General features: G+C 55.6%; 49 protein-coding genes, 2 tRNA genes and 1 pseudogene (2 of these 52 only partly in view). 26 read left to right on the forward strand and 26 right to left on the reverse strand.

Annotated features, from left to right (window positions below; all coding sequences use genetic code 11):
* The 3 genes and pseudogenes from QWJ10_RS17865 to QWJ10_RS17875 all read left to right on the forward strand — a co-directional run.
* On the forward strand, positions 1–103 hold the 3' end of the coding sequence (locus QWJ10_RS17865) for a LysR family transcriptional regulator (protein WP_289928549.1). Its footprint begins 872 nt before the window's first position; 103 of the gene's 975 nt are visible here — the last part of the coding sequence; the start codon falls outside the window, past its left edge; the stop codon is at positions 101–103.
* Between the two features lie 151 nt (positions 104–254).
* A pseudogene (locus QWJ10_RS17870) lies at positions 255–1,127 on the forward strand (DMT family transporter); the annotation flags it as partial.
* A 36-nt stretch (positions 1,128–1,163) separates the two neighbouring features.
* Positions 1,164–1,463, forward strand: a complete 300-nt coding sequence (locus QWJ10_RS17875) for a DUF2218 domain-containing protein (RefSeq protein ID WP_289928714.1) — start codon at positions 1,164–1,166, stop codon at positions 1,461–1,463.
* A 170-nt stretch (positions 1,464–1,633) separates the two neighbouring features.
* Here the strand turns inward: QWJ10_RS17875 and ubiA are convergent, their stop codons facing one another.
* Genes ubiA through QWJ10_RS17890 form a run of 3 tightly spaced genes read right to left on the reverse strand, consistent with a single transcriptional unit; the run spans position 1,634 to position 4,177 of the window.
* On the reverse strand, positions 1,634–2,578 hold the full coding sequence (ubiA, locus tag QWJ10_RS17880) for a 4-hydroxybenzoate octaprenyltransferase (RefSeq protein ID WP_289928552.1): 945 nt from the start codon (positions 2,576–2,578) through the stop codon (positions 1,634–1,636).
* A 57-nt stretch (positions 2,579–2,635) separates the two neighbouring features.
* Positions 2,636–3,178 (reverse strand): chorismate lyase, encoded by a 543-nt coding sequence (locus QWJ10_RS17885; RefSeq protein ID WP_289928554.1) that lies wholly within the window; start codon positions 3,176–3,178, stop codon positions 2,636–2,638.
* 45 nt (positions 3,179–3,223) lie between these two features.
* The gene (locus tag QWJ10_RS17890) at positions 3,224–4,177 is read right to left on the reverse strand and encodes a LysR family transcriptional regulator (protein WP_289928556.1); all 954 of its coding nucleotides are present in this window, start codon (positions 4,175–4,177) and stop codon (positions 3,224–3,226) included.
* A gap of 233 nt (positions 4,178–4,410) precedes the next feature.
* Here QWJ10_RS17890 and QWJ10_RS17895 point away from each other — a divergent pair, with 233 nt between their 5' ends.
* The 9 genes from QWJ10_RS17895 to aldA all read left to right on the forward strand — a co-directional run bounded on the left by QWJ10_RS17895 (position 4,411) and on the right by aldA (position 14,074).
* Positions 4,411–5,334 (forward strand): amidohydrolase family protein, encoded by a 924-nt coding sequence (locus tag QWJ10_RS17895; RefSeq protein ID WP_289928557.1) that lies wholly within the window; start codon positions 4,411–4,413, stop codon positions 5,332–5,334.
* Positions 5,335–5,600: 266 nt separating this feature from the next.
* On the forward strand, positions 5,601–6,941 hold the full coding sequence (locus tag QWJ10_RS17900; protein ID WP_289928559.1) for an MFS transporter: 1,341 nt from the start codon (positions 5,601–5,603) through the stop codon (positions 6,939–6,941).
* On the forward strand, positions 6,922–8,106 hold the full coding sequence (gene rhmD, locus QWJ10_RS17905; RefSeq protein WP_122041457.1) for an L-rhamnonate dehydratase: 1,185 nt from the start codon (positions 6,922–6,924) through the stop codon (positions 8,104–8,106). The genes QWJ10_RS17900 and rhmD overlap by 20 nt, the downstream gene beginning before the upstream one ends.
* A 51-nt stretch (positions 8,107–8,157) precedes the next feature.
* Positions 8,158–8,484, forward strand: a complete 327-nt coding sequence (rhaM, locus tag QWJ10_RS17910) for an L-rhamnose mutarotase (RefSeq protein ID WP_177411890.1) — start codon at positions 8,158–8,160, stop codon at positions 8,482–8,484.
* Positions 8,484–9,542 (forward strand): L-rhamnose/proton symporter RhaT, encoded by a 1,059-nt coding sequence (gene rhaT, locus QWJ10_RS17915; RefSeq protein WP_289928565.1) that lies wholly within the window; start codon positions 8,484–8,486, stop codon positions 9,540–9,542. The genes rhaM and rhaT overlap by 1 nt, the downstream gene beginning before the upstream one ends.
* Before the next feature lie 42 nt (positions 9,543–9,584).
* Entirely contained in the window at positions 9,585–10,355 is a 771-nt protein-coding gene (locus tag QWJ10_RS17920; RefSeq protein WP_289928568.1) for an SDR family NAD(P)-dependent oxidoreductase, read from the forward strand.
* 59 nt (positions 10,356–10,414) lie between these two features.
* A complete protein-coding gene (locus tag QWJ10_RS17925) occupies positions 10,415–11,797 on the forward strand; it encodes an MFS transporter (RefSeq protein ID WP_019366659.1) in 1,383 nt (460 codons plus the stop codon).
* Positions 11,798–11,828: 31 nt separating this feature from the next.
* On the forward strand, positions 11,829–12,629 hold the full coding sequence (locus tag QWJ10_RS17930; RefSeq protein ID WP_019366658.1) for an HpcH/HpaI aldolase/citrate lyase family protein: 801 nt from the start codon (positions 11,829–11,831) through the stop codon (positions 12,627–12,629).
* Between the two features lie 17 nt (positions 12,630–12,646).
* Positions 12,647–14,074, forward strand: a complete 1,428-nt coding sequence (gene aldA / locus QWJ10_RS17935) for an aldehyde dehydrogenase (RefSeq protein WP_289928572.1) — start codon at positions 12,647–12,649, stop codon at positions 14,072–14,074.
* Between the two features lie 334 nt (positions 14,075–14,408).
* Here aldA and QWJ10_RS17940 read toward each other — a convergent pair whose 3' ends face one another.
* From QWJ10_RS17940 to glcC, 6 genes are all read right to left on the reverse strand, one after another.
* Entirely contained in the window at positions 14,409–15,185 is a 777-nt protein-coding gene (locus tag QWJ10_RS17940) for a PoNe immunity protein domain-containing protein (RefSeq protein WP_289928575.1), read from the reverse strand.
* A 475-nt stretch (positions 15,186–15,660) separates the two neighbouring features.
* The gene (locus QWJ10_RS17945; protein WP_289928578.1) at positions 15,661–17,799 is read right to left on the reverse strand and encodes a lipase family protein; all 2,139 of its coding nucleotides are present in this window, start codon (positions 17,797–17,799) and stop codon (positions 15,661–15,663) included.
* A 5-nt stretch (positions 17,800–17,804) separates the two neighbouring features.
* The gene (locus QWJ10_RS17950; protein ID WP_019364492.1) at positions 17,805–18,632 is read right to left on the reverse strand and encodes a hypothetical protein; all 828 of its coding nucleotides are present in this window, start codon (positions 18,630–18,632) and stop codon (positions 17,805–17,807) included.
* Positions 18,629–19,459, reverse strand: a complete 831-nt coding sequence (locus QWJ10_RS17955; protein ID WP_289928581.1) for a DUF4123 domain-containing protein — start codon at positions 19,457–19,459, stop codon at positions 18,629–18,631. Before QWJ10_RS17955 ends, QWJ10_RS17950 begins: the two co-directional genes overlap by 4 nt.
* A complete protein-coding gene (locus QWJ10_RS17960; RefSeq protein WP_289928583.1) occupies positions 19,456–21,531 on the reverse strand; it encodes a type VI secretion system tip protein VgrG in 2,076 nt (691 codons plus the stop codon). Before QWJ10_RS17960 ends, QWJ10_RS17955 begins: the two co-directional genes overlap by 4 nt.
* Positions 21,532–21,646: 115 nt before the next feature.
* On the reverse strand, positions 21,647–22,420 hold the full coding sequence (gene glcC / locus QWJ10_RS17965; protein ID WP_010796003.1) for a transcriptional regulator GlcC: 774 nt from the start codon (positions 22,418–22,420) through the stop codon (positions 21,647–21,649).
* Between the two features lie 234 nt (positions 22,421–22,654).
* On the opposite strand from glcC, the gene glcD reads away from it, so the two are divergent.
* The 11 genes from glcD (at position 22,655) to QWJ10_RS18020 (ending at position 37,888) form a co-directional block, all read left to right on the forward strand.
* The gene (glcD, locus tag QWJ10_RS17970) at positions 22,655–24,154 is read left to right on the forward strand and encodes a glycolate oxidase subunit GlcD (protein ID WP_289928587.1); all 1,500 of its coding nucleotides are present in this window, start codon (positions 22,655–22,657) and stop codon (positions 24,152–24,154) included.
* 8 nt (positions 24,155–24,162) lie between these two features.
* A complete protein-coding gene (glcE, locus tag QWJ10_RS17975) occupies positions 24,163–25,221 on the forward strand; it encodes a glycolate oxidase subunit GlcE (protein ID WP_289928717.1) in 1,059 nt (352 codons plus the stop codon).
* On the forward strand, positions 25,221–26,501 hold the full coding sequence (gene glcF / locus QWJ10_RS17980; RefSeq protein WP_289928590.1) for a glycolate oxidase subunit GlcF: 1,281 nt from the start codon (positions 25,221–25,223) through the stop codon (positions 26,499–26,501). Before glcE ends, glcF begins: the two co-directional genes overlap by 1 nt.
* Entirely contained in the window at positions 26,470–26,877 is a 408-nt protein-coding gene (locus QWJ10_RS17985; protein WP_289928592.1) for a heme-binding protein, read from the forward strand. Before glcF ends, QWJ10_RS17985 begins: the two co-directional genes overlap by 32 nt.
* 29 nt (positions 26,878–26,906) lie before the next feature.
* Positions 26,907–29,081, forward strand: a complete 2,175-nt coding sequence (locus QWJ10_RS17990) for a malate synthase G (protein WP_289928594.1) — start codon at positions 26,907–26,909, stop codon at positions 29,079–29,081.
* Between the two features lie 185 nt (positions 29,082–29,266).
* Positions 29,267–31,042, forward strand: a complete 1,776-nt coding sequence (locus QWJ10_RS17995; protein ID WP_289928596.1) for an acyl-CoA dehydrogenase C-terminal domain-containing protein — start codon at positions 29,267–29,269, stop codon at positions 31,040–31,042.
* A 273-nt stretch (positions 31,043–31,315) separates the two neighbouring features.
* Complete coding sequence (locus tag QWJ10_RS18000; protein ID WP_010795996.1) at positions 31,316–31,474, forward strand: YqaE/Pmp3 family membrane protein; 159 nt, start codon at positions 31,316–31,318, stop codon at positions 31,472–31,474.
* A 145-nt stretch (positions 31,475–31,619) separates the two neighbouring features.
* A complete protein-coding gene (locus QWJ10_RS18005) occupies positions 31,620–35,165 on the forward strand; it encodes a response regulator (RefSeq protein ID WP_197871418.1) in 3,546 nt (1,181 codons plus the stop codon).
* Positions 35,166–35,167: 2 nt separating this feature from the next.
* The gene (locus QWJ10_RS18010; RefSeq protein ID WP_289928600.1) at positions 35,168–35,989 is read left to right on the forward strand and encodes a protein-glutamate O-methyltransferase CheR; all 822 of its coding nucleotides are present in this window, start codon (positions 35,168–35,170) and stop codon (positions 35,987–35,989) included.
* Between the two features lie 5 nt (positions 35,990–35,994).
* A complete protein-coding gene (locus QWJ10_RS18015; protein ID WP_019367533.1) occupies positions 35,995–36,606 on the forward strand; it encodes a chemotaxis protein CheB in 612 nt (203 codons plus the stop codon).
* Positions 36,599–37,888, forward strand: coding sequence for a hybrid sensor histidine kinase/response regulator (locus tag QWJ10_RS18020; protein WP_010795992.1), 1,290 nt, complete (start codon positions 36,599–36,601; stop codon positions 37,886–37,888). Before QWJ10_RS18015 ends, QWJ10_RS18020 begins: the two co-directional genes overlap by 8 nt.
* A 66-nt stretch (positions 37,889–37,954) precedes the next feature.
* Here the strand turns inward: QWJ10_RS18020 and QWJ10_RS18025 are convergent.
* From QWJ10_RS18025 to rpsU, 5 genes are all read right to left on the reverse strand, one after another.
* Positions 37,955–38,029, reverse strand: a tRNA-Gln gene (locus QWJ10_RS18025).
* A gap of 18 nt (positions 38,030–38,047) precedes the next feature.
* A tRNA-Ile gene (locus tag QWJ10_RS18030) sits at positions 38,048–38,124 on the reverse strand.
* 87 nt (positions 38,125–38,211) lie between these two features.
* Positions 38,212–40,062 carry an RNA polymerase sigma factor RpoD gene (gene rpoD / locus QWJ10_RS18035; protein WP_010795991.1) on the reverse strand — a complete coding sequence of 617 codons (1,851 nt, stop codon included), beginning with the start codon at positions 40,060–40,062 and terminating at the stop codon, positions 38,212–38,214.
* 78 nt (positions 40,063–40,140) lie between these two features.
* A complete protein-coding gene (gene dnaG, locus QWJ10_RS18040) occupies positions 40,141–42,075 on the reverse strand; it encodes a DNA primase (RefSeq protein WP_019367534.1) in 1,935 nt (644 codons plus the stop codon).
* Between the two features lie 248 nt (positions 42,076–42,323).
* Complete coding sequence (rpsU, locus tag QWJ10_RS18045) at positions 42,324–42,539, reverse strand: 30S ribosomal protein S21 (RefSeq protein ID WP_010795989.1); 216 nt, start codon at positions 42,537–42,539, stop codon at positions 42,324–42,326.
* 204 nt (positions 42,540–42,743) lie between these two features.
* Between rpsU and tsaD the strand changes: the two genes are divergently transcribed.
* Positions 42,744–43,769: a tRNA (adenosine(37)-N6)-threonylcarbamoyltransferase complex transferase subunit TsaD gene (gene tsaD / locus QWJ10_RS18050; RefSeq protein WP_026004189.1), complete on the forward strand. Its 1,026-nt coding sequence runs from the start codon at positions 42,744–42,746 to the stop codon at positions 43,767–43,769.
* A 55-nt stretch (positions 43,770–43,824) separates the two neighbouring features.
* On the opposite strand, the gene plsY is transcribed toward tsaD, so the two are convergent.
* A complete protein-coding gene (gene plsY / locus QWJ10_RS18055) occupies positions 43,825–44,394 on the reverse strand; it encodes a glycerol-3-phosphate 1-O-acyltransferase PlsY (protein WP_010795987.1) in 570 nt (189 codons plus the stop codon).
* 112 nt (positions 44,395–44,506) lie between these two features.
* Here plsY and folB point away from each other — a divergent pair, with 112 nt between their 5' ends.
* Together folB and folK are read left to right on the forward strand one after the other, a co-directional pair.
* Positions 44,507–44,860: a dihydroneopterin aldolase gene (gene folB / locus QWJ10_RS18060; RefSeq protein ID WP_289928628.1), complete on the forward strand. Its 354-nt coding sequence runs from the start codon at positions 44,507–44,509 to the stop codon at positions 44,858–44,860.
* Positions 44,851–45,387: a 2-amino-4-hydroxy-6-hydroxymethyldihydropteridine diphosphokinase gene (gene folK, locus QWJ10_RS18065; protein WP_197871424.1), complete on the forward strand. Its 537-nt coding sequence runs from the start codon at positions 44,851–44,853 to the stop codon at positions 45,385–45,387. The genes folB and folK overlap by 10 nt, the downstream gene beginning before the upstream one ends.
* On the opposite strand, the gene QWJ10_RS18070 is transcribed toward folK, so the two are convergent.
* The 11 genes from QWJ10_RS18070 to QWJ10_RS18120 all read right to left on the reverse strand — a co-directional run.
* Positions 45,366–46,541, reverse strand: coding sequence for a multifunctional CCA addition/repair protein (locus tag QWJ10_RS18070; RefSeq protein WP_289928630.1), 1,176 nt, complete (start codon positions 46,539–46,541; stop codon positions 45,366–45,368). The genes folK and QWJ10_RS18070 overlap by 22 nt on opposite strands.
* A 91-nt stretch (positions 46,542–46,632) precedes the next feature.
* Positions 46,633–48,180 (reverse strand): SpoVR family protein, encoded by a 1,548-nt coding sequence (locus tag QWJ10_RS18075; protein ID WP_289928632.1) that lies wholly within the window; start codon positions 48,178–48,180, stop codon positions 46,633–46,635.
* Positions 48,177–49,451, reverse strand: coding sequence for a YeaH/YhbH family protein (locus QWJ10_RS18080; RefSeq protein ID WP_010795982.1), 1,275 nt, complete (start codon positions 49,449–49,451; stop codon positions 48,177–48,179). The genes QWJ10_RS18075 and QWJ10_RS18080 overlap by 4 nt, the downstream gene beginning before the upstream one ends.
* A gap of 138 nt (positions 49,452–49,589) precedes the next feature.
* Positions 49,590–51,512, reverse strand: a complete 1,923-nt coding sequence (locus QWJ10_RS18085; protein ID WP_010795981.1) for a PrkA family serine protein kinase — start codon at positions 51,510–51,512, stop codon at positions 49,590–49,592.
* 259 nt (positions 51,513–51,771) lie between these two features.
* The gene (glpE, locus tag QWJ10_RS18090) at positions 51,772–52,098 is read right to left on the reverse strand and encodes a thiosulfate sulfurtransferase GlpE (RefSeq protein WP_010795980.1); all 327 of its coding nucleotides are present in this window, start codon (positions 52,096–52,098) and stop codon (positions 51,772–51,774) included.
* Between the two features lie 2 nt (positions 52,099–52,100).
* Positions 52,101–52,922 (reverse strand): symmetrical bis(5'-nucleosyl)-tetraphosphatase, encoded by an 822-nt coding sequence (locus tag QWJ10_RS18095; protein ID WP_289928640.1) that lies wholly within the window; start codon positions 52,920–52,922, stop codon positions 52,101–52,103.
* Entirely contained in the window at positions 52,922–53,302 is a 381-nt protein-coding gene (apaG, locus tag QWJ10_RS18100) for a Co2+/Mg2+ efflux protein ApaG (protein ID WP_289928641.1), read from the reverse strand. The genes QWJ10_RS18095 and apaG overlap by 1 nt, the downstream gene beginning before the upstream one ends.
* Positions 53,303–53,342: 40 nt before the next feature.
* Entirely contained in the window at positions 53,343–54,146 is an 804-nt protein-coding gene (gene rsmA, locus QWJ10_RS18105; protein WP_289928643.1) for a 16S rRNA (adenine(1518)-N(6)/adenine(1519)-N(6))-dimethyltransferase RsmA, read from the reverse strand.
* Positions 54,139–55,134, reverse strand: a complete 996-nt coding sequence (gene pdxA, locus QWJ10_RS18110) for a 4-hydroxythreonine-4-phosphate dehydrogenase PdxA (RefSeq protein WP_289928722.1) — start codon at positions 55,132–55,134, stop codon at positions 54,139–54,141. The genes rsmA and pdxA overlap by 8 nt, the downstream gene beginning before the upstream one ends.
* Positions 55,134–56,429, reverse strand: coding sequence for a peptidylprolyl isomerase (locus tag QWJ10_RS18115; RefSeq protein ID WP_026004190.1), 1,296 nt, complete (start codon positions 56,427–56,429; stop codon positions 55,134–55,136). The genes pdxA and QWJ10_RS18115 overlap by 1 nt, the downstream gene beginning before the upstream one ends.
* Positions 56,410–57,671, reverse strand: partial view of an LPS-assembly protein LptD gene (locus QWJ10_RS18120; protein ID WP_197871432.1) — the end only. 1,558 nt of this gene lie beyond the right edge of the window; only the last 1,262 of its 2,820 coding nucleotides appear in the window; the start codon falls outside the window, past its right edge — the gene reads right to left on this strand; the stop codon is at positions 56,410–56,412. Before QWJ10_RS18120 ends, QWJ10_RS18115 begins: the two co-directional genes overlap by 20 nt.

Consider the following 57,671-nt stretch of genomic DNA (forward strand, 5'->3'; position numbering starts at 1 on the left):
GCGTGAGCGACTGCCCGGCGTTCTGGAAGCCGAAGAGCACGAGCTGCGCGAGTTCAGCCTGCGCCATGCCTGTGGCGGCGTCCGTCAGGTGCAGCCAGCCTGATTCCCTTCGGCCCTAGTCATGCTTGTCCGGGGCCGTTTCTGCTTTTCTTTCCCGGCTCATCTGTTCAATACTGGGCTTACCCATGCGGGCCAGGCCTTTATGCGATCAAGTGCTTAGCCTGCTAATCAGTAGTGCTCGATCAGGACAATAAATGAGCCTTCAGTCATCTTCCGGCCTTGCCGAGCAACCGCTCAAGGGCATTGGGCTGATTTGTCTTGCGATACTCTTGTTTGCCAGCCACGACACGATGTCCAAATACCTGTCGGGTTTCTACCCGATCGTGATGGTCGTCTGGGCCCGTTACGTTTCCCATACGGTGTTGATGCTGGGCGTCTTCGGGCCTCGCATGGGGATGGGAGTGATCCGCACACGGCGGCCCGGACTGCAGATCGCCAGGGCGTTGTGCCTGATCGGGACCAGCCTGTTCTTTACGGCCGGGCTGCGTTATCTACCACTGGCAGAAGCCACGGCGGTCAACTTCCTCGCTCCGCTGATCGTAACGGCTCTGTCGGTGCCCCTATTGAAAGAGCGGGTGACCCGGCCGCAGTGGATCGCTGTGGTGACCGGCTTTGTTGGTGTTCTGATCATCATTCGCCCCGGTAGCTCGCTGTTTACGCCAGCTGTTCTGCTACCGCTGGGGTCCGCAGTGATGTTTGGTATCTACCAGATCCTGACCCGCATTCTTTCCTCGACTGACAGCCCCACCACCAGCAATTTCATCGCCGGACTGGTGAACAGCTTGATCATGACATCACTGTTGCCCTTCTTCTGGGAGCCGCCGAGCTGGGCGCATGCCATTTTGATGATAGGGTTAGGCGCATGTGGAATGGGCGGACACTTGCTGCTGACCCAGGCATTCCGCTATGCGCCGCCAGCGTTGCTCGCACCCTTCAGCTACGGACAGATTATCTGTGCAGGGTTGATGGGATTCATTTTCTTTGGTCATGTACCTGACGAAGGTGCCCTTGTCGGCATGACGATCATCAGCCTCAGCGGGCTGGCTGTCGCCTGGCAACAGCGGCGTTCACGCAAACCCACCACCGTATCAAGGAGACCGACTATGGCATCGTCTGAGTCCCGTATCGCCACGGCCAATCCAGGCCGCTACATCACACGGTTATGCAAGCACTGGGGACATAAATTTCAGGTAGAGTTCGACGAGGGAAAGGGCTTTATTCAGTTTCCGGCGGGAACCTGCCACTTGGAAGCGCAAGGCGACGTGCTGCTGGCAAAGATCGAGTTTCCTGTTGAAGAATTGGAGCGGATGGAAGGGGTAGTCGCTGATCATTTGCAGCGGATGGGTAGCGGTGAAACACTGCAGATTGATTGGGTCAGGGTCTCATCAAGCCCGACTGAGTGATCGCCTGTGCCAGGGAGGCGGTAAGCGAGTCATTCGTGAAAGCCACCGTAAAGTCACCAGAACCGCTTGTTCCGGTATCCAATAGGCGCTGCGCCCTGGCTTCACGTTCTCTGTAAGTGTGCAGAGAACGTGAAGCGCCGAAGGCATGGGGAAAAGCTGAAGCCGCCTGATCAGCGCACCAAATAATCCACCACAATCCCTATCCAGATTGCCAGGCCTGCCCAGTGATTATGCAAAAAAGCCTTGAAGCATTTCATGGGGTCCCGGTCCCGTGTACTTAGGAATTCCCAGACAAAACACCCTAGCGCCACCACAAGGCCCAGATAGAACCACGCGCCCATGTGAAAGCGCGCACCGGCAAGGAGCAGGCAGAGCAGGGTAAGGCCCTGCAGCGTCGCGATGATGATGCGGTCTGCGTCGCCAAACAGGATGGCAGTGGATTTCACGCCGATCTTCAGATCGTCTTCCCGATCCGCCATGGCGTAATAGGTGTCGTATCCCACCGTCCAGATCACGTTGGCGATGAATAATAGCCAGGCCTCAGGCGGAAGCGAGCCGGTTTCGGCGGTAAAGGCCATCGGCATTCCCCAGGAGAAGGCTGCGCCCAGTACCACCTGTGGATAATAGGTGTAGCGCTTCATGAAGGGATACAGCGCAGCGATACCCAGGGCGCCAAAGGACATCCAGATGGTGATGGCGTTGGTAAACAGCACCAGCACGAAGCTGAGCCCAACCAGCACGGCAAAGGCAATCAGGGCTTCCTTGGTTGTTATCCTGCCGGTCGCCAGCGGACGCGCCTTGGTACGACTGACGTGACCGTCGAAGTTTCGATCAGCAAAGTCGTTGATTACACACCCCGCCGAGCGCATCAGGGCGACACCCAGCACGAAAATGGTGACGTTCTTCACGCTCGGGCGGCCTTCGCCCGCAATCCACAAGGCCCAGAGTGTTGGCCAGAGCAAAAGGTAGATGCCGATAGGCTTGTCCAGTCGCGTCAGTTGGACGAAGTCTTTAATGCGGCTGCTAGGCCGGGTGGTCCCGATGATTTTCTGCGGGGCGGCGGTAGCAAGCGAGGCAGCGGGCTGTGGTTTTTTACGGGAGCGGTTCTTTTTCATTGCGGCGCCGTATCGGAATGAACGAAAGCCCGAGCCGTTTCACGGTGGGCTGGCCGATTATAGCCTTTGATCTTTCAGGAACTGCCAGAACGCCGGCAGAAACACCTCGGCAACCAGTACGCCAAGGCCGTCCCGGCGAAAGACCGAACGCCGAGCCCAGAGCGGCTCCTGATCCTGCACTTCTTCCTGTGGAAGCCAGCCAGCAGGGTAACGCGTGGCCTCCAGCGGGCCGCGGTTAAACGCGTTATCGCTGAACAGCAGAGCGCCTAGTGGGCGTTGGCCCAGTTGAGCCAGCTCAAACCCTGAGGCCTCGAGCGCCTCGCGCGTTGCCACGCTGCGGGCAAACACCCAGCGGGTCTGCGTACCTAACAGGAAAACCTCGCGTACCCAGCCGAACGTCTCCGACGGCGCGTCCAGGGCCTTGCATTCATCTGCCCTTAGCGGCTGACATCCTTCAGTAATGACGTCCACCGCAAAGCGGTTACCGCTGAGCTGCGTCAGGCGCTGGGTCAAGGAACCCTCATCTTCAAACAGCCACTTGCGGGGAGCGTCGCCGTCGAGCTGCGCAGCGTTTTGCCAGAAGGGTATGCGTGGGGTCATGTCAGGTGATCTATCCGTTAGAGGCCCATAGCTTAACAGTCAGGCTTATGGCCTGAGTCCGAGATCATTGGCGCGTCGGCGCAAGAGTTGCAGAAAGGTTTCCAGCTCTTGGCTCAGGGGTTCGTTCTTGCGCAGCAGCACGCCATAGGGCGCCATCTCTTCCTCGATTTCGAGTGGAAGCGGCACGACGAGCCCGGTCCGCAGATAATCCGAGACTACCGTTTCGGACAGCACCAGAATGGCCTCGGTCATCTGCACCAGCTGCAGCATGGCAAAGACCGAACTGCATTCGATCACGTCTCGCGGCGAGGGTAGCGAAAGCCGCTCGAAGGCTCGCTCCAGTGCCATGCGGGCCGGACTGGAGGACGGCTGAAGGATCCAGGGCCATTGGCTGACCAGCTCGCTCAGGTCGATTTGGTCGCGTCCCGCCAGAGGATGATCGGCCCGTACGGCTACGACCAGATGCTCGTTACCCAGCGGCTCGAACTGATAGCGGCTCCGGTCACTCTCCGCATTTTGACGTGCTACAGCGAGGTCAATGGTGCCCTGGTCCAGTAGTTCGATGAGCTGATCGCTGGTGTCTCCCATGATCCGCAGCTTGAGGCGAGGGTACTGACGCTTCATGTCAGCGATGGACTGAACGACCAGATCGGGCGCTGCGCCCATGATGGTGCCGATGGAGAGATACCCATAGCCGCCTTGCTGGCGATCGGTGATGTCTTCGGCGCAGCGGTCGAGCTGCGTTAGGGCGGTGCGGGCAAAGCGCAGGACTTCTTCGCCCAGCGCATTAGGCTTCATACCTCGTGTCTGGCGCTCAAACAGCTCGCAGCCAAAGGCATCTTCGATTTCCTGCAGCATGCGAGTGGTCGCCGGTTGCGACATGTTCAGGGTCTGCGCGGCGCGATGCAGGTTCTGGCTATTGCCCAACGTGACCAGCATGAGCAGGTGCTTGTAACGCAGCCGATTGAACAGGGCGCGCGCGGATGCGGATACGTTCATTGTTGTTCTTCCTTAGCGAACGATGCCGCCTGGGTATCGGTGTTGACCTAATTATTATTGGTAATCACGCGCCATCACAGCTAAAGAGTGGACTCCAACAATAAAAAAGGAATTCACCATGCACACCTCCTTTCTCTCACCTGCCGGCTACGTCATCTATCCGTTGTAGCTACGACGCACACTAACGCTTCGTTATGCGAAGACGACCCTTTCTGATTGGAGGCTTGGCAGCCATGGCGGCACCTGCTCTACAGGCATTCGCACAGGCTCGCGAAACCCTTGCGGTTTACCAGGGACCACGACTTGATGCCCACATTCATCTGTTCGATCCGCACCGCCCGGAGGGTATTCCGTGGCCTGAACCAGGCGATACTATCTATCGCCGCACATTGCCGGACGAATATTTCGCCCAGGCAGCGCCCTTGGGCGTCGTGGGTGCGATTGCCGTAGAGGCCAGCCCCTGGCGAAAGGATAACGACTGGCTGCTTGAGGCCGTACGGCACCATACTGGCATGGTGGGCTTTGTTGGCAATCTGGTGCCAAACGATCAACGCTTTGCGGCTGACCTCGACCGGCTGGCAGCCGAGCCCCTCTTTCTGGGGATGCGCTACGGCAACCTATGGGATCGTGATCTAACAGAAGACCTTCGAAAGCCTGGCTTTATCGAGGGGTTGCGCCTTCTGGCTCAGAGCGTCAGAGCACTGGACAGTGCCAACCCGACGCCACCCCTGATCGCTGCGCTGCTCAAGGTAAGTGATGCTGTCCCAGACCTTCGTATCGTGGCGGATCACTTGCCTAATGCCCAGGTCCCTCCTGCTGAAGAGCGCGCGTACTGGCGAGACCTGGAGACGTTCGCTGCCCGACCCACTGCCTTCATGAAACTCTCCGAAGTGCCGCAGCGCATACAGGGAACAGTGGAGCTGGACGTTGCGTATTACCAGGAGCACCTGGACCGCTTGTGGTCGCTATTCGGCGAAGATCGCATCCTGTTTGGCAGTGACTGGCCCAACAGCGATCACTTCGTCTCGCTGGATAAAACCATTGGCCTGACGCAGGCCTACCTGGCTACAAAAACATCGGTAGCTCAAGAGAAAGTGTTTTATCTCAACTCCAGGCAGGCCTATCGCTGGAAATCGCGACAGGCACAGCAATCATGAGTGATGCATAAAGGGTATCGGATGTAAGTTTATTTCGATTAGTCAGGCATCGCTTCTGCGCTTAGATTCAAGGCGCCTACAACAAAAACAAGGTGACCGTCATGCTCCGCTTGCCTCATGCCGCCCCTACATTCAGATGCCCTCACGCCTGTTTCGACCTTTCTTCCTCTGGCGCTAAACGTCATCGAGAGAGACTGCCCACACGCTAGTGCTTGCCGTCTCGTACGTCGCTCCACGCCCCATAACAATTCCAAGAGGAAACTGGCGTGAACACATTGTCTCCGCACATCATCAAGAAGGTCTCCTGGCGGCTTTTGCCGTTTCTCCTGCTCATGTATGTCCTGGCATTTCTGGACCGCGCCAACGTAGGGTTCGCCAAGGCTGCCTTTCAGGCAGACACTGGCCTTTCGGATGCAGCCTTTGCCTTTGGCGCCGGGATCTTCTTTCTCGGTTATGCCTTTCTAGAGGTGCCCAGTAACCTGATCATGCACAAGGTCGGTGCCCGGCTTTGGATGTGCCGAATCATGGTGACATGGGGCCTGATCTCGGCGGCAATGATGTTTGCCCACAACGAGATGACCTTTTATGTGCTGCGCTTCTTGTTGGGTGTCGCTGAGGCCGGTTTTTTCCCGGGTGTGATTCTCTACCTGACGTACTGGTTTCCCCATCAGGCCCGTGCCAGGGCTATGGGGTTCTTTTATTTTGGCGCACCGCTGGCATTTATCTTCGGAAGCCCACTCTCCGGCCTGCTGCTCGAGTTCGACGGGCTGGGCGGGCTGCATGGTTGGCAATGGCTGTTCATGGTGGAAGGACTCCTGGCGACCGTTGTAGGCGTCTGGGCCTACTGGTATCTGGATAATCGTCCGGGTGATGCCAAATGGCTGACCGTTGAGGAACGCCGGGCGTTGCAAGAGACGCTTGACCGTGAGGACCGCGAAAAGCTCGCCCACGGCAAGAGCCTGCTCAAAGTGCTGACACATCCCGGCGTTCTCTATCTGTGCCTGATCTATTTCCTGATCCAGACCAGCGTCTATGGCGTGGTGTTTTACCTGCCCACGCAGGTGGCGGGGCTACTGGGGCAGAAGGTCGGCTTTATGGTTGGCTTGGTCACGTCCATTCCCTGGGTGTGTGCGCTTGCAGCCGCCTACCTGATTCCGGCCTACTCAGATCGCACCGGTAATCGCCGTGCAACCGCGGCGCTTACCGTCGCTATGGGCGGATTAGGTATTGCCGCCTCGGTAGCGTTCGGCTCGCCGCTGCTGGCGCTGGTCGCTCTGTGTTTTGCCGCCTCTGGGTTCATTGCCGTCCAGCCGATCTTCTGGACGTTTCCCTCAGCTTACCTTGCCGGTAGCGCGGCGGCGGGCAGCATCGCCCTGATCAACTCTATCGGCGCGCTGGGCGGCTTTATGGCACCCAACCTCAAGCGCTGGGCCGAGACGGCCTTTGACTCGACCGCTGCCGGCCTCTACTTCCTTGCCGGCGCCAGCCTTCTGGCCGGTTTGCTGATTCTTGCTGTTCACCGCTTCAGTCCTTCGACGCCCATCAAGCGCGCCGCTACGCCTCTTAATACGCTGCCAGGAGACGCCCATGAGCATGCCCACCATTAAACACGTCCGCGCCTTCACTCTACGGGGCGGCGGTGCGGATTATCACGACCAAGGCGATGGTCATTGGATCGACGATCATATCTCTACGCCCATGGCAAAGTATCCCGAGTACCGGCAGAGCCGCCGCAGCTTTGGTATCAACGTATTGGGGACGCTGGTGGTAGAAGTGGAGGCCAGCGATGGGACGGTAGGCTTTGCTGTTACCACGGGTGGTGAGTTGGGCGCCTTTATCGTCGAAAAGCACTTGGCGCGTTTTATTGAAGGCGCCAAGGTAACGGACATCGAAAAGATCTGGGACCAGATGTTCAACGCCACGCTCTACTACGGGCGCAAGGGCATTGTCCTCAATACCATTTCCGGTGTGGACCTTGCCCTGTGGGACCTACTCGGCAAGATTCGTCAGGAGCCGGTTCATCAGCTCCTGGGCGGTCCCGTACGGGATGAGCTGCAATTCTACGCGACCGGTGCCCGGCCCGACCTTGCCAAGGAAATGGGCTTTATCGGTGGCAAGCTGGCGCTTCAGCACGGCCCCGCTGAAGGTGAAGAAGGGCTGCGCAAGAACATCGAAACACTAGCTACCATGCGTGAGCGGGTGGGAGACGACTTCTGGCTGATGTTCGACTGCTGGATGAGCCTTGACCTCAACTACGCTACCCGTCTGGCCAATGCGGCAAGCGAGTTTGGCCTCAAGTGGATCGAAGAGGCACTGCCGCCGGATGATTACTGGGGCTACGCCGCCCTCCGTCAGCAAGTGCCGAGCGGGATGCTGGTCACTACGGGAGAACACGAGGCGACCCGCTGGGGCTTCCGTATGCTCTTGGAGATGGGCTGTTGCGACATTATCCAGCCGGACGTGGGCTGGTGCGGTGGTATCACCGAGTTGATCAAGATCTCGGCGCTGGCTGATGCACACAACGCGCTGGTCGTGCCCCATGGATCCTCCGTCTACAGCTACCACTTCGTCATTACCCGCACCAACAGTCCCTTCTCGGAATTCCTGATGATGGCGCCCAAGGCGGACAAGGTCGTGCCGATGTTCAACCCACAGCTCTTGGACGAGCCGATCCCGGTCAATGGCCGCATGAAGGCCTCCGTGCTGGACAAGCCCGGCTTTGGGGTACGCCTAAACCCCGAGTGCCAGCTGCATCGACCCTACGATCACTGATAAAGGAGCGCGGCGTGGAGGCACCGCGCCGCCAGACAAGGAACCGCCATAATGCCAACAAAAGCGTTCCGTATGACCTTGCATCCCGGGCAGGCTGAGGAGTACCAGCGCCGGCACGATGAGATCTGGCCTGAGCTGGTCGACGCGCTGCTAGCCGCCGGTGTCGAGGATTACCGAATCTTTCTGGACCCTGAGACGCATGCACTCTACGCCGTACTGACGCACCGCAGTGAGCATGCTTTAGATGACTTGCCCAACTTGCCAGTGATGAAGCGCTGGTGGCATTACATGGCAGACATCATGGCAACGAACCCGGACGAGTCACCGGTAAGCGTGCCGCTCTTGCCCGTCTTTACACTGACGGCAGGAGACGCGTGATGGAGGTCATCCTGCTGGGTGTCATCCTGCATTTTATCGGCGGCTTTGCTTCCGGCAGCTTTTACATCCCTTACAAGAAAGTGCAGGGCTGGGCCTGGGAGAGTTACTGGATCATTGGCGGCCTGTTTTCCTGGCTATTTGTTCCACTGATTGCCGCTGTACTCACCGTCCCCGACTTCACTCGCATTCTTGCAGAGGCAGAGGCCTCCACACTGCTCTGGACCTATATTTTCGGCGTGTTATGGGGCATTGGTGGTCTGACGTTTGGCTTGACCATGCGCTACCTGGGCCTTTCGCTGGGCATGTCCATCATCATGGGCCTGACTTCCGCCCTTGGGGCGCTGATGCCTGCAATCTACAAGGACCTGTTTACCGACGAAACCCGAGGCTCCTTTACTGAGCTGGTCGCCAGTGCAGGCGGGCATTGGGTGCTGGCGGGCGTTGCCATTTCGCTTGTGGGCATTGCCATCTGTGGGCGGGCGGGTGTCATCAAGGAGCGCGAGGTCTCCGAGGCGACCAAGCAGGCGAGTGTGGCGGAGTTTTCCCTGGCCAAGGGGTGGACGGTCGCCATTATTTCCGGCGTGCTCAGTGCCTGTTTCAGCTACGGAATCTCGGCCGGTCGACCTCTCGCCGAGGCGGCTGTGGCGCAGGGCACCAACAGCCTGTTCCAGAACAACGTCACCTTCATGCTGATCATGTGGGGCGGGCTGACCACCAATGCCATCTGGTGCTTGCTGCTCAATCGGCGAAACCGCTCGTTTCACAATTACACCGACTCGCGGACGCCGCTGCTGCGTAATTACCTCTTGGCAGCCAGCGCTGGCACGATCTGGTTTCTGCAATTTTTCTTCTATGGCATGGGTGAGAGTCGGCTCAACAACGACGCCAGCTCTTGGGTGCTGCACATGTCTTTCATCATTGTCGTGTCGAACCTGTGGGGGCTGTATTTCCGTGAATGGCACGGCACCTCGGCACGTAACAAACGCATCCTGCTGACAGGCATCGTGGTCATCCTGGCTTCGATTGCTATGGTGGGGTATGGCAACTATTTGAAGTAGAGACGACTCGGCCCTGACTTTATCGAACCCAAGGAGACAACCATGCTGCTCGCAGACAAGACCGTCATCATCACCGGCGCCTCCCGTGGCATAGGCCGGGCTATTGCCCTGGAGTGCGCCCGACAGGGCGGCAAGGTCGTCATCGGGCACAGCGGTAGCGATTCCAGCAAACCGCAGGTGACCTCGTTGATTCAGGAAATCGAGCAGGCCGGTAGCCGTGCGGTCGACGTAGGGGCCGATGCTGCCGATCCGGACACCGGCAGCAAGCTCGTCAAGGCGGCAGTGGAGGCGTTTGGCAGTGTGGATGTATTCGTCAACAACGCGGGCGTCTGTCCCTTTCACGCTTTTCTCGATATGCCACGCGAGGTCTATTACAAGACCGTAGACACCAATCTTAATGGTGCCTATTTCGCCGTACAGGCAGCGGCCAATCAAATGAAGGAGCAAGGAAGGGGAGGCTCGATCATTGCCGTCAGCTCGATCAGCGCATTGGTGGGCGGCGCGATGCAGACGCACTACACACCCACCAAGGCCGGGCTGCTGTCACTCATGCAGTCCTGTGCCATTGCCCTTGGCCCGTACGGCATACGCTGCAATGCCGTACTGCCGGGCACTATCGAGACCGATATCAACAAGGACGACCTGGCCGATCAGGAAAAACGCGACTACATGATTAAACGGACACCCCTGGGACGCCTGGGAGAGCCGGATGACCTGGCCGGCCCGGTCGTATTCCTCGCATCGGACATGGCCAGGTACGTCACTGGTGCATCCCTACTGGTAGACGGGGGAATGTTCGTGAACTTGCAATAGCGTTTCCGGTTCCGGGTTTATTCGGAACACCGCTCCATTTCGATTCCTGGAGAGCCTTGATGAATAACAACAATATGCAGGCAACAGCGAGTGCAACAACGGGTGTAACAGCGAGTGCAACAACGGGGACTGCGTCTACCTCGCGGGAAACCGTGATCCCGGTCAAGAGTGCCCGGCTCAAGCGTATTCAATGGGTAGCGCTGACGCTGCTGGTGCTGGCGGGGTTCGTCAATTACCTGGATCGCAGCACCCTGGCCATCGCCAACCAGACCATCAGCCAGGAGCTGTCTTTCACGCCGACCGAAATGGGGCTTTTGCTCTCCGTCTTTTCCTGGGCGTACGCCGTGGCGCAGTTGCCGATCGGCGGCATTCTCGACCGCTTTGGTGCCCGTCTGACCCTGGGCCTGGGGATCTGCCTCTGGTCGATTGCCCAGGGCATGCTGGGATTACTCAGTAGCCTGAACCATATGATCCTGGCGCGTATCGGTCTGGGCATCGGCGAGGCCCCTCAATTTCCGGCCGGCGCCAAGGTTGTCAGCGAGTGGTTCAACATTAAGGAGCGAGGGCTGCCGTCTGGTATCTTCAACATGGCGTCCTCCCTCGGGCCGGCAATTGCCCAGCCGATTCTCGCCGCGCTGCTTCTGGGCCTGGGCTGGCGGGCAATGTTCATAGCCATGGGAGTAATGGGTGTAGGCGTGGCGATTGTCTGGTACGCCGTCTACCGCAACCGTGATGAGGTCAGCCTTACCGCGCAGGAACAACACTATCTCGACGAAGGCATGGCCAAGGGTGACAGCACGGGCCGTATGACCTTTGCCGAATGGCGCGGGCTTTTCAAGCTGCGCGTGACCTGGGGCATCGTGTTTGGCTACGTCGGCATCATCTACATGCTGTCGTTGTACCTGACCTGGCTGCCTGCGTATCTGGAGCGGACCCATCATCTGTCCCTTGCCAGCGCGGGTTGGGTCGCCAGTATTCCGTTCCTCGCCGGAGCGGCGGGTGTGATCAGCGGAGGGCTCCTGGTTGACCGCGTGATCCGTGGCGGCGCCAGCGTCAGCCGCAGCCGTAAATGGCCGATCTGCGGCGGCCTGATCGGCGCAGGCTTCTTCACGGTCCTTGGCGCCTATGCCCAGGGCGTCGTCCCGGTCATGGCGTTATTCAGTGCGGCACTGTTCTGCCTGAATGTAGCAGTAGCCGGCACATGGTCCCTCGTCAGCGTGGCTGTACCGTCACGCATGGTGGCCTCCCTCGCCAGCATCCAGAACTTTGGCGGCTATTTCGGCGGTGCCTTTGCTCCAGTCGTGACCGGTATGGTCGTACAGCAGACCGGCTCGTTCACACTCGCCCTGGTCATCGCAGCCCTGATCGCACTGCTCGGCGCTGCGAGCTACTTCTTCGTCGTCAAGCTTCCTGAAAAAGGAGGCCATCTTGCTTCTCACTGATCCCTTAACGTTCAACACAACAGGACTTCTTATGCAGATGCCACACAACGCCTTCAAGGCAGCGCTCAAGCAGGACCAGACCACCTACGGCATCTGGGCCGGCTTTGCTACAGGCTACGCGGCGGAAATCATTGCCAGCCTTGGCTACGACTGGATGCTCATTGACGGTGAGCACGCACCTAATACCGTGCCCACGATTCTGGCGCAGCTCCAGTCCGTCGCACCCTATGCCACTCAGCCCGTGGTACGGGCCGTAACCGGTGACAGCGTGCTGATCAAGCAGCTACTCGATATCGGCGTCCAGACCCTGATGGTGCCTATGGTGGAAACAGCCGAGCAGGCGCGTGAGCTGGTCCGGGCCATGCGCTATCCACCCCATGGTATTCGCGGGGTTGGCGGTGGGTTGGCCCGTGCAACCCGTTGGGATGGTGTGCCGGATTACCTGGCTACTGCCCATGAGGAGCTCTGCCTGATCGTACAGGTTGAGTCGGCCAAAGGGGTCGAGAACGTCGAAGCGATTGCTGCGGTAGAGGGCGTCGACGCGGTCTTCGTCGGTCCAGCGGACCTGTCCTCTGGGTTGGGCTATCCCGGCAATCCAGGTCATCCCGACGTACAAGCCAAGATCCGGCACGCCATCGATGCCACCCGCGCCGCGGGCAAAGTCAGCGGTATTCTTGCCCCTCAAGAGGATGACGCTCGCCGCTACCAGAGCTGGGGCTGCCAGTTCATTGCCGTGGGCATTGATATCAGCCTGATGCGTCAGGCAGCCCTGGATAATCTGCGTCGCTATAAGGAAGGCCCGGCCGTTAGCGCGCCTTCGCGAACCTACTAAAACAAGAGGAATCGGCCATGACCCAACCGTATCAGAACTTCATCAATGGCGCATTTCAGCCCAGCAGCGAGCACCTTGATGTTTTCAACCCGGCCACTGGTGCGCGATTGACCGACGTGCCTGCTTCCAACAGTGATGACGTAAACTGCGCCATCGAGGCCGCACGTGCCGCCCAGAAAGCCTGGGCAAAAAAGCCCGCTATAGAGCGCGCTGGGTACTTGCGCAAAATCTCCGCCAAGATCCGTGAACATGCGCCCCGGCTGGCGCGCATCATTACCGAAGAGCAAGGCAAGGTCAGTGGTCTGGCTGAAGTCGAAGTCAACTTCACGGCTGATTACATCGACTACATGGCAGAGTGGGCGCGCCGCATCGAAGGCGAAATCATCACCAGCGACCGGCCTAACGAAAACATCTTTCTGTTCCGCAAGCCCCTGGGGGTAGTCGCAGGCATCCTGCCCTGGAATTTCCCGTTCTTCCTCATTGCCCGCAAGATGGCTCCAGCTTTGGTAACGGGCAACACCATCGTTATCAAACCCAGCGAAGAGACGCCGATCAACTGCTTCGAATTTGCCAAACTGGTCGCCGAAACTGACTTGCCTCCTGGCGTGTTCAACGTTGTCAGTGGAGCGGGGGAGGTAGGCGGGACGCTCAGCACCCATGCCGGTGTCGACATGATCAGCTTTACCGGCAGCGTCGCTACCGGTGCCCGCATCATGGCGTCGGCTGCACCCAACCTCACCAAGCTCAACCTTGAGCTCGGCGGCAAGGCACCGGCCATCGTGCTGGCCGACGCTGATTTAGATCTCGCCGTCCGCGCCATCCGCGGCTCACGTATCATCAATACCGGACAGGTTTGTAACTGTGCCGAGCGCGTATACGTCGAGCGTGGCGTAGCCGATGAATTCATCTCACGTGTCAGTGCTGCCATGAGTGAAACGCGCTACGGAGATCCGCTTGCCGATCCCTCGGTAGAAATGGGCCCGCTAATCAACCAGGCCGGACTCAATAAAGTTGCCGAGCGTGTGCGTACGGCAGTCAGTCAGGGCGCTACAGTCATCTCTGGTGGCAAGGTCGCAGACCGCCGCCAAGGGTTTCATTACGAACCCACCGTGCTGGCTGGCTGCCGCGAAGACATGACCATCATGCGTGAGGAGATCTTTGGTCCCGTCCTACCAATCCAGATCGTCGACAGCCTGGACGAAGCCATTGCCCTGGCAAACAACTCCGAATACGGCCTCACCTCATCCGTCTATACCCGCAGCCTGAGCAAAGCCATGCAAGCCTGCCGCGAAATTGATTTTGGCGAAACCTACATCAACCGAGAAAACTTCGAAGCCATGCAAGGCTTCCATGCGGGTGTACGCAAGTCAGGGGTTGGAGGGGCGGATGGAAAGCATGGGTTGTATGAATATACCCATACGCAGGTGGTTTATATGGAGTGCTAATAAGATCGCCCACCTAAATGAGTGGGCATCTTTAATTTGAAAAACTTAATTTATTTGCGTATTTAGAAAACTCTTAACCAAGAGCCATAAGGTGCACTGTATTTGTCTACATAATTCTTGGTTATTTCAAATGGGGACCGTATTTAATGCCAGGTGTATCCTTATACGGTCCTGCTTTAGCTACAGCGCTTTTTCTTAGAATAATTTATCAGATCGTTGCCTCTGTTTGATACTTTAATAATTAGGCGGAAACCTTGTAATGAGTTTGCCTAGTATTAAATATTAAGAGTCTGGTCAGAAGAAAGTTTCTCCTGCATAAGCCTTGAATTATGGTTCATTGAGCTATTTTTTGGTTGCGAGCATAAGTGACCAGGTCTTTGGGATACACCATATGACTGATTTGGCTGTCATCTATGCCATAAAGATAGGCCACAGCGCCGGCTTCGAAAGCCCAGTAACCAAAATATGCGCCTTCGGTTGAGGTCATACTAAGATGGGTATCATGCCACGTTGTATGTTTGAATGACGGATACCATTCTTTACAATACTGATTTAGAAGTTTTGAGGCCTCATCTTTAGTTTCGGCATACATTGCATGTATCAAGGTAGTGTAAGGCTTATCATGGTACCATTCATCAATTTCTGCACGATTGGGTAGTACACTTCCTACAAGCTCTTCATAAAGCGTATCTTCAGCTACATATCCTGGATCAACAATTTTAGTAATACGCTCTAGGAGATCCTTGCGATTAAGTAATACAGCTATTCCGATCAGTTGGAGGCAGTCTTCATAATCTTCAAGTTGGTCAAGACCTAGAGGCGACATCCTGGGTTCATTTTCATAACGCCCGAGAGCTAGTTGATAGTTCTCGTAGGCAGAAATTACTTTTTCGAAAGAGTCTTCGATCTGCTGTATTGGCTGTCCAGCTGTATAATCAAGAATCCAGGCCATAAACTCATTTCGAGCTATTAGCATAGTTGCAACTGACTCGGCTTCTTCAGGCGTATCCGCTTGCGGTTTGGTGATTTTTAAGAGTTCGATATCTTCTAATAAATAATTTCTCATGTTTTCGTAATATGGTGAGATCAAGAAAATTTGTCGAGCTTGCATTTGCTACGGCTCCGCACAGATTAGTTGGGTTTCCATATCTTTTCGCTAATGCTATTTAGTAAAGTCCTGACTCCATTTCATCTATAATTAGATGCGGCATTCATGTGACTTTTAGGAGCGTATTTTTAGTAGCAGGCCTCACATGGCGTATTGGTAGGCTGCTCGAATGATCGAGAGGAGCATAAGGATTATGAATCTATCAAATTTTTATTTAAGCTATGGGAGAAGTAAATTTTGATGTAGATGGGTGGTTGTAATTTCGCCTATAGTTAATTTCATGTAAGTATTTAGATGCAAATTATTTTATCGTTTGTCGGTTAGAAATATTTAAATTGCCTGATTTTTGATCTTTAAGTTTTACATTAAGTTGGTGTTTTGATGTTTTTGATGTTTTTGATGTTAGAGATATGTCTTCTAAGAAATTGGCCGCTAACCGCACTTATGAAGCGGTTAGCTTAAGCCTTTTGTAGGTCAACTAGACGTAACTGGGTTTATATGTTCTAGGTATAGAGGCTAGTTGAGGTGTTTTGGACGGTAGGTTTTCATCGTGTTGTTGCCATCGGCTTATTAGGCTTAAAAGCATAGGATTGTTTATTTGAGATCCGTATACATTTTCAAGCGAAATAGGCTTTTGAGCTAGCTCCCTGATACGGCCTAAGGTACGGGGTAAGCGTCTCCTTTCGGCAGCGGCGAAGCTAATAGCTTGTTCGAATTGCTGCCTGCGTAGACTTAAGGAAACTTCTTGGTGTCGGTGTAGGGCGTCATATTTTTGCCAGGCTTGCTTTTCCCATAACTCTAAGTTTTTTTGATAACTATAGATTTCCTTTTCTAACCATTCTTGCTCGCGTTTGGTCAAGCTTTGACCTCCCTGCGCAGCGCTAGCTTTCCAGCGTAACAGCGTTGCATGACAAGCCGGAACATATCCAGCCACTGTAAAGTGTTGCGACATGGAAGCTAGCTGTGCAACGAATAGCGCTCTGTCAGGCATGTCATTTTTAATGTTGGCTGCATAATAAGTACACCCGGCTTCTTCAATTCCTGAACATTCCGGTTGCCAAAGCACTGAGGTAGTTTCCCCTTTGTCAATAGGGAGCGGTAGAAAGTGATGGAGTGTCCCGTGGTGCTGATAGCTGTCACCTTTTAGATTGACAACACCCGCCAAAAATGCCGCGCCGCCTATCCCTGTCGCCCCTGTAATAAGTGCCGCTATTCCAGGGATAAATATTCGCTGGTCTGTGTCCATCCATGTTGCCGGGAGACTTGGAATAGGGTCGTTATGGTTAACAAGCCGATGATGGATTAGTTCGGATGCTCCTTCGACGAACTTTTTATCGCCAGCGCGAGGTGCACCGTAGGTGTACAGTAATACATCATAATTACGCTCCTCTCGGCGTAGCCATTCAGCTAATAGAAGCGCAATGGCCCCCCCTAAACTATGGCCGTTTACGACAATCTTTTGACCAGAGTAAAAGTTGAATAGGTAAGGCTTTACAAACTCTTTAACTGCGAGGAAGGCCTTATAAAATCCGCGGTGCGCCTGTCCTATGCCTTCTTCATAAGGGACTTGTTTAGCATCTATATCGCGCGCGAAGTCTGGTCCCTCCTGAGTGCCCCTGATACCAATTAAAATCATTCGATCATCATGGCTAATATATGCTTGGGTATTAGTATTTGTGTCGTTTAGACTGTGCAATTGCCAAGGTTTTTTTTGTTCACTTTTTTTTGTGTAGTAGAGTGGGTCGAAGGGAATGATTTCTAACCTTTTGGAGTAAGGAACTTCTTCTAAAATAAGATGGTAAGGAGTAACGTCTTTAAAGCGCGCAGGCTCTTCATTTAATGCACCAGTTTCGATGTGTGCCAGTCTGCTGTTTAAGATATAGCCAATGCTGCCAGGGAAAGGATAAGTTGGAGGCATATCTTGGCCTTCAGCATATTTCTCTCCAAAATCTGAATAAGCTAGAGTAGTAAGCAGTGAGAGTTGATAGGCATCAAGTGCTGAAAACTCTGATGTTAGGGAAAGCAGTGGTCTCCAAGCTGTTAAAGCTTTGATTTCTAATAGGTGATGTTTATTAGGTGCAAGGCCAATGCCGAAAGATTTACCGTCATGCTGATTTGAATTGGATGAAAGTTTGCTTGAAGGGCGTGGCGCTAATATATTCGAGGCAGGGGGGAGATGACTAGTAATCTCCACTAAGTCACGTACTTCTACTCGATAAAAGTCAGCATTCTCCTTGACTGCCAACTTAGGGTTTGTACTTAATTGATTGCTGTTTCGCCTTTGGGTTTGCTCTGCTGCAGCTTGTAGTTGTGTAATAGGAAGAGAGAAATTTTCACGGGTTGTTATTTTGTCGTACCAGCTATCAATGTCTCCTTTGTATTTTTCAGGGAATCTGAGGATAGAAGGTCCACAGTAAATATTACTAATCTTAGCATATCCTTTCTCATCAAGAGTCCCAGTGTATTCCTGGCCCTGGCTATCTATTAGAGAATAGGATAGGTTTGCGTAAGGGTCGCTTTGTCCAAATTCATCAACCAAACGGAAGCTAACCCAATTATTTTTTCGGGGGCAGCTTTGTCTTTGGCTATTAAAAGCTTTATTGAATGTCTCATCCATGAGTTTTATTCCGTGCAGTTCGGATAGACCGTACACACGCGGCCGTCCATAATGAATTCCCTAAAAGTGGGAGGGGTTTGGCATCTTATATATTTCTTTGTTTCAATACAGGGCTTCCAACCAGATTCTGTTTTTAACCAAGATCCTCTGAAAAATGGACGCTCTTCTTTAGAGTTTTGGATTTCAACATTAATGGTTTTTCCGTCAAGCTCATCGCGTCTTACCGAAGTGCCTACGCCGTCACGTTTGTCATAGTCGTCAGGTACTTGCCAGTTTTCGTCAGCGCCATGACATACAAGGCCTTTAGTGAATACGTCGTTTTTACCCATTAGCCGAAATAGCCACATGCACTTTCCCTTTAAACTCAGCCTTCCGCTGGCAGGAAAATGCTTAGCTGTTTCCGGCAAATTTGTATAAACACCTATTCGTCCACCATCGCGACCAAAATCCCCATCTTTGGGACTGTATTTAGCGAACACGGTTAGATCTACATTCACCAACTTCATTTCGCATCCGGCCTCGTGATACGACAGTGGTATCCGATAGCTAAAGTCCTGTGGCTTGTCTTTGTATTCTGCTCGATGTTGCTCAATGTGAGTGCGAGGAACATAGCCGCCCATTCCCACACTATAAAAAGTGCAGGTGGCTGGTTCGCTCTGTTGGTAGTAGGCAGTAGTTTGAAAAGAGTAGTTTTCAGGGATTTTGCCTGTTAGATCAAAGTGCTTGCTACTAGAATAACTGACACTACTAATAGCGCCTTCCTTTATGAAAGTGCCAACCCAAGAACAAGATGTAAGGGCTGATAGAATTAAAAGTAGAATAAAATTTTTCATTTTTCTTGAGGCCTGAAGAAGCTCTGGCAGCGATTAAAGTGTGCTAAGGGAAGCTCGTCTGGTAGGGGCTCCCAGGCTGGGTGATTGAGCTGGTTTAATCTGTTGTGCATAAGCAGGAAAAATAGCTGATATGCATCTTTCCATTGGTAGATTTCAACTTTAGTTAAACAATCTTTCAGCCATGTGCGAATATTTAGTTTCTTGGCCAGCTCTGTTGTTTCGGCTGGTTGGTTTTCCCATAGCCACTGTTCCAAGTTTAGGATATTAATTTCTTGCTTTATCTCGTCTGGTTCGGAATAGAGCCAAGGGAAAGGCGCTTCTGGTAACTGAGAGAGGCTAGGGTTTGGATTGTTATATTCTTTCCATTTTTCCGAGTGCCAATATAAAACACTTTCAAAGGGTCCTAGAAGATAAGGAGCTTGTTCATGTTTCAAATAGGCGAGGCTTCTAGCTATTACGCGGGGGTCTTGAAAACGGTAAAGGGATATTTGTTCATCTTCATGTATTTCTATCCTGGCCTGTAAGTGTTTTTTTATAGCAGAAAATTCATGGAATTCTGTACAGGCTAACCAACCCCAGTCCCTTTCTGGATGTTGAATTAGACGTTGAATAGCTACGTTGCCCATGTCTTCAATTCTGATTAGCCAAGGTGCGATGGCAGAAAGCTCTTCATAAGACGTGCCCTGGTAAAGATTGGCGTATTCCTTGATGGCCCCTGATCCGAATAGCTCCGGTATAGGGTTAGGTTCGGCTAATGAGTCAATAATTAAATAAAGCGATCGCTGCTTATTTATTTGGGTTTGGATCCACGAATAGACGGGGCTCATCTTGCTGAATGTCCTATATCACACACACCTTCACGACATGCCTCGCATATTGGGCAACGGCTTGCACCTAGCTGCCGGGCCCTTATAGCCATTTGCAGTTGTACATTGGCTAGTGCTAGCTTGGGTAGTTTCCCCGCCTTATCACTATCCGCTGCCCATGGAGCAAGCGGCCCCAGGATCTGAATGCCGGAACCGATACCAGGGCTTCCACCTGAGTTGATGTTTACCGCTGCTCCCATCAACGTAACGCCACTGGGATCGAGTTTTATGAAGGCGCCGCCTGCCTTGGCGGTCAGTTCAAGGCCTGCTTCGATAACGACCTTGCTTCCGGCATACAGGTGGATCTCATTACCGGTCTCGATGTATTGCCCGTTACCCAGCTTAATGTGCTGATTCTGGCCCACCGTGAGGTGGTCATTAGCCTTGATCTCGGTTTTACGGTCCAGGTCTGTCGTGTGGTGCTCTTCAGCCTTGAACTCCGTGTAGCTATTCGCCTCGATACGGTCGTGGCGCTCATGGCCGACGCGAATTTTCTGGTCGTGCTCAATGTTCTCGTCCCAGTCTCGCTGGGCGTGGATATAAATCTGTTCCTGACCTTTCTTGTCTTCGATGCGCAGCTCGTTGTAGCCGCCACCGCCTGGAGTGCTCAAGGTCTTGAAGACGGTGCGCGTCTTGTTGGCGGGCAGGTCGTACGGGACGACGTTTTCCTTGTGATACAGGCAGCCGGTGATCAAGGGCTGATCAGGGTCAGCCTCAAGAAACGTCACCAGCACTTCCATCCCAATACGGGGAATGGCGATGCCGCCGTAGCGGTCACCGGCCCAATTACTGGCTACACGGAGCCAGCAACTGGTCTGTTCATTGGCCTGGCCTTCACGATCCCAGTGAAACTGGACCTTTACGCGACCGTATTCATCGCAATGGATTTCTTCGCCCTGGGGGCCGGTCACGATGGCCGTTTGACTACCCAAAACAGAGGGCTTGGGATGCTCAAGAGCCGGGCGGTAGGGGACGTCCCATGGGGTAGCGGTAAAGCGGTTGCGGTAGCCTTGGGTGAAACCATCCTCTTTAGAGACGTCACTGGTGACAGACTCTTCCAACACCTGAGGCTGTCTTCCTTCATGGAGGACTTCCTGGATAAGCCAGAGCGCATTCCAGGACGTGCGGGGGTGGCTGGTCAACGGTAGAAAGTGCCCGCTGACCAGACCCGCGTCGCTTTGTCCTTCTGCGAGTTGTGAATCAGACTGATGGCGTTCCAATGCGCGTTGGGCAAGGTGTTTGCCCCGAGTACGATCGGTAAAGCGGCCCGGATAGTCATAGTCCTCCAGATCAGGGGAGGACGGACCCTGGTAGGCTGCCTCCATCAACAGGCGTGGCTTCTCGAAGTTGTAATCGCGGCGTGTAACCCGACTGGTTCGCGTCGCCAACCGTACACCGAAACGGCGAACGACTTCATGCTGAGCCGCTAAGCCAGAGTCTTGCTGATAAGGCACAGATGAGAGCTTGGGGAAGACAGTCTGATCATCTCCAAATACAAGTACATGCCCACTGCTGCTGTGCTGAAAGTGGTAGCTCAGGCCTTCTTCTTCACAGAGACGCTGGATGAAATGTAGGTCGCTCTCATCGTATTGAACACAGTAGTCCCTCGGTGGATAGACCGTCTTGCCGAGCTGGAAGCGGTAAGCTCCTTCGAACAGGCCATGCTCTTTGAGGATCGCTTCGATGATCTTGGGGACGGTAAGCTGCTGAAAGATACGCTGATTGACGCGGTGCGCCAGGTAGGCCAGTTGAGGCACAAGGCTGACACGGTAGCGCGTCAGGCGCTTGCCCGAGTCGCCTTGAGCGGCGCGGTAGACCAGCCCGTGAACACCGCAGCCGCTAGGGCCAAAAGCAAGGTAGGCCGGCTTGTGCAGCAGGCTTTCCAGATCGAGATCAGGCTGTTCGCTGACAAGTTCGATATCGAAACGATACGTCTGATTGAGGGCTTCGTGGCCTTCGAAGCTCAGGACCTGCAGGTCTGTCGACAGGCCGTCGAGCGAAAGGGTGATGTGGCTTTCATTTGCGTCCAGCATCCTGCTGAGCCTTCTTTCCGTGAAGAACAGGGCGCGGAGAGTGCCGAACTAGACCGCATATTACCGTGAGCTGTGTCGCAATAATGGCTATAGGGCAATAAACCTGCCCGAATGGTTAGACCCATCCCTCCAGTCGCATTGTTGCGCGAACCAGACGTTGCTCTTCCTGTTCGATCTCCCGCAGATTGTCACGAATACTGTGGATATGGTCGAGCGCCGCGCGACGGGCCTGATCGGGCAAACGCTGGGTAACAGTCTGATAGAGGCGGGTGTGCTGGCGGTCGATCTGCCTGCGTTGCGGCGGGCGGTGATAGAGGTTGGCGATACAGGCAAACACCGATCCGAGCAGCAGATCATTCAACGACTGGAGGGTATGCACCAGGACGGGATTGTGTGATGCCTCGCTGATGGCAAGATGAAACGCATGGTCCAATCGGGCATGGGTATCTGCGTCCAACGCTTCCGGGTTTTCACAAGCCTCGCACAGCGCCTGATAACGTCGGCCAATCAACACAAAGTCCGCCTCTGTACCGCGCAAGGCTGCCAACCGGGCGGCTTCTCCTTCGAGCAGGGCGCGCACTTCGAGCAGGTCGAAGAGCGTACGGGGTTGACTGCCAAACAGGTGCAGCAGTGGGCTGGTGTCATTCGAGGCGCTGAGGCGAGCTACAAAGGAGCCGCGGCCCTGGCTGGTTTCAATGATGCCCCTTGCTCTCAGCACACCGAGTCCTTCACGCAGGGCCGCCCGCGAAACCCCCAGCTTGTCGCACAGGCGACGCTCGGAGGGCAGGGCTTGCCCGACCTTTAATACGCCATCGACGATCAGTCGTTCGATCTGCTCGCTTACAGCGTCGGCAACCTGTCTTCGCTTAGTGACTTCAAGAGTGCTCATGGCTCTGGTCTGACCAGTTGATAAAGGCTTAGTGGGCATGAGTGCCTGGTCTTTCGTCAAGGTGCATGGCGCCTGTGGGGTTAAGACTTTCGGCTAAGGCTGAGTATTAAAAAACTGGTCTGACCAGCTTTTAGTGGCATAGACGTCTTGGCAAACGGGGAGTAAAAGAAAAGCACGTAGCCTTGAAAGGCCCAGGCCCTCCGGCACAAAAACAACAAGATCGGTACTCTGGCAATGAATATCCTGTATGACGAACGCGTCGATGGCGTACTGCCCAAGATCGATAAGGCCAGTCTGATTAAGGCACTGGAGGCCGCGTTGCCCGGCGTTCAGCTCCTCCACGCACGCGAAGACCTGAAACCCTACGAGTGTGATGGCTTGTCGGCATACCGCACGACGCCCATGGCCGTCGTGCTCCCGAATACCATTGAGCAGGTGCAGACCTTAATGCGGCTCTGCCATGAGCGTAACGTCCCGGTCGTTGCGCGGGGAGCAGGGACAGGGCTTTCCGGTGGTGCTCTGCCGCTGGAGCAGGGCGTGCTGCTGGTCATGGCGAAATTCAATCGGATCCTTGAGGTTGACCCGGATGCGCGCCGTGCACGGGTTCAGCCCGGCGTGCGCAACCTGGCGATTTCCCAGGCAGCCAACCCGTATGGGCTGTATTACGCACCTGACCCATCCTCCCAAATCGCCTGTTCTATTGGCGGCAATGTGGCTGAGAACGCAGGGGGGGTGCACTGCCTGAAGTATGGACTTACGGTGCATAACATCCTGAAGGTCGACATTGTGACCATCGAGGGAGAACGTCTGACGTTGGGTAGTGAGGCGCTGGACACGCCCGGGTTTGATCTGCTGGCCTTGTTCACGGGTTCGGAAGGACTTCTGGGTGTGGTGGTGGAAGTGACCGTCAAGCTCCTGCCCAAGCCGCAAACGGCCAAGGTGCTGATGGCCAGCTTCGACAATATTGAAAAAGCCGGTCGAGCAGTCGGCGATATCATCGCTGCAGGCATCATTCCTGGTGGTCTGGAAATGATGGATAACCTCTCCATTCGAGCGGCGGAAGATTTCATCCATGCAGGCTATCCGGTGGACGCCGAGGCTATCCTCCTGTGTGAGCTGGATGGGGTGGAGTCTGACGTTCATGCCGACTGCGATTGCGTTCGTGATGTCCTGGCGCGGGCCGGGGCCACCGAGATTCGGCTGGCCCGGGACGAGGCCGAGCGGCAGAAATTCTGGGCAGGCCGCAAAAACGCATTCCCGGCAGTAGGCCGGATTTCTCCCGATTACTACTGCATGGACGGCACCATTCCCCGCCGTGCATTGCCGGGCGTTCTCAAAGGAATTGCGGATCTGTCCGAGCACTACGGCCTGCGGGTTGCCAATGTCTTCCATGCCGGGGACGGCAACATGCATCCGCTGATCCTGTTTGATGCCAATCAGCCGGGCGAACTTGAGCGCGCAGAAGAGCTGGGCGGCAAGATCCTCGACCTGTGTGTGGAGGTAGGTGGCAGCATCACCGGTGAGCATGGCGTAGGGCGAGAAAAGATCAACTCCATGTGTACGCAGTTCAAGCCTGATGAATTGACGTTATTTCACGCCGTCAAGAAAGCCTTTGATGAGAAGGGATTGCTCAACCCGGGCAAGAACGTGCCGACGCTGCACCGCTGCGCTGAGTTTGGCGGCATGCATGTACATCACGGCAAGCTGCCTTTTCCTGAACTGGAGCGCTTTTGATGGACGCCATGACTGCTTCCCATGATGCTTCTCAGACGCTTCAGGACGAAGTGCTGCAGGCTATTGAACAACGTCAGCCGCTGCGCATCCGGGGCGGCGACAGCAAGCGTCACCTGGGCCGACCGGTAGACGGTATGGAAATCGATGTGCGCGCCCACCGAGGCATCGTTACCTATGATCCCACTGAGCTTGTAGTAACGGTGCGGGCGGGCACTCCACTGGCTGAGTTGGAGGCTGCGCTGGAAGCCAACGACCAGATGCTGCCCTGCGAGCCGCCGCATTTCGGCCCGGGCGCGACGGTAGGCGGCATGATTGCGACGGGCTTTTCCGGCCCGCGTCGGCCTTGGGTAGGCTCGGTACGGGATTTCGTTCTGGGGACCCGGGTCATCACAGGCGAGGGCAAGCACCTGCGCTTTGGCGGTGAAGTCATGAAGAACGTGGCGGGCTATGACCTGTCTCGCCTGCTAGCTGGGAGCTTTGGTTGTCTGGGACTGATCACCGAGGTGTCTCTCAAGGTTCTGCCCAGGCCGCGGACGTGTACCCGTCTAAGGTTGGAGCTGGATGCCCCGCGCGCGCTGAGCAAGCTGGCCGAGTGGGAGCGCCAGGCCATTCCGCTGGCAGGGGCCTGCCATGATGGCCGCGCATTACATATTCGTCTGGAGGGCGGTGAGGGTTCTGTCGCGGCCGCTCGGGATCGCATTGGAGGTGAAGACCTGTCCGTTGCGTACTGGACTGATCTGCGCGAGCACCGACTGGAATTTTTCGCTGATCCACGTCCACTGTGGCGCCTGTCGCTACCCAATCACATCCCTGTATTGGAGCTGCCCGGCTCGGTCCTGATGGATTGGGGCGGTGCCCAGCGGTGGCTGAAAAGCGATATGGATGCCGCCACGCTCAGGCCTCTTGTCGAGCAGGTCGGGGGGCATGCCACCTGTTTCACGCCTGATATCACGCGCGAGCCATTCCACCCACTGGCACCTGCGCTTCTCAAATATCAGCGTCAGCTCAAGCAGCAAATGGACCCGCATGGGCTGTTCAATCCTGGTCGACTGTATGCGGAGCTGTAATGCAAACAATACTAAGTGAAGAAGCACGTCGCCTACCGCAGGCAGCGGAGGCCGAACGCGTACTGCGTAGCTGCGTACACTGCGGCTTCTGCAACGCGACCTGCCCGACCTATCAACTGTTGGGCGATGAGCTGGATGGCCCTCGCGGGCGTATCTACCTGATCAAGCAGATGCTGGAAGGCGGACCCGTAACAACGAAAACACAACTGCACCTGGACCGCTGCCTGACCTGTCGCAACTGTGAGACGACCTGTCCGTCCGGCGTGACTTACCACAATCTGCTGGATATCGGTCGTGCCGAGCTGGAGCGCCGCGTGCCTCGCCCCATGAGTGAGCGCCTCCTGCGGGCCGGCTTGCGCGCCGTGCTACCGCGTCCTGCGTTATTCAAGACGCTGGCGGGTGCAGGGCAAACATTGCGCCCACTCTTACCGGATGCGCTAAAGAGCAAGCTTCCTGCCGATCCGCTTCCCGCGGGAGAGCGTCCGGCGGTACGTCATGAGCGACACGTGTTGATGCTGGAGGGCTGTGTTCAACCAGGACTATCGCCCAACACCAACGCTGCAACGGCGCGGGTGCTGGATCGCTTGGGGATTAGCGTAGTCGATGCGCCGCGAGCAGGATGCTGCGGCGCCGTTGAGTTTCACCTTAATGCCCAGCATGACGGACTTGACCGTGCCCGCCGCAATATCGATGCCTGGTGGTCTGCCGTGGAAGCAGGCGCGGAGGCAATTGTGCAGACGGCCAGCGGTTGCGGCGCATTCGTCAAGGATTACGGTCATCTGCTGAAGGATGATCCCGCCTATGCCGCCAAGGCCCGCCGGGTATCCGAGCTGGCAAAGGATATCGTCGAGGTGGTTCGTGCCGAGCCGTTGGAGCGGCTGGTGGTGAGTGCGGATCATCGGTTGGCCTTTCATTGCCCCTGTACCCTACAACATGCCCAGAAGCTGGGCGGCGCTGTAGAGGAGGTCTTGCAGCGTCTGGGCTATACGCTGGCGACGGTGCCAGACGCCCATCTGTGCTGCGGCTCTGCCGGCACCTATTCGCTCACTCAGCCGGAGCTGTCTCGTCAGTTGCGAGACAACAAGCTCGCCGCGCTCGAGAGTGGGCAGCCCGATCTGATCGTTACCGCCAATATCGGTTGCCAGACCCATCTGGGCGGTGTTAGTCGTACACCAGTCCGACATTGGATCGAGATTGTCGATGCCGCTCTGAATTCCGAACCCTACCATCCTCACGTGGAGAATCTGCATGCAAAGCAAAGCCGTCCTGACCGTCACTGAAGTGAATCGCATCCTGGAGGCCGCACGCGCCGAGGCCGAGCGCAACCAGTGGGCCGTCTCCATTGCGGTAGTGGACGATGGCGGACATCCGCTGGCGCTGCTCAGGCTTGACAATGCCGCGCCAACCAGCGGCTACATCTCTACGGAAAAAGCCCGGACCGCAGCCCTGGGGCGCCGTGAGTCTAAAGGGTTTGAAGACATGATCAATGGCGGACGCACCGCTTTTCTGTCCGCGCCGGTGTTGACTGGCATGCTGGAGGGTGGTGTACCGGTCATGGTCGAGGGACAGGTCGTCGGCGCGGTAGGCGTTTCAGGCGTCAAGGCCGATCAGGATGCACAGGTGGCCAAAGCGGGTGCTGCGGCTGTTTTGGGTTGAACCGATAAGAAGAACACAGGGATTACGACATGACTCAACGCACTTCTTGCCATCGCTTACAGGTAGCCACCTCCTTGCATCGCTTTGTCGAGGAGCAAGTGTTGCCCGGTACTGGCATCGACAGCGCAGTCTTCTGGCAAGGCTTCGATGCTCTGGTGCATGACTTGGCACCGCGTAACCAGGCACTGCTGGCCGAGCGTGATCAGATCCAGGCAAAGCTGGATGACTGGCATCGTGCCAATCCTGGCCCGATCAAGGACATGGCAACCTACCGCCGCTTCCTAGAGTCCATTGGCTACCTGCTGCCGCAGCCGGAGAAGGTCCAGGCGACCACAGCCAATGTCGATACTGAAATCGCGCAGCAGGCTGGTCCGCAGCTGGTTGTACCGGTGCTCAATGCGCGTTATGCCCTAAACGCTGCGAATGCGCGCTGGGGCTCGCTTTACGATGCACTCTACGGCACCGACGCCATTCCAGAAGACGAAGGCGCCGAGAAAGCCAAGGGCTACAACCCCGCTCGCGGAGCCAAGGTTATCGCTTACGCCCGCGACTTCCTGGACCGGACCGTTCCGCTGGCCAAAGGCTCCCATAAAGAGGCGACGTGCTACCGGGTCGACGGTGGTCGTCTCGTGGTAGATATGAAAAATGGGGCCTGCGAGCTGGCCGACCCGTCCGCCTTTGTCGGCTATCAGGGCGATGCGTCCGAACCATCGGCCATTCTGCTCAAGCACAACGGCCTGCATTTTGAAATTCAGGTCGATCGTCACTCCCAGATCGGCCAGACCGACTGTGCTGGTGTGAAGGACATCCTGATGGAGTCGGCCGTCAGCACCATCATGGATCTGGAGGACTCGATTACTGCTGTGGATGCACAGGACAAGGTCCTGGCTTACCGTAACTGGCTGGGCCTGATGAAAGGTGATCTGGCCGAAGAAATGACCAAGGGTGACAAGCGCTTCACGCGTACGCTCAACCCGGACCGTGAGTATAAGGCGGCCAACGGTGAGAGCCTGTCGCTGCACGGCCGCTCGCTTCTGTTCGTACGTAATGTCGGTCACCTGATGACCAACCCGGCCATTCTGTATGCCGATGGTCAGGAGATTCCTGAAGGCATCATGGATGCCGTGATGACTGTGACCATCGCCCTGCATGATCTGGCGCGCCGTGGCAATTCCCGTACCGGCTCCATTTATATCGTGAAGCCAAAGATGCACGGACCGAAGGAAGTGGCTTTTGCGGCTGAATTGTTTGGACGGGTCGAGTCCATGCTGGGACTGCCTGCCGACACGATCAAAATGGGTATCATGGATGAGGAACGCCGTACCAGCGTCAACCTCAAGGCCTGTATTGCCGAGGCGGCTTCCCGCGTGGCCTTTATCAATACCGGTTTCCTGGATCGCACCGGTGACGAGATGCACACCAGCATGGAAGCGGGTGCGATGCTGCGCAAGGGCGACATGAAAGGAAGCAAGTGGATCGCTGCCTACGAGCGCAACAACGTCCTGGTTGGTTTGTCCTGCGGGCTGCGTGGCCGCGCCCAGATTGGTAAGGGCATGTGGGCCATGCCTGACCTCATGGCCGCCATGCTGGAGCAAAAGATTGGTCATCCCAAAGCTGGCGCCAATACCGCCTGGGTGCCATCGCCTACGGCTGCGACCCTGCATGCGCTGCACTACCATCAGGTCGATGTGCAGGCGATCCAGCAAGAACTGGAGCAGGTCGATGTCAACGCCGCCCGTGACAGCATTCTGAACGATTTGCTGACCATTCCAGTTGTCGAGTCTGCCAACTGGTCTGCCGAGGAGATTCAGCAGGAGCTGGACAACAACGCCCAAGGCATTCTGGGTTATGTCGTGCGCTGGGTAGACCAGGGTGTCGGCTGCTCCAAGGTGCCGGATATCCATAACGTCGGCCTGATGGAAGACCGCGCCACACTGCGTATCTCTAGCCAGCATATTGCCAACTGGTTGCGCCACGGCGTAACCAATCAGGCACAGGTGATCGAAACGTTGCAGCGGATGGCCCGTATCGTGGATGAGCAAAACGCAGGTGACTCCCTGTATCGCCCCATGGCGCCCAACTTCGAAACGTCCTATGCCTTCCGGGCCGCCCGGGACTTGGTTCTAAAGGGACGCGAACAGCCTAACGGTTACACCGAGCCGCTGCTTCACGAGTGGCGATTGAAAGCCAAGGCAGGCTTGTAAAAGCCTTGAAAAGGGACGCTAACAGCGTCCCTTTTTCGTTGGCTCAAGCAAGGATCAGGTGGGTGACCGAAGCTGACTGTCTGGTCGCATCATGAACCTATGGCCCTTTTGGCGTGTTCGCTACACTCAGGGAATACTCATAAAAAAGCGCCGGATACCCTGCGCCTCTGCTGGAGGATTGCCCCATGGCTGACTACCAAGCTCCCCTACGTGATATCCGTTTCCTGCTCAACGATGTGTTCAGGGTGCAGGAGGCGTGGCAGCAGTTACCTGAGCTGGCGGAACGGGTCGATACCGAGACGGCCGACGCTATTCTGGAAGAGGCGGCCAAGGTGGCTGCCCGCACTCTGTCTCCACTCAACCGCAATGGGGATGAAGAGGGCTGCCGTTGGGATGGGGGCAAGGTGATTACGCCAAAAGGCTTCCGGGAGGCGTATACCGTCTATGCCGAAGGCGGTTGGGTAGGCGTAGGTGGTGATCCTGAGTACGGCGGTATGGGCATGCCCAAGGTGATTTCTGCTCAGGTCGAGGAAATGGTCCATGCGGCCAATCTATCCTTTGGCCTGTACCCCATGCTCACGGCAGGCGGTTGCCTGGCCATCCATGCCCATGCTAGCGAAGAGCTGAAAACGCGGTATCTGCCCAACCTCTATTCCGGTGTATGGGCAGGCTCCATGTGCCTGACCGAGCCCCATGCTGGCACAGACCTGGGTATCATCCGCACCCGTGCCGAACCGCAGGCGGATGGCAGTTATGCCATTACCGGTACAAAGATCTTTATTACCGCCGGTGAGCATGACCTGACGGAAAACATCATCCACCTGGTGCTCGCGAAGCTCCCGGACGCACCCGCCGGCTCCAGAGGCATTTCACTTTTTCTCGTCCCAAAGGTCTTGGTCAATGAGGACGGCAGTCTTGGCGAGCGCAATACCCTGGCGTGCGGCTCCATCGAGCACAAGATGGGTATTCATGGCTCCAGTACCTGCGTAATGAACTTTGATGGCGCCAAAGGTTATCTGGTCGGTGAACTCAATAAAGGGCTGGCTGCCATGTTCACCATGATGAACTACGAACGTCTGGGCGTAGGCATTCAAGGACTGGGAGCAGGGGAGCGTTCCTATCAGAGTGCCGTTGAGTACGCCCGAGAGCGCCTGCAAAGCCGCGCGGCAACCAGCCCTTCTGCGCCCGACAAGGCGGCTGACCCTATCATCGTTCATCCTGACGTACGTCGCATGCTGTTGACCATGAAGGCCTTGAACGAGGGCGGTCGTGCATTTTCCACCTATGTTGCGATGCAGCTCGATATCGCCAAGTTCAGCAACGATGGTCAGGCGCGCTCACGTGCCGAAGGCATGGTGGCGCTATTGACTCCTGTAGCCAAGGCTTTCCTGACAGATCTGGGACTCGAGATTTGCGTGCATGGCCAGCAGATCTTTGGTGGACATGGGTACATTCGTGAATGGGGGCAGGAGCAGCTGGTACGAGACGTTCGTATTACCCAGATCTACGAAGGCACCAACGGTATCCAGGCGCTGGATCTGATGGGGCGCAAGGTCGTAGGATCGGCGGGAAGCCTGTATCGGCCTTTCTCGGAAGAGATCAGAGCCTATATCGAAATGCTGAATGGCAAGTCGTCCGAGTTTGCCGAACCGCTGCGAGCAGCGCTGGATAACCTGGATGCCCTGACCGAGTGGGTCATGAACGAGGCCAAAACCAATCCGAACGAGATAGGTGCAGCATCGGTAGAGTACCTGCATGTGTTGGGCTATACCGCCTATGCCTACCTGTGGGCGCGCATGGCTGAAGCCGCATTGCAAAGCGATCATGCCGAGCTGCGCAGTAGCAAGGTCGCAACGGCGCGGTTCTACTTTGCCCGACTGCTGCCTCGCATTCATTCGTTGACGGCTTCGGTAAGGGCAGGCAGCGGCGTGCTGTATGAGCTGGAGGCCGCACAGTTCTGATGTAAGCAAATACTTACAGGATGTTGCATGACTTGGCTCTATTAACCCTACATTTATAGGGAATATCATTCAGCTATCGAGTTCAGCGCAGGAAGCGCCCCAGTTAAAACAGGGAGTTAGAGGACTGCACCAGGACGGTGCCCGATACGGAAATCCTCCATAGTCTGCAAAGCCCCGCTACGGCGGGGTTTTTTCTGCCTGGCATTCGAGGAACCGACTCCCGTGCAATAGGTCTTATAGCTGTTTCGACGGCCTGTTACGAGGAGCTTGCAAATGGACCTGATCAGAATTATCTGCGCCATCATCCTTCCGCCCCTAGGCGTTTTCCTCCAGGTTGGTCTCGGAGGCGCTTTCTGGTTGAACATCCTGCTGACCCTTTTGGGCTATATTCCAGGCATTATTCATGCTGTCTGGATCATTGCTCGACGTTAGTCTAGTCAATGGATAATCCGGCTCGCGATTGAATTAATTGAACGCGGGCCGCTTCGCTTTCCGTTTTTTCGTGCATGCTTGCCGTACTGCGGCTGCCTTGCAGCAGGTGGCCGCTTTTTCATTCATGACTGATATTGAGTAACGCATGAATCGTGAGTCGCCTGTCGATCAGCAAAGCTTTCGTCGAATCCTGAGCCGTAACCTGACTCTGCCATTAGGGATCGGTTTTCTTACTTCGGCGTTCTTTGTTGCTGTCGTTTATTACCTTCTTTCCGTAAACCAGTGGATCGAGCATACCGATCGGGTTATCAGTAGCAGTAACAATGTATTCAGGCTCGCGGTAGATCTGGAAACAGGTATGCGGGGTTATCTGCTAAGTGATGATCAATCCTTTCTTGAGCCCTACCAGCGTGCACAGGCTACGTTTCAGCCTCAGTTGGATGAGCTGAAAAGTCTGGTGTCAGATAACGAAGTCCAGCTACGTCGGCTTGAGCGCATTGAAAGCTTGCATCGTTCCTGGCGCGAATATGCGACACGAATGATCGCGTTGAATCAGCAGAACGGCGACTTCATGAAGCACGTACGCGACGGCGAAGGCAAAGACTTGATTGATGCTATCCGTCGCGACTTCAATGATTTCATTGCATTGGAGCAGCAGCAACGAGCCGAGCGTAGTTCAACGGCCAGTCAGGCCACCATCATCATTGTTGCGTCATTTCTGTGTGTTAGCCTCTTGCTGAGCGGTCTGCTGGCCTTCCTGGGGCGCCGTGAACTGACGCGCTTGTCCAATACCTACACCACAGCGCTGGATCAGCAGCTCGATCATGCCGAGCAAATGCAACGGCAGGCTTGGTACCGTGCTGGACAGATGCAGCTCTCCGAACAGGTGATTGGCCAGCAGACACTGCCTCTGCTAGGGCAAAGCATCCTGCAATTCCTGGCCCGTTATCTGGGCGCTTCTGCGGGGGCGATCTATATCGTCCAGGACGATAACCGCAAGCTGGAGCGCGTAGCCGAATATGCATTGAGCGAAGAGAACCTTTCCACGAGACGCACGCTGGCCCTGGGTGAAAGCCTGGTGGGACAAGCGGCTCTGGAGTCGCGCATCATTGAGCTAAAGGATCTGCCGCGTGATTATCTGAAGGTCAGCTCGGCTGTTGGTGAGACTACTGCTGCAGCGGCCCTCATCGTACCAATTGAAAGTGATGGTATGGTCAATGGTGTGGTGGAGCTCGGCTTTACCCGCAGTCTGGAAGCGCGGGATACCGAGTTGCTCAAGCTTGTCTCCTCGGCGATTGGTTCCTCCATCGAGTCCGGTAAATACCGTCAGCGCCTGCAAAAGCTATTGGCTGAAACCCAGCAGCTCAACGAAGAATTGCAGGTACAGCAGGAAGAGCTCCGCACCGCCAACGAAGAACTCGAAGAGCAGTCCCGTGCGCTCAAGGAATCCCAGGCGCACCTCGAGCAGCAGCAGGCGGAGCTTGAACAGACCAACGAGCAGCTCTCCGAGCAGACCCATGAGCTGCAACAGCAGCGCGACATGCTGGACGAGCGCAACAGCCTGCTCAATGCAGCGCAGACTGAACTGGAAGAGCGGGCCCGCGAGCTTGAGCGTGCCAGCCAGTACAAGTCCGAATTCCTGGCCAACATGTCCCATGAACTACGGACACCGCTCAACAGCTCGCTTATCCTGGCCAAGCTGCTGGCCGATAACACGGATGCGAACCTTACTGCCGAGCAGGTCCGCTTTGCAGAGTCCATCTATTCTGCTGGCAATGACCTGCTCAACCTGATCAACGATATCCTCGACATTTCCAAGGTCGAGGCAGGCATGCTGGAAATCAGGCCTGAGCAGGTGTCTGTCAAGCGTGTTGTCGACACCCTGAAAAACTCGTTCAATCCCGTGGCCGATAGCCGTGAGCTGTCTTTCACGGTGGATCTTGCCGACGATCTGCCTGGCTTTGTGTACTCGGATCGGCAGCGTATCGAACAGATTCTCAAAAACCTGCTTTCCAATGCATTCAAGTTTACCGAGCGAGGCGGCGTCACGCTCAAGGTGACGCTCGACCAGAATCAGGTCGCGTTCGCGGTCACCGACTCGGGCATTGGGATTGCGCCAGATCAGCAGGAAGTCATCTTTGAAGCCTTCCGTCAGGCCGATGGCGCAACGACCCGTCGTTACGGCGGTACCGGTCTGGGACTTTCCATTTCCCGCGACTTGGCCAAGCTGCTGGGGGGCTCCATTGAAGTACAGAGCGTTCCGCAGCAGGGCAGTACCTTCACCTTGCGCCTACCACTGCAATATGAGCAGCCACTCATTGCCGACGCACCTGCTTCCCGTGTTCAGGCAGCTCCCGCACCGCGTCCTGCCAGCGAGGCGCCAGCTCCAGTCGCGGTTGCTGCATCCGTTGCTGCCGCGCCGTCATCGGCGCCAGTGACGGCTGACGAAATAAGTCCGGCCCGACCGAGACCATTCCCGGACGACCGCGAAAGCTTCCCCTTCCCGGATCGCAAGGTGCTGGTGATTGAAGACGAGCCGCAATTCGCGCGTATTCTTTACGATCTGGCCCATGAGCTGAAGTACAGCTGCCTAGTGGCGCACGGGGCTGATGAAGGCTTCGACATCGCAACCGAGTTCACGCCGGATGCCATCCTGCTGGACATGCGCCTGCCCGACCATTCAGGCCTTACCGTGCTTGAGCGGCTCAAGGAAAACCCCCGTACACGGCATATTCCGGTGCATGTGGTGTCGGTCGAGGATCGGGTCGAAGCAGCCATGCACATGGGGGCCGTTGGCTATGCCATGAAGCCTACCACCCGTGATGAGCTCAAGACCGTCTTCAGTCGACTCGAAGCCAAGTTTTCGCAGAAGATGAAGCGCATTCTCCTGGTCGAAGACGATGCGCTACAGCGCGACAGCATTACCAAGCTCATCGGTGATTCGGATGTGGAAATCACGGCAGTAGAGCTTGGCCAGGAAGCGCTTGAGCTGCTGCGCAACAATATCTACGACTGCATGGTAATCGACCTCAAGCTGCCCGATATGGAAGGCAACGAGCTGCTTGAGCGCATGGCCAATGAGGAAATCTGCTCCTTCCCGCCGGTCATTGTCTATACCGGGCGCAGTCTGACCCGTGACGAAGAAGCGAACCTGATGAAGTACTCGCGCTCGATCATCATCAAGGGAGCCCGTTCGCCCGAGCGTCTGCTGGATGAAGTCACACTCTTCCTGCACAAGATCGAAGCCGACATGCCGCCTGAGCGTCAGAAAATGCTCAAGACTGCCCGTAGCCGCGACAAGGCATTCGAAGGTCGCAAGCTCCTGTTGGTAGATGACGACGTACGCAATATCTTCGCCCTGACCAGTGCGCTCGAGCAGAAGGGAGCAATCGTCGAAATCGCTCGCAATGGTCTTGAGGCGGTGGAGAAGGTACAAACGATCGAAGGTATCGACCTTGTACTCATGGATATCATGATGCCAATGATGGACGGCTATCAGGCCATGCAGGAAATTCGCAAGATTCCTTACCTGCAAAAACTACCCATTATTGCCATTACTGCCAAGGCCATGAAGGACGACCAGGAGCGTTGTCTGCGTGCCGGTGCCAATGACTATCTGGCCAAGCCTGTCGATCTGAACCGGCTGTTTTCATTAATCAGGGTATGGATGCCGTCACTGGAGAAGCTGTAACCATGTGTCCCGACCGTACCCTGGATATTGAGCTGCGCTTGCTCATCGAGGGTATCTATTTCAAATACAGCTACGACTTTCGGGACTATTCCGGCGCTTCGCTCAAGCGCCGAGTGCTCCATGCGATGTCGAAGTTTGAATGCGAAACCATTTCAGAGCTGCAGGCTCGCGTGCTGCATGATCCGCAGCTGTTCAGCGAGCTGCTCCAGTTCTTGACGATTCCGGTCAGTGAGATGTTTCGTGACCCCACCTATTATCTGGCCATTCGAGAGCACGTGGTCCCCGTGCTCAAGACCTATCCATCGCTCAAGATCTGGATTGCTGGTTGCAGTACGGGGGAAGAAGTCTATTCCATGGCCATCCTCTTCAAGGAAGAGGGGCTGCTGGACCGTACGTTGATTTACGCCACCGATATCAATCCACAATCGCTGGATCGTGCCCGGCAGGGCGTCTTTCCGCTAGAGCGGGTGCGTAAATACACACAAAGCTATCAGCAAGCCGGCGGCAAGAGCTCCTTTTCCGACTATTACACAGCCGCCTATGATGGGGCGCTGTTTGATAAGTCACTGATGGCCAATGTCACCTTTGCCGACCATAGCCTGGCTACGGACATGGTGTTTTCCGAGACACACTTCATCTCTTGCCGAAATGTCCTGATCTATTTCAACAAGGGTTTGCAGAATCGCGCGTTCGGTTTGTTTCATGAGTCGCTGTGCCACCGGGGCTTTCTCGGACTCGGCAGCAAGGAGTCGCTCGATTTCTCTGCCTATGCGGGTCATTTCGAACCGGTCGTCAAAAAAGAACGACTTTTCAGGCGGTTATAATCGTCATGAAACAAGGGCCGGATACCCTCTTTTCGCTGCCGCAGCGGCAAATTGAAGCAATTGTTGTAGGCGCTTCCGCGGGTGGGCTACAAGCACTTAGTGTACTATTGGTCGGCTTGGTCGAAACTTTTCGCCTGCCTATCGTCGTGGTAGTACACATGCCCGAGGACAAGGACAGTAAACTAGCGGAAATTTTCCGGCTGCGTCTGGAGATAGACGTCAAGGAAGCAGATGAAAAGGAACCGCTGCACCCTGGCACGCTGTACTTTGCGCCGCCTGGGTACCATCTGCTGATCGAACAGGACAAAACGCTCTCCCTGAGCCGGGAAGAGCGTGTGCACTTTTCGCGGCCTTCAATCGACGTATTGTTCGAAAGTGCTGCAGACGTATTTGGCGAGCACCTTTGTGGTGTTCTACTGACCGGAGCCAATGAGGACGGCGCGGCAGGCTTGAGAGCGATCCACCGTGCCGGTGGGTTGACCGTTGTTCAGGATCCGGCTGAAGCCTTCGTGCCTACGATGCCGGAAGCTGCTCTCAAGTTGTTTACTCCTGATTTCGTTTTGCCTGTCAGAGACATTAATACATTGCTCGTCGAGCTGGAACAGAACAATGCTTAAAGAAGTGAATACAGCAAAGATTCTCATCGTTGACGATCTTCCAGAGAATCTTTTGGCACTTGAGGCGTTGTTGAAACACGAGGACCTCTCTGTATTCAAAGCAGGTTCTGCCGAGGCTGCGCTTGAGCTATTGCTCGTGCACGAATTTGCGCTTGCCATTCTGGACGTGCAGATGCCGGTCATGAACGGCTTCGAGCTTGCCGAAATGATGCGAAGCACTGAGAAGACCAAACATATTCCAATCGTCTTTGTCAGTGCTGCCGGTCATGACCGCAACTATGCCTTCAAAGGCTATGAGAGCGGAGCTGTAGACTTTCTTTACAAGCCGCTCGACATCCATGCGGTCAAGAGTAAGGTCAGCGTATTCGTGGACCTGTACCGGCACCGCAAGGGCATGCGGCGTCAGCTTGAGGCGCTTGAGCGTAGCCGTCAGGAGCAGGAGGTGCTGCTGGCCGAGCTGCGCCAGACGCAAGTTGAATTGCAGCATGCGGTGCGGATGCGCGACGACTTCATGTCTATCGTTTCTCATGAGCTGAAGACCCCGCTCAATACTCTGATTCTTGAAGCCCAGCTGCGCAAGATCTACCTGGGCAAGAACAACATGGCAGCTTTTACGCCTGAAAAGCTGATGGAGATGGTCGAGCGGGACGAGCGTCAGGTACAGAAGCTGGTACGTCTGATCGATGACATGCTCGACGTATCCCGTATCCGGACGGGCAAGTTGTCTATTCGACCTTCCCGTTTCGACCTGGTGAAACTGGTTTCCAGTATCGTCGAAAATTTCATGCCGCAACTCAACGCGACTGGCTGTGACGTCACGGTAGAGCTTCCCGAATACATCGAAGGGGAGTGGGACGAATTCCGAATCGAGCAGGTTGTTGCCAATCTGCTTACCAATGCCATGCGCTACGGTGCAGGCAAGCCCGTTCATGTGAAACTGGATGTCAAGGACGGCTGTGCTGTACTTAGCGTACGGGACTTTGGTATCGGTATCTCGCCTGAGAATCAGGAGCGTATTTTCCGCCAGTTTGAGCGCGCTAGTGGAAGCGAAGGCGTTGCAGGGCTGGGCTTGGGGCTTTATATCGCCGATCAGATCGTCAAGGCGCACCGTGGCACGATAGGCGTCAGCAGCATCGAAGGGCAGGGGGCTACGTTCAGCGTGACGCTTCCTCTCGGCGAGTCGACGGCGACTGAATCGGCTAAGCCGAGGCTGACCCTAGTAGAGACAGGCATGCATTCCGCGCAGGGCTCGGCCTCCGGATCGTCAGGTCTGAAGGCGTAAGGAGAGCAGAAACAAAAAAGGCTTACCGAGGTAAGCCTTTTTTATTGCGCGCTTGGCGCTGAGATATGGCAGGGGCGGCTGGATTCGAACCAACGCATGGCAGGATCAAAACCTGCTGCCTTACCGCTTGGCGACGCCCCTGTAATACTTTCGAATATCTGGTGGGCCCGGAGAGACTCGAACTCTCGACCAAAGGATTATGAGTCCTCTGCTCTAACCGACTGAGCTACAGGCCCTACGAGAGGGGCGCATTATACCCATATAGAAGCAAATGGCAAAATAAAGCGCATAAAAAAACCGGAGCGTTTGCTCCGGTTTTTCATTTACTCGTCGAGGAACGAGCGAAGATGCTCGCTACGGGACGGATGACGCAGCTTACGCAAGGCTTTGGCTTCGATCTGACGAATACGCTCGCGTGTCACATCGAACTGCTTACCGACCTCTTCAAGCGTATGGTCAGTATTCATATCGATGCCGAAACGCATGCGCAGTACCTTGGCTTCACGAGCTGTCAGTCCTGCCAGTACATCGCGAGTCGCCTCCTTCAGGCTTTCGCTGGTCGCTACCTCGATCGGAGACTGCATGGTGGAGTCTTCGATGAAATCACCCAGGTGCGAATCTTCATCATCACCAATCGGTGTTTCCATAGAGATTGGCTCTTTAGCGATCTTCAATACCTTGCGGATCTTGTCCTCAGGCATATCCATACGCTCACCCAACTCTTCCGGCGTCGGCTCGCGACCCATTTCCTGCAACATCTGGCGGGAAATACGATTGAGCTTGTTGATCGTCTCGATCATGTGAACCGGAATACGGATGGTCCGTGCCTGGTCCGCAATGGAACGGGTAATCGCCTGACGAATCCACCAGGTCGCATAGGTGGAGAACTTGTAGCCGCGGCGGTATTCGAACTTGTCTACAGCCTTCATCAGACCGATGTTGCCTTCCTGGATCAAATCAAGGAACTGCAAGCCGCGGTTTGTGTATTTCTTGGCGATCGAGATCACGAGACGCAGGTTGGCCTCAACCATCTCTTTTTTCGCCCGACGAGCCTTGGCTTCGCCGATGGACATGTTGCGGTTGATCTCCTTGATCTCGGCAACTGTCAGATCAAGCTCCTTTTGCAGGGCAATCAGCTTTTCCTGGTTGCGCTGGATATCAGGACGCAGGCGCTCAATCGCCTCGGCATACTTGGGCTTGTTCTTGAGAACCTTGTCTACCCACTCAAGGTTGGTTTCGTTGCTCGGGAACGAACGCAGGAAATCAGCGCGGGGCATACGTGCATCACGTACACACAGCTGCATGATGGCGCGTTCCTGGGCACGAACACGATCCAGCGACTCGCGAACGCGGCCTACCAGTATCTCGTACTGCTTGGGTACCAGCTTGATCGGCATGAACAGCGTGGCCAGGGCCACCAGCTCTTCAATGGCCTGATCGCTGCTACGGCCATGCTTCTGGAGCGCCTTTTGGGTTTTCTCCAGTTGTTCGGCTACGGCTGCGAAGCGCTGACGAGCTTCTTCCGGGTCCGGACCGCTTTCGGTCTCTTCCTCGGAGTCATCGCTCTCGCTTTCTTCTTCGTCGTCGCTCTGGGCTGCAGCGGCATCCTTGGCCTTGGGCACAGGAATGTCATCGCTTTCGCTCTCAGGCAGCGTGCCGTCATCGGGATCGATGTAGCCGCTGAGAACGTCAGACAGGCGACCGCCTTCGGACGTAACCCGATCATATTCGCTGAGAATGTATTCAACCGAGCCCGGGAAGTGAGCGATAGCGCTCATGACTTCACGGATACCTTCCTCGATACGCTTGGCGATTTCGATTTCGCCTTCACGGGTCAAGAGTTCAACGGTACCCATCTCACGCATGTACATGCGCACGGGGTCGGTGGTACGACCAACATCGCTTTCAACTGCTGCCAGTGCGGCGGCGGCTTCTTCAGCGGCGGCTTCATCGGTATCCGCTTCTGCGAGCAGTAGGGTATCCGCATCCGGAGCTGTTTCGAATACGTTGATCCCCATGTCGTTGATCATGCGGATGATGTCTTCCACCTGTTCTGGATCGGAGATATCCTCCGGCAGGTGATCGTTGACTTCCGAGTACGTCAGGTAACCCTGCTCGCGACCGCGGGCGATCAACTCTTTAAGACGAGATTGCTGTTGCGCTTTTCCGGACATAAACACCCTTCCACGAAGGCATAGGCGGGCAAAAATAAGCTGAGTATTATAGCCGATCAGGCGGCTTTCTTGCCAGAATCAGGTTGATGGCACAGCTGGGCGGCTAAGAAGCTCGCGCAGACGGTCCTTCTCTTCAATGCTGAGTTCGCTTTGGCGCGCCTTGCGGAGCAGCTGTTCAAGGCTGCGTTCACGCTGGCTTGCTGCAAGCCTAGTAATGGTGTCGAAAAACTGTTGTTCAAGGTTATCACCTGAAATCAACCACTCTTTTTCGGCTAAAACACGTAATAGTTTGCCTTGTTCAGTGCCGTGCCAGCGTGCCAGCAGCTGCAACGTGCTCTGTTCGGGCTTCTTCTGCAAGGCATCAACCAGGGCAACAAGAAGCTGTGCGTACTGGTCATTTTCTTCGGCAAGGTTCTTTGCATCCTGAACCTGCAAGGCCAGCGAAGGGCGGTGCACCAGGCTGCGTAATGCGGCAAGCGTAGGCGGTTCAACCTTTACCGGCTCGCGTGGGGCACGCATGGCAGGGTCACCTTTGAAGCCGAACGACTTCTTGCCGCGGAACCCATTTTTCCCGCCATACGAGGGCTTGCCTGTGCGAGTGCTCGGGTAGGGCGCAGCAGGCGCAGGTGAGTCATAGCCGCTGTCGTAGTAGGCATCCTGCTCGTAGTAAGGCTCGTCCGTAGGCCGTGGTGTCGCGGCTGGTGCGCTGGCAAACTGATTGAGCGACTCGTTGTTGAGCCCGGTCAGCTCGGTCAGGCGCAGGCGCATGAGCGCTTTCAGGTTATTTCCCGGGACCTTTTCAATCAGCGGTATGGCCAGTGTCGCCAGGTGCGCCTTTCCCTCCAGAGTAGACGGGTCAGCCTCGGCTGCCAGTTGCTGGAAGAAATACTCGGCCAGTGGCAGCGCCTGCTGGACGAAACGTGCCTGAAACGCGTCCGGGCCCTCTGATCTGACGAGAGAATCTGGATCTTCGCCTTCGGGAAGAAAGAGAAAGCGGATCTTGCGACCGTCCTGTAGGGTGGGGAGCGCTGATTCCAGCGCGCGCCATGCTGCGCTACGACCGGCCTTGTCGCCATCAAAGCAGAACAGAATTTGAGGCACCAGACGAAACAAGCGCTTGATGTGCTCCTCACTGGTAGACGTACCCAGGGTGGCAACAGCATTTCGTATGCCTTGCTGCGCCAGGGCAATCACGTCCATATAGCCTTCCACGACAATGATCTCGTCAAGATCGCGGTTGGCTCGGCGAGCCTCGAACAGCCCGTACAGCTCTTGACCCTTATGGAAAACAGGCGTTTCTGGAGAGTTCAGGTACTTGGGTTTCTCGTCGCCCAGTACCCGGCCGCCAAACGCGATAACGCGTCCACGGCTGTCCTTGATCGGAAAAATGACCCGATCACGGAAGCGATCGTAGCGTTTGCCGTTTTCAGTATTTTCGATCAGCAGGCCGGCCTCGATCATGGCTTTTTGCTGAAGCTCGTCACCTGCCAGATGCTTGAGCAGATTGTCCCAGCCAGGCGGTGCGAATCCCAGGCCATAATCACGCGCGATCTCGCCGGTCAGGCCGCGTTTCTTCAGGTAATCCACCGCGGCTTTACGCTGGGGGTGACTCTTGAGCGACTGACGATAGAACGTGGCTGCGTCGGCCAGCAGCGCATACAGCGGAGAGTCCACCATCTGCCGCGGCTTGCGTGGGCCGCCACTGGTGCTTTCTTCTCGGGGAACGTCAAGACCGGCTTTTCTGGCCAGCTCTTCAACAGCTTCGGGAAACTCCAGATTGTCATGGTCCATGACAAAGCCGAGGGCATTTCCGCCTGCGCCGCAGCCGAAGCAGTAATAGAACTGCTTGTCTGGACTTACGCTGAACGAAGGGCTCTTTTCGTTATGAAAAGGACAGAGCGCACTAAAATTCTTGCCGGTTTTTTTTAGCTTGATGCGTGACCCTACCACTTCGACAATGTCGGTGCGGTTGAGCAGGTCGTCGATAAAGCTCTGGGGGATCAATCCGGCCATGGTGCATTCGGCTCAGGGAGGGCCATTAGCATACGCGATGAAAAACGGTTGCTTCCATGCGCAGGTCGCTTGGTTGAATTATAAATTCGACTATCGAAACTTGAGCATACTAACGCACGTTGCGAAAGGATGTTCAACAGGAATGCGCCAGGCATGGGACATGCTTGACAGGTGGTGCGGATTAGCAGATCACATACGTTCAGCCCGACCAGTGGTCGGGCGGAGCCGTTAGCCTTGCAGGCGTCTGATCAGTACAGACGCTCGCGGCGGCGCTGTTCGCGCTGCACTTTCTTGGCATGACGCTTAACAGCAGCAGCTGCCTTGCGCTTACGCTCGGAAGTAGGCTTCTCGTAGAACTCGCGGCTGCGAACTTCAGCCAGAACACCGGCTTTTTCGCAAGAGCGCTTGAAACGACGCAGGGCTACGTCGAAGGGTTCGTTTTCTTTGACTTTGACGGCGGGCATCCAGGTCGTACCTTCAATGTTTTACCGGGGGTTGATTCAACGCTTGAGGCCTTGGCCATGTAAAGCGTCGGTTTTTAAGGGTTGCGGATAGTAACGCTTCGCCGGGGTAAATGCAAAGCTTCCGGACGAAAGCACTGGTCTGAGCAAATGGGTGGGATTATCATGCCTTCCTTCATTCATCGTCAGGCCGAAGGCCATCTGCCCATGCGTGTTCTGGGACTCGAAACGTCCTGCGACGAAACAGGTGTCGCACTCTTTGACAGCGAACGTGGACTTTTGTCCGATGCGCTATTCAGTCAAATCGATTTGCATCGTGTTTATGGTGGGGTAGTGCCTGAATTGGCCTCCCGTGACCATGTAAAACGAATGCTTCCTCTTATTAATCAGGTATTGGCTGAGGCAGGCAGCAAGCCGGCCGATGTCGATGCCATTGCCTATACGGCCGGTCCGGGCCTGGTCGGTGCGCTGCTGGTAGGCGCCTCCTTTGCCCAGGCGCTGAGTCTGGCATGGGGTGTTCCGGCGTTGGGGGTTCATCACATGGAAGGCCATTTGTTGGCGCCCATGCTGGAGGAGCAGCCGCCGGAATTTCCGTTCGTCGCCTTGTTGGTGTCTGGTGGCCATACGCAGCTTGTACGGGTGGACGGTATCGGCCGTTATCAGCTTCTGGGCGAGTCGGTAGACGATGCTGCGGGGGAAGCCTTTGACAAGACTGCCAAGCTCCTGGGGCTCGGTTATCCAGGCGGGCCGGAGATTGCTCGACTTGCGCTCAATGGCAATCCTGATCGCTTTGTCTTTCCGCGTCCGATGACAGACCGGCCTGGTCTGGATTTCAGCTTCAGCGGTTTAAAGACTTTTGCTCTCAACACTTGGCAGCAATGCGAGGCGGCAGGGGATAACAGTGAGCAGACGCGTTGCGATATCGCCTTGGCCTTTCAGCGTGCGGTCGTCGAGACGCTGACGATCAAGTGCAAGCGTGCCCTTAAGCAAACAGGCCTCAAGTCTCTGGTAATTGCTGGCGGTGTCAGCGCCAATACTGCGCTGAGAACTTCGTTGGAGACCATGCTCAAGGAGCTACGTGGGCATGTCTTTTATGCCCGCCCACGTTTCTGTACGGACAACGGCGCCATGATTGCGTATGCCGGTTGCCAGCGTCTGCTGGCCGGTCAGCAGGATGGTCCCGCCATTCAGGTGCAGGCGCGTTGGCCAATGGAGCAGTTGCCGGCGGTCTGAGTAACGTCAAGGGCGTGGTCTGGCAAATCTTTTGGGACAAAAGCTGTCACGCTCTCTAGAAGTGACGTTCTCGTCCTGCCAGCAAGGCTTTGAGATTGGCACGGTGGCGAAGCACGATAAGGATGGTCAGCGCGAGCAGAGGCAATAACGCGGCATGTTGTTGCCAGGCAATAAGCGGCAGGCACAGCAACGTGGCGGCCAGTGCAGCCAGGGAGCTGATACGGGTCATTGCGAAGACGATTCCCCAGATGCCAGCCGCCAGCAATGCAGCCCAGGGATACAGGCCTAGCAACATACCGGCCGCTGTGGCGACGCCTTTGCCGCCGCGAAACTGAAAGTAGAGCGGATAGACATGGCCCAGTACTGCTGCCAGACCGATCCAGGCCTGCTCGACCTCTGACAGGCCCAGGGTACGTGCCAGGAGAATAGGGACGAGGCTTTTGCTCAGGTCGCCTAGTAATGTCAGGATGGCAAGGCGCTTGCCACCAAGACGAAACATGTTGGTTGCACCGGGATTGCCTGATCCACTGGTTCTGGGATCGTTAAGGCCAAAGGCGCGGCTGAGCAGGACGGCAAACGATACGGAGCCGAGCAGGTAGGCAAAAGTGGCCAGCAACCAAACCATGATGATGTTCCCGGAGGGGCAGTCCCTTCAGATTCTAATGGGAATCTTCGTCTGACCGCGATACGGTGGCTGGGCTTTTCAAATAATGCGCATATGGGCGCTGGAGAGGGTCGTGGACAAGGTATTCATCGAGGGACTGGAAGTTGACACCGTTATTGGTGTGTATGACTGGGAGCGCGAAATTCGTCAATGCTTGCGTCTGGATGTCACCATGGCTTGGGACATTCGTCCTTCCGCCGAGAGCGATGAACTGGACAAGACGTTGAATTACGCCGCGGTGGCAGAACGTATTACAGCGTTCGCCCAGCAGTCGAGCTTCCAGTTGGTCGAGACGTTTGCCGAGCGTCTGGCCAGTCTCTTGATGCAGGAGTTTCAATTGCCCGGGTTGCGGCTGAAGCTTACCAAGCCGGGTGCCGTACCGACGGCGGCTGGGGTTGGTGTGGAGATCGAGCGCGGATGTCTCTGACCACGGTATACCTGGGCCTTGGCAGCAATACCGCGCGTGAGCAGCATCTGACGGCGGCACTGGAGGCCTTGTCCGCCTTATGCGGAGAGCTGGCATGCTCTCCCGTTTTTGAAAGCGAGGCCGTGGGTATCAAGAGCGAGCCGTTCTTCAACCTGGTCGTCAAGGCCCAGACAGAATTGTCCCTGGCTGACTTGAGTGTTCGCTTAAAGCACATCGAGGCTGATAATGGCCGATACGCGGCAGATCGTACCGGCTTGCCGCTTGATATCGACATTCTGACCTATGGCGATCTCGTAGGAAACCTGGATGGGCTGACTCTGCCGCGGGCAGAAATTCTTAAAAATGCTTTCGTACTTTGGCCGCTCTCGTTATTGGCCGCCACAGTCAGGCATCCTGTCGATGGCCGCGATTATGCGTCTCTTTGGGCTGCAATGCCCAAGGTCCAACGCTTATGGCCGGTACCATTTACGTGGCGTGGCCAGGCATTGACGCCAGCCACGTTGTGTCAGGCCTTTCCAGCTGAGTAGTCACGGCAATACGCCTCGATGGCCTCGAGGCGCGACTGCTTCAAAGCCTCTCCAAGTTCGGCGCCTTTAAATCCTCTCTCCAATAAAGGTTGTACTGTTACTGCGCGTGCAGCCTGCGCAACCGAGCGCATGTAATTTGCCTGCGCATAGGGGAGTGCTGCGTCATAGTGGTCCATTTCACAGGCTTGAAGGAATTCCTCGAAGCGAGCCGGCCGACGGAACAGGTCGAAGCACTGGAATAGCGCCAGAAGCGCTGTTGAGCTCAGCTCGGCTGCACGCTGGACGTGCGGGTGATACTGGCTGACCAATAACGCCAGCTCACTACAGTCACGCGGCAACTTGAAGCGGTTATTGATGGCTTCGATCGTGTCGGTAACCTGGTTTGGCTCGTGTTGATCGCCCTTCACCTGCATGAGTAGACATGACCAGCGTATGGGAAGGGGTTGCTTATGACTGGCGCATTGGCGCAGTACCCGCAAGGTATGGCTGGTAGACGGATCGGCATCGGCTTTGAGCAGGGAGTCGATCTCGGGTATCAGTACAGCCAGCGCACCACAGACATGCAGGGTCTGAATGAAAACATCCGGCCTTGACTCCATCAGCGCCCGGGAGATTTCTTTCCACATGCGCTCGGGTGTCAGGGCGTCCAGTTCACCGCTAACCGCCATGCGCTGCATCAGCTCAAGGGTCTCCGGAGCGACATTGAACCCAAGCGGAGCATAGCGGGCCGCAAAACGAGCTACGCGCAGCACCCGCAACGGGTCCTCCATGAACGCTGGGGACACATGGCGCAGCAGACGTGCATGTAGATCCTTCAGGCCGCCATAGGGATCAATCACGTGGCCCGCTTCGTCTTCTGCCATTGCGTTGATGGTCAGATCGCGGCGGATGAGATCGTCTTCCAAGGTGACGTCCGGGTCTGCAAAAAAGGTGAAGCCGCCATAGCCACGACCGCTTTTACGTTCAGTGCGTGCCAGGGCGTATTCCTCACCGGTCTTGGGATGAAGGAAGACGGGAAAGTCCGCACCGACGGGGCGAAAACCCTGAGCGGTAAGCTCTTCAGCGGTACCTCCGACAACAACCCAATCGACTTCCGTAACGGGCTGCCCTAGCAATCGATCCCGGACCGCGCCACCCACCTTGTATATCTGCATGCTTCACCTCCTGAAGGCAGCAGAATAACGATGAAGTAGGTAAACGCCAAAAAGGATGTAAAGAAACAAGGCCTCACAGGAGGCCTTGGATTTAGATGGGCGAGATAGCGATGTCGGTACGCCGAGGGTCAAGGTCCCGGTGGCCGTCCCGGGGCGGAACGTGCTGGGTGCTGACGATCTGATCGCCCTGAGCGGTTTCAAGGTGAATGTCAAAGCCCCATAAGCGATGCAAGTGCTTGAGTACCTCCTCGGTAGAATCGCCCAGGGGTTTGCGATCATGCTGGGTATGCCGCAACGTGAGCGAGCGATCACCGCGACGGTTGATATTCCAGATCTGGATATTAGGCTCACGATTGCCCAGGTTGTACTGGGCTGCCAGCTGCTCACGAATCAGGCGATAACCCCGATCATCATGAATTGCTGCGACTTCCAGCTCATCATGGTGATCATCGTCCAGAATGCTGAACAGCTTGAGATCCCGGATAACCTTGGGCGACAGGAATTGAAGGATAAAGCTTTCGTCCTTGAAGCTCTTCATCGCGAACGTAACGGTAGAGAGCCAGTCGCTGCCTGCGATATCCGGAAACCAGCGCTTGTCTTCTTCGGTAGGATTCTCACAGATCCGACGAATATCGCGGAACATGGAAAAGCCCAAGGTGTAAGGGTTGATGCCGCTGTAATAGGGGCTGTCGAAGCTTGGCTGGTAGATCACGCCTGAGTGAGACTGCAGGAACTCGAACATGAAGCCATCGGTTACGAGGCCTTCATCGTAGAGATCGTTGAGCAAGGTGTAATGCCAGAAGGTTGCCCAGCCTTCATTCATTACCTGCGTTTGCCGCTGCGGATAGAAGTACTGAGCGATCTTGCGCACGATCCGGATAACTTCACGCTGCCAGGGCTCTAGCAACGGGGCATGTTTCTCAAGGAAATAGAGAATATTTTCCTGAGGCTCGGAGGGGAAACGCGCATCCTCTTCGTGTTTATCCTTGTCGCCCATCTTGGGGATGGTGCGCCAGAGGTCATTTACTTGGCGCTGCAGGAGCTCCTCACGCTCTTTTTGCCGACGGCGCTCCTCTTCAGCGGAAATGGGATAGGGCCGCTTGTAGCGATCCACACCATAATTCATGAGCGCATGGCATGAATCGAGGAGGTCCTCTACCGCATCGATGCCATGGCGTTCTTCGCATTGCGTGATGTACTGCTTGGCGAACACTAGGTAATCGATGATGGAGCTGGCGTCTGTCCAGGTCCGGAACAGGTAATTGCCCTTGAAGAAGCTGTTATGCCCATAACAGGCGTGGGCAATCACAAGGGCTTGCATCGTGATGGTGTTTTCTTCCATCAGATAGGCAATGCAAGGATCCGAATTGATCACGATTTCATAGGCCAGGCCCATTTGCCCGCGCTTGTAATGTTTTTCGGTATGCAGGAAGTGCTTGCCGTAGGACCAGTGGTTATAGCCGATGGGCATCCCAACGGACGCGTAGGCGTCCATCATCTGCTCGGCTGTGATGATTTCAATTTGGTTGGGATAGGTATCCAGCGCATAGCGCTTGGCGATACGACCGATTTCCCGGTCGTAGGCCTGTACGAGCTCGAATGTCCATTCCGAGCCGGTGGAAATAGGCTGACGCTTCATGACACAAGCCTCCGCTGGAACAGTTCACGAAACACCGGGTAAATATCGGCAGCCGATACGATCTGCTGTTGCGAAAAGGACTCGGGAAACGCCCCGCGCACCTGTTCATATTCGTACCACAAGGCCTGATGTTCCCGTGGCGTGATCTCTACATAGGTGTAGTACTGCATGAACGGCAGTATCTGACGGACTAGGATATCCCTGCAGATAGGCGAGTCGTCATTCCAGTTATCACCGTCCGAGGCCTGCGCGGCATACAGGTTCCACTCGTTAATGGGATACCGCTCCGCCATGATTTCCTGCATGAGCTTCAATGCACTGGACACAATCGTGCCGCCCGTTTCACGGGAATAGAAAAACTCCTCTTCATCCACTTCACGTGCGCTAGTGTGGTGACGAATAAACACCACATCGATTCGCTCGTAATTACGTTTGAGAAACAGATAGAGCAGGATGAAAAAGCGCTTGGCGATGTCCTTGGTCGCCTGAGTCATCGAGCCGGAAACGTCCATCAGACAGAACATCACTGCCTTTGAGCTTGGCGTAGGCTGTTTGCTCAACAGGTTGTACTTGAGGTCAAAGGTATCCAGGAACGGGACCTTATCGATCCGGGCGCGCAGACGCACAATCTCGGCTTCGAGCGCCTGGATATCAGTGATGTTGTCCGGCTCCTCGACACGCAGTCGTGCAAGCTCCGCCTTGACTTCGCGCAGCTTGTTGCGGCTCCCGCCCGACAGAGCAATTCGCCGGGCATGAGCGGAGCGTAAAGTCCGGATGATATTGATGCGCGACGGATTCCCTTCGCTGCTGATACCAGCACGTACCGTCTTGAACGTGTCGCTGCCGGTCAGCTGTTTTTTCACCAGATTCGGCAGTTCAAGATCCTCGAACATGAAGTCGAGAAATTCGTCCTGGGTGATCTGGAACACGAAGTCATCCATACCTTCGCCACTGTTGCTGGCCTTGCCTTGGCCTGCGCCACCACCACCGCCTCCTTGGGGGCGCGGAATGCGGTCTCCTGAAGAAAACTCCTTGTTACCGGGATGAACGGTCGTTTGCTTGCCACCACGACCGTGATGCAGCACGGGCTCATCAATGTCGCGGCCAGGAATACTGATTTGCTCGCCATGCTCCATATCGGTAATGGAACGGCGGCTCACGGCCTCTTCGACCGCCTTCTTGATGTGCTCGCGGTAACGCCGCAGAAAACGTGTACGGTTTACCGTGCTCTTATTCTTGCCATTCAAACGCCGGTCGATGACATAACTCATAGACGCCCTCCGGGCTCGGAAATGGAGCAGTCCGCGGTCCTACGATAGGCTTGGCATATTGCGATTTGCCTACCGCCGGACAGGTCACGGCAGAGCACGGTCACGCCGCCTCTGCCTGTGACGATACGACTGCGTTCTTTACTGCGATTTCCGTACCCGCAGATACCACTCGGACAGCAACCGCACTTGCTTCTCGGTATAGCCACGCTCGACCATGCGAGTCACAAAGTCGTTGTGTTTTTGTTGGTCCTCCTTGCTTGCCTTGGCGTTGAAGCTGATAACCGGCAGGAGATCCTCGGTGTTCGAGAACATCTTCTTCTCGATGACCGTGCGCAGCTTCTCGTAAGAGAGCCAGCTGGGATTCTTGCCATTGTTATTGGCACGCGCGCGCAGCACAAAGTTGACGATCTCGTTGCGGAAGTCTTTTGGATTGCTGATGCCTGCCGGCTTCTCGATCTTCTCCAGCTCCTCGTTTAGCGCCGCGCGATTGAGAATTTCACCTGTTTCCGGGTCACGGTATTCCTGATCCTGAATCCAGAAATCGGCGTACAACACGTAGCGGTCAAAAATGTTCTGTCCGTATTCGCTGTACGATTCAAGGTAGGCGGTTTGAATCTCTTTGCCGATGAACTCGACATAACGAGGTGCCAGGTATTCCTTGATAAAGCGCATGTAGCGCTCGCGGACTTCTGCCGGAAACTGCTCCTGCTCGATCTGCTGCTCAAGCACATACAGCAAATGAACAGGGTTGGCTGCAATCTCGTTGGCATCGAAGTTGAAGACACGTGAAAGAATCTTGAAGGCAAAACGGGTCGACAAACCGTTCATGCCTTCATCGACACCTGCTGTGTCGCGATACTCCTGAATCGATTTGGCCTTGGGATCAGTGTCCTTCAGGTTTTCACCGTCGTATACCCGCATCTTGGAGTAAATATTCGAGTTCTCAGGCTCTTTCAGGCGTGAAAGTACAGAGAACTGCGCCAGCATTTTGAGCGTATCGGGCGCGCAATGAGCCTTGGATAGAGAGCTGTTGATGAGGAGCTTGTCATAGATCTTCATCTCATCCGAAACACGCAGGCAATACGGGACCTTGACGATGTAGATACGGTCGATGAAAGCCTCGTTATTCTTGTTGTTACGGAAGGTATGCCATTCTGATTCGTTGGAGTGCGCCAGGATGATCCCGCTATAGGGCAGGGCACCTAGGCCTTCGGTACTGTTGTAGTTGCCTTCCTGAGTCGCGGTCAGGAGTGGGTGCAGCACCTTGATAGGTGCCTTGAACATTTCCACAAATTCCATCAAGCCTTGGTTGGCTCGGCATAAAGCGCCTGAGTAGCTATAGGCGTCTGCATCGTTTTGCGGATATTCCTCAAGCTTGCGAATGTCGACCTTGCCGACAAGCGCGGAAATATCCTGGTTGTTCTCATCGCCTGGCTCGGTCTTGGCAATAGCGATCTGGTTAAGGATGGAAGGATGCAGCTTTACAACACGGAACTTGCTGATATCTCCGCCAAACTCCTGCAATCGCTTGGCTGCCCAAGGCGACATGATGCTGCGCAGATAGTGGCGAGGAATGCCATAGTCCTCCTCAAGAATCTGGCCATCTTCATCAGGATTGAATAGGCCCAGCGGAGATTCAAAGACCGGAGAGTCCTTGATGGCATAAAACGGAACACGCTCGATCAGCTGCTTGAGCTTTTCCGCCAATGACGATTTACCACCCCCTACAGGACCCAGGAGATAAAGGATTTGCTTTTTCTCTTCGAGGCCTTGGGCAGCATGCCGAAAATACGAAACGATCTGCTCGATGCAATCTTCCATCCCGTGGAAGTCTGCAAAAGCAGGGTAACGACGGATCACCTTGTTGGAAAAGATGCGCGAAAGGCGCGGATCGCTGGCGGTATCTACCAGCTCCGGTTCACCAATAGCCATGAGCATGCGCTCAGCGGCACTGGCATAGGCAGTACGGTCCTTCTTGCAGATCTCAAGATATTCCTGAAGGGAATATTCTTCCTGACGAGTCGCTTCGAAACGCCCCTGGAAGTGACTGAAAATGCTCATGACGTCTCCTCGCTGGATACCCTCGAGCCGGCTGGGATCGGTCGTACGCGTGCACGGAAAACAGCAACAGTCGACGGAGCAACCGTTTGGAATTCCCCCGAACACCTAATGGTCGTACCGATGGCCCGCCGGAAATCCGGCTCCCTGAATGGGAAGGCCTAATCCAAGAATAGTCCGATTATGGAGATGTGGAAGCCCCTCTTTAGACTTATGTGTAACGGGATCGTCAAAAGCATGTGCTAAGCACTTGAAGGATCAATCAAAACGAGCCGCTTTCCGTCTCGTCGGGATATACGCTTCGCCAGACTTCGAAGCCGCCATCGAGGCTGTAGACTTCGCTGAAACCCTGCTGGGAAAAAAAGGCGGCAGCGCTCTGGCTTGAATGACCGTGATAGCACACGACAACCAGCGGCTGATCCATATCGGCCTGGGCCATGAAGTCGGGCAGGGTTTGGTTATCGATCCGCTGAGAGCCCGCAATATGCAGAGTGGCGTAGCTATGAGGGTCGCGGATATCCACAACTGTTGCGCCACGCTGGCGCAGCTCCAGCGCCTGTTCAGGATCAATGCAGTGAAACTCGCTCATCTTCAGCCTCCTTCCTGGCAGGCGCAACTGTGGCGCTCGCCAGTATCGACATTCATTAAGGTCATTTTGTTGCCCCAGACACAGCCGGTATCCAGCGCAAACACGCCCGGCTCATCGCAGCGGCCTTCAAGTGCTGCCCAATGGCCAAAGATCAGCCGATGCTGACGCGTCAGACGACCAGGATGGCTGAACCAAGGGGCATAGCCGTCAGGCGCACTGCCGGAGGCTTCCTTGGTTTTCAACTCCAGCGTGCCGTCCGGTGCGCAGAAACGCATGCGCGTCAGGTAGTTGGTAATAACACGCCAGCGAGTGGCCCCTTCCAGGCTGTCTTCCCAGAGTGCCGGCTCATTGCCGTACATGCCGTCTATGAACTGTGGAAAGTGCTCATCATCCCGTAGGACAGCCTCTACTTCCTTGGCCAGGGACAGTGCCTTCTCTAGCGCCCACTGCGGCGGCAGACCAGCATGAACCAGAATCGTATCGCGCGGCTCATCGTAATGAAGAAGCGGCTGCTGGCGAAGCCAGGAGAGCAGCTCGTCGCAGTCTGGCGCCTTGAGGATCTTGCGCAACGTATCGCTTTTCTTCATCCGTTCGGGATGGAGCGAAACCGCCAGAAGATGAAGGTCATGGTTGCCCAGTACGGTGACGATGGATTCCCGCATGTCATACAGGAAACGCAGCGTTTCCAGTGATTGCGGGCCACGGTTGACCAAGTCACCAACCAGCCAGAGACGGTCCTGCGCAGGATCGAAGTCTACTTCTTCGAGCAGGCACTTGAGCGGGTCAAGGCAACCTTGCAAGTCGCCAACGGCATAAAGCGTCATCAGTGTAAGGAACCTGGAACAGCGAGGCGGAAGGGCGTAATAACGGCATCGAAGGTATGGCCGTCACTGGCCTCCATCTGATAACTGCCACGCATACTGCCTACGCGGGTTTCGAGCACCGTACCGCTGCTGTATTGGTGCGTTGCTCCTGGTGCGAGTACAGGCTGTTCGCCTACCACGCCAGCACCGCGCACCTCCTGGGTCCGACCATTGCCATCGGTAATGATCCAGTGGCGTGCATGCAGCTGTGCCGGCAGGCTGCCCTCATTGGTAATGGTGACGTCATAGGCGAAGGCGAAGCGATTCTGCGCCTCCTGAGACTGCTCCGGCAGGTAGCGTGTGGAAACAGCCACTTTAATGGAATAGCGTGGGTCGGACACTGAGGCTGACCTCTTAAATATTCAGGTTATTCAGATGACCTTAGTTGCTCTGTGGCTGATCTGCCAAGGCATTGGCCAAGCGGACAAAGGCTGCGATATCGAGTTGCTCGGGGCGTAGACCCGGCTCAACGCCGGCAGCCTCGATGGCATCACTGTTCATGAGACTCTTGAGTGTATTGCGCAAGGTCTTGCGGCGCTGATTGAACGCTTCACGTACGACTCGCTCAAGCATCTTTGGATCTTTAGCGGTATACGGACGTTCGGTATGCGGAACAAGGCGCACAATGGCCGAATCCACCTTGGGTGGAGGATTGAATGCACCAGGGCCTACATTGAACAAGTGCTCAACGCGGCAATGGTACTGAACCATAATTGACAGACGTCCCCAATCGCCGCCGCCCGGCTCTGCTGCCAGCCGCTCGACGACTTCCTTCTGCAGCATGAAGTGCATGTCGGAGATAACGTCTGCATGGTCCAAAAGATGGAAGATCAATGGAGTGGAAATGTTGTAGGGCAGGTTGCCAACGACACGCAGCTTCTCGCCACTAACCAGTTCGGCAAAGTTGAACTTAAGGGCATCACCCTGATGGAGGGTGAACTGAGGGTTCAGGCCAAACTTTAGCTTGAGCAGGGGGATAAGATCCTGGTCAAGCTCTATGACATCCAGCGTTGCGCCACTGGACAGTAGTCCTTCCGTGAGCGCTCCTTGGCCAGGGCCGATTTCCAGCAGATGTTCACCTGCCTTTCCATTGATGGCGCGCAGGATGCGGTGGATGACGCCGGCATCATGAAGAAAATTCTGTCCAAAACGCTTGCGCGCCTTGTGTTGATAAAGCTCAGTCATTGATATGTGTTTCGGCCATTTGATAGGCCGTCTCCAGGGCAACGCTCAGGCTGCCGGTATCGACTTGGCCCGTTCCGGCCAGATCTAGGGCGGTACCATGGTCGACCGATGTACGAATGATCGGTAGGCCTAAGGTAATATTGACCGCGGCACCAAAGCCTTTGTGCTTGAGCACAGGCAGGCCCTGGTCGTGATACATGGCGAGCACGGCGTCGCAGTGATCGAGGTATTTGGGTGTGAATAGTGTATCAGCTGGCAAAGGGCCTATCAGTTCAAGACCTTCTTCACGCAACTGCTCAAGTGCAGGCTCGATGATCTCGATCTCTTCCCGGCCCAGGTGTCCGCCTTCGCCGGCGTGGGGATTGAGGCCGCAGACCAGAATTCGCGGCTTCGGAATACCGAATTTCTCTTGCAGGTCAGCCTGAAGTATCCGCGCTACACGCTGGACACGCTCGCCAGTGATGGCGTCCGCCACTTCACGTAAGGGCAAGTGCGTAGTGACAAGAGCCACGCGCAGGCCCCTCGTTGCCAACATCATGACAACCTGCGGAGTATGGGTCAGGTCGGCAAGAAATTCGGTATGTCCGGAGAACGCAACGCCTGCTTCATTGATCACGCCCTTGTGAACCGGTGCGGTAATCATGCCGGCAAAGTGGCCATTGAGGCAGCCTTGCGCGGCCCGAGTCAGGGTTTCCAGAACATAGTGACCATTGGCAGGGCTCAATTGGCCAGCCACCACGGGTGCGCCTAGTGGTGTGTCCCATACATAAAGCGCCCCGGCGTTAGTGGGCTGCACAGGCCAGTCAGATGGCGTAACGCTGATAAGGGAAACTGAGAGGCCGAGCTGCTGGGCTCGCTCGGCCAGTAGAGACTGGCTGGCAATAGCAATAAGAGGGTAGGGCTGAGGATGCTGAGCAAGCAGCAGGCAAAGGTCCGGACCGATGCCTGCTGGCTCCCCGGGCGTCAAAGCAAAGCGCTTTGGCCCTATCACTTTTTGATTTCCACGTAAGCCTCGTCGCGGATCTGACGCAGCCACAGCTGCAGCTCCTGATCGTACTTGCGGTTACGCAGAAGGTTGAGGGCTTGCTGTTGACGAACCTGCTCGCTGTTGTCCGTAGCACGACGACCCAGGACTTCCAGAATGTGCCAGCCATATTGCGTACGGAAAGGCTGAGACAGCTGGCCAGCAGAGGTGCTGTTCATGACCTCGCGGAACTCAGGTACTAGAGACTCCGGGTTGATCCAGTTCAGGTCGCCACCGTTAAGTGCCGAACCGGGATCTTCCGAAAAGCTCTTGGCCAGTTCGGCAAAGTCTTCACCACCCTCGATGCGCTCACGCAGACGTTCCGCTAGACGACGTGTCTCCTCGTCGCTGCGAATTTCGTTTGGCTTTAGCAGAATATGGCGGACATGAACTTCGTCAACCACCGAGCTTTCGCCGCCACGCTTCTCCTCAACCTTGAGGATGATAATACCGCCCGGTACACGAGCAGGCTCAGTGACGTCACCTGGCTTCATCGAGCTGATCATCTGATCGAAGGGAGGTGGAAGCTGGGCGGCTTTCCGCCAGCCTATCTCACCGCCATCCAAGGCGTTATCGCCAGCCGAGTTGGCAATGGCAAGTTCGCCAAAGTCAGCACCCTGACGAGCCTTGTTATAGATCTGCATGGCCTTTTGGCCAGCAGCCTGGATTTCACTGGAAGAAGCGCTATCCGCCACAGGAATCAGAATATTGGCCAGGCGGTATTCTTCTGATAGCTGAATGCGGCCCAGATCGGAGTTCAGGAAATTCTGCACTTCCTGCTGACTGATTTGAATGCGCTGGGCTACCTGACGCTGCCGTACGCGACTGATAGTTAACTCACGACGTACCTGGTCGCGAACATCGTCATAGGTCAAGCCATCCTGAGCCAGCGCCTGACGAAACTGAGCCACGCTCAGTCCGTTGCGCTGAGCGATTGTGGCAACCGCCTGGTTTAGCTCGTCTTCCGAGATACGAATGCCGCTACGTTCAGCGATCTGCAGCTGTATGTCTTCCAGAATCAGCCGTTCCAGTACCTGATTTTCTACAGCACTGTCGGGCGGTACTTCGCCGCCCCGCTTGGCAATGTTCTGCTTCACCTCGGTCAGGCGCTGCCTGAGCTGACTCTCCATCACCACATCGTTGTCTACGATGGCAACCACTCGGTCCAGCGGTACCACGGCAGCATGGGCCATTGAGCTGATAGTCAGCGCCACACCTAAAGCAAGTGGGCGCATGGCGTTACATAGCTTGGTCTTCACGTTCACGATAGCCTTGAATGCCTTTATCCAGGAAGCCTTCGGTCTTACCACCAAAGACGTTGCCGAGCCCTTTCAGGACGATCTGCAGGAAGACGCCGCGGTCAGACTTGGATGTTTGTGAGTTGTAGTAGACGTCATCATCCGTATCGACCCAGTAGCGGTTGATCAGACGCAGCTTCCAGCAGCAACTGTCATATTCGAAGCCGCCAAAGGCCTCGAGTGTACGGCTCTTGTTGTAGTCGAATTGCCAACGGGCAATGGCGGACCACTGCGGAACGATCGGCCAGATGACAGAAAAATCATGCTGGTCGATTTTGTAGTCGCTGCTGTTATAAGCGAAACGGCCCAGGTTTGGATCATAGACGCGTGTATTGCTTCTGTAGCGATAGCCTGCGTTGACGATCTTCCGGGGATCGTTCTCCGGCTGGTAATGGAACATTACGCTGCCAGAGTCCGTGTGGTTAATGGTCGGATCCCAGTTGAACTCTCCATTGACGCGCCAGTCGCGGTTGAAGCGGTACATACCGGCCAACGCATAAGGCGAGCGCCAGGAGTCAGCTTGAGGATTGTCGACGTCCTGACCAAGGCTGCGGGCGTAGGCAATATCATCTTCCGTCAAACCTGGCAGCTGTACGCGGCGGTCGCGGAAGTAGAACAGCTGACCAAAGCTGACATTGGCTCGTTCAAAGCCACTCGGCTCGATGAAGCGGGAGGTTGCACCCAAGGCCAGCTGATTGGCATCGCCAATCCGGTCTCTGCCTGTAAAGCGGTTATCACGCCACAGGGAGTCATAGCTGAAGGTGTATTCGCTGGTATCGAATACCGGGATGTCATCCTGATCCTTGTATGGGACATACAAGTACTTGGCACGAGGCTCCAGAGTCTGCTTGCCGCCTTCGCCAAACAGGTTGGAATTACGATCGAAATACAGACCACTGTCGATGCTTACGATAGGCACAGAACGGCTTGGACTATCGTTGAAGCTTTGCAGGCTGGAGCCTACAGATTGACGGCGCCCGCTTGGGTCATTGAACGAAGAGCTAAGATCACTCTTGCCTTGACTATCCAGATCCAAGTCGTAACGAGTATAGGCGTACCGAACTGAGGGCGTCAGATAGCCCCAGCTAGCATTCATTGGCAATGAAATGCCAGGCTCAGCGTGGATACGATCACCCTCAGCGCGTGAGAGACCGAAAAGATTTACGTCAGGACGGTTGCGGATGTTGGTGCGGTTACCGTCAT

Source organism: Pseudomonas sp. WAC2 (assembly GCF_030403525.1).
GTDB classification, from domain to species: Bacteria; Pseudomonadota; Gammaproteobacteria; order Pseudomonadales; family Pseudomonadaceae; genus Chryseomonas; species Chryseomonas luteola.

Bases quoted from the DNA above. Each gene is read 5' to 3' on its own strand.
- QWJ10_RS17955 (WP_289928581.1), bottom strand. From the start codon at position 19,459: ATGAGCCCCGTCTATTCGTGGATCCAAACCCAAATAAATAAGCAGCGA.
- glcC (WP_010796003.1), bottom strand. From the start codon at position 22,420: ATGAGCACTCTTGAAGTCACTAAGCGAAGACAGGTTGCCGACGCTGTA.
- QWJ10_RS18085 (WP_010795981.1), bottom strand. From the start codon at position 51,512: ATGAGCATTTTCAGTCACTTCCAGGGGCGTTTCGAAGCGACTCGTCAG.
- QWJ10_RS18010 (WP_289928600.1), top strand. From the start codon at position 35,168: ATGTGTCCCGACCGTACCCTGGATATTGAGCTGCGCTTGCTCATCGAG.
- ubiA (WP_289928552.1), bottom strand. From the start codon at position 2,578: ATGAAAAAGAACCGCTCCCGTAAAAAACCACAGCCCGCTGCCTCGCTT.
- QWJ10_RS17995 (WP_289928596.1), top strand. From the start codon at position 29,267: ATGGCTGACTACCAAGCTCCCCTACGTGATATCCGTTTCCTGCTCAAC.
- QWJ10_RS18015 (WP_019367533.1), top strand. From the start codon at position 35,995: ATGAAACAAGGGCCGGATACCCTCTTTTCGCTGCCGCAGCGGCAAATT.
- QWJ10_RS17990 (WP_289928594.1), top strand. From the start codon at position 26,907: ATGACTCAACGCACTTCTTGCCATCGCTTACAGGTAGCCACCTCCTTG.
- plsY (WP_010795987.1), bottom strand. From the start codon at position 44,394: ATGGTTTGGTTGCTGGCCACTTTTGCCTACCTGCTCGGCTCCGTATCG.
- QWJ10_RS17960 (WP_289928583.1), bottom strand. From the start codon at position 21,531: ATGCTGGACGCAAATGAAAGCCACATCACCCTTTCGCTCGACGGCCTG.
- glcE (WP_289928717.1), top strand. From the start codon at position 24,163: ATGACTGCTTCCCATGATGCTTCTCAGACGCTTCAGGACGAAGTGCTG.
- QWJ10_RS17875 (WP_289928714.1), top strand. From the start codon at position 1,164: ATGGCATCGTCTGAGTCCCGTATCGCCACGGCCAATCCAGGCCGCTAC.
- QWJ10_RS18075 (WP_289928632.1), bottom strand. From the start codon at position 48,180: ATGAAGCGTCAGCCTATTTCCACCGGCTCGGAATGGACATTCGAGCTC.
- glcF (WP_289928590.1), top strand. From the start codon at position 25,221: ATGCAAACAATACTAAGTGAAGAAGCACGTCGCCTACCGCAGGCAGCG.
- folK (WP_197871424.1), top strand. From the start codon at position 44,851: ATGTCTCTGACCACGGTATACCTGGGCCTTGGCAGCAATACCGCGCGT.
- rhaM (WP_177411890.1), top strand. From the start codon at position 8,158: ATGCCAACAAAAGCGTTCCGTATGACCTTGCATCCCGGGCAGGCTGAG.
- QWJ10_RS18070 (WP_289928630.1), bottom strand. From the start codon at position 46,541: ATGCAGATATACAAGGTGGGTGGCGCGGTCCGGGATCGATTGCTAGGG.
- QWJ10_RS18000 (WP_010795996.1), top strand. From the start codon at position 31,316: ATGGACCTGATCAGAATTATCTGCGCCATCATCCTTCCGCCCCTAGGC.
- QWJ10_RS17885 (WP_289928554.1), bottom strand. From the start codon at position 3,178: ATGACCCCACGCATACCCTTCTGGCAAAACGCTGCGCAGCTCGACGGC.
- dnaG (WP_019367534.1), bottom strand. From the start codon at position 42,075: ATGGCCGGATTGATCCCCCAGAGCTTTATCGACGACCTGCTCAACCGC.
- glcD (WP_289928587.1), top strand. From the start codon at position 22,655: ATGAATATCCTGTATGACGAACGCGTCGATGGCGTACTGCCCAAGATC.
- QWJ10_RS17895 (WP_289928557.1), top strand. From the start codon at position 4,411: ATGGCGGCACCTGCTCTACAGGCATTCGCACAGGCTCGCGAAACCCTT.
- QWJ10_RS17925 (WP_019366659.1), top strand. From the start codon at position 10,415: ATGAATAACAACAATATGCAGGCAACAGCGAGTGCAACAACGGGTGTA.
- QWJ10_RS17930 (WP_019366658.1), top strand. From the start codon at position 11,829: ATGCAGATGCCACACAACGCCTTCAAGGCAGCGCTCAAGCAGGACCAG.
- rsmA (WP_289928643.1), bottom strand. From the start codon at position 54,146: ATGACTGAGCTTTATCAACACAAGGCGCGCAAGCGTTTTGGACAGAAT.
- QWJ10_RS17890 (WP_289928556.1), bottom strand. From the start codon at position 4,177: ATGAACGTATCCGCATCCGCGCGCGCCCTGTTCAATCGGCTGCGTTAC.
- rpsU (WP_010795989.1), bottom strand. From the start codon at position 42,539: ATGCCCGCCGTCAAAGTCAAAGAAAACGAACCCTTCGACGTAGCCCTG.
- rhaT (WP_289928565.1), top strand. From the start codon at position 8,484: ATGGAGGTCATCCTGCTGGGTGTCATCCTGCATTTTATCGGCGGCTTT.
- rpoD (WP_010795991.1), bottom strand. From the start codon at position 40,062: ATGTCCGGAAAAGCGCAACAGCAATCTCGTCTTAAAGAGTTGATCGCC.
- QWJ10_RS17950 (WP_019364492.1), bottom strand. From the start codon at position 18,632: ATGAAAAATTTTATTCTACTTTTAATTCTATCAGCCCTTACATCTTGT.
- QWJ10_RS18080 (WP_010795982.1), bottom strand. From the start codon at position 49,451: ATGAGTTATGTCATCGACCGGCGTTTGAATGGCAAGAATAAGAGCACG.
- QWJ10_RS18005 (WP_197871418.1), top strand. From the start codon at position 31,620: ATGAATCGTGAGTCGCCTGTCGATCAGCAAAGCTTTCGTCGAATCCTG.
- QWJ10_RS17945 (WP_289928578.1), bottom strand. From the start codon at position 17,799: ATGGATGAGACATTCAATAAAGCTTTTAATAGCCAAAGACAAAGCTGC.
- QWJ10_RS17940 (WP_289928575.1), bottom strand. From the start codon at position 15,185: ATGCAAGCTCGACAAATTTTCTTGATCTCACCATATTACGAAAACATG.
- rhmD (WP_122041457.1), top strand. From the start codon at position 6,922: ATGAGCATGCCCACCATTAAACACGTCCGCGCCTTCACTCTACGGGGC.
- QWJ10_RS18020 (WP_010795992.1), top strand. From the start codon at position 36,599: ATGCTTAAAGAAGTGAATACAGCAAAGATTCTCATCGTTGACGATCTT.
- QWJ10_RS17920 (WP_289928568.1), top strand. From the start codon at position 9,585: ATGCTGCTCGCAGACAAGACCGTCATCATCACCGGCGCCTCCCGTGGC.
- QWJ10_RS18095 (WP_289928640.1), bottom strand. From the start codon at position 52,922: ATGACGCTTTATGCCGTTGGCGACTTGCAAGGTTGCCTTGACCCGCTC.
- glpE (WP_010795980.1), bottom strand. From the start codon at position 52,098: ATGAGCGAGTTTCACTGCATTGATCCTGAACAGGCGCTGGAGCTGCGC.
- QWJ10_RS17985 (WP_289928592.1), top strand. From the start codon at position 26,470: ATGCAAAGCAAAGCCGTCCTGACCGTCACTGAAGTGAATCGCATCCTG.
- aldA (WP_289928572.1), top strand. From the start codon at position 12,647: ATGACCCAACCGTATCAGAACTTCATCAATGGCGCATTTCAGCCCAGC.
- tsaD (WP_026004189.1), top strand. From the start codon at position 42,744: ATGCGTGTTCTGGGACTCGAAACGTCCTGCGACGAAACAGGTGTCGCA.